The sequence below is a fragment of the Pseudomonadota bacterium genome (genome assembly GCA_018823135.1).
Lineage (GTDB): Bacteria > Desulfobacterota > Desulfobulbia > Desulfobulbales > CALZHT01 > JAHJJF01.
Window position 1 is genome coordinate 1 of sequence record JAHJJF010000070.1, and the last position, 57,671, is coordinate 57,671.

General features: G+C 44.6%; 48 protein-coding genes, 2 tRNA genes and 1 riboswitch (1 of these 51 running past the window's edge). Of the genes, 24 read left to right on the forward strand and 26 right to left on the reverse strand.

Annotated features, from left to right (window positions below):
* Positions 1-49: 49 nt before the first annotated feature.
* The 3 genes from KKE17_07245 (at position 50) to KKE17_07255 (ending at position 4,123) form a co-directional block, all read left to right on the forward strand.
* The gene (locus tag KKE17_07245) at positions 50-574 is read left to right on the forward strand and encodes a PEP-CTERM sorting domain-containing protein (GenBank protein MBU1709783.1); all 525 of its coding nucleotides are present in this window, start codon (positions 50-52) and stop codon (positions 572-574) included.
* A 583-nt stretch (positions 575-1,157) separates the two neighbouring features.
* Positions 1,158-2,147 (forward strand): PEP-CTERM sorting domain-containing protein, encoded by a 990-nt coding sequence (locus KKE17_07250; GenBank protein MBU1709784.1) that lies wholly within the window; start codon positions 1,158-1,160, stop codon positions 2,145-2,147.
* 248 nt (positions 2,148-2,395) lie between these two features.
* Positions 2,396-4,123: a tetratricopeptide repeat protein gene (locus KKE17_07255; GenBank protein MBU1709785.1), complete on the forward strand. Its 1,728-nt coding sequence runs from the start codon at positions 2,396-2,398 to the stop codon at positions 4,121-4,123.
* A gap of 212 nt (positions 4,124-4,335) precedes the next feature.
* Here KKE17_07255 and KKE17_07260 read toward each other — a convergent pair whose 3' ends face one another.
* Complete coding sequence (locus tag KKE17_07260) at positions 4,336-5,313, reverse strand: transposase (protein ID MBU1709786.1); 978 nt, start codon at positions 5,311-5,313, stop codon at positions 4,336-4,338.
* A 422-nt stretch (positions 5,314-5,735) separates the two neighbouring features.
* Positions 5,736-7,214 carry a ketol-acid reductoisomerase gene (locus KKE17_07265; GenBank protein ID MBU1709787.1) on the reverse strand — a complete coding sequence of 493 codons (1,479 nt, stop codon included), beginning with the start codon at positions 7,212-7,214 and terminating at the stop codon, positions 5,736-5,738.
* 429 nt (positions 7,215-7,643) lie between these two features.
* On the opposite strand from KKE17_07265, the gene rlmD reads away from it, so the two are divergent.
* The 4 genes from rlmD (at position 7,644) to KKE17_07285 (ending at position 11,915) form a co-directional block, all read left to right on the forward strand.
* Complete coding sequence (gene rlmD, locus KKE17_07270; GenBank protein ID MBU1709788.1) at positions 7,644-9,002, forward strand: 23S rRNA (uracil(1939)-C(5))-methyltransferase RlmD; 1,359 nt, start codon at positions 7,644-7,646, stop codon at positions 9,000-9,002.
* Between the two features lie 47 nt (positions 9,003-9,049).
* Positions 9,050-9,844, forward strand: coding sequence for a TIGR00266 family protein (locus tag KKE17_07275; GenBank protein ID MBU1709789.1), 795 nt, complete (start codon positions 9,050-9,052; stop codon positions 9,842-9,844).
* A gap of 261 nt (positions 9,845-10,105) precedes the next feature.
* Positions 10,106-10,190, forward strand: a riboswitch (cyclic di-GMP riboswitch).
* A gap of 104 nt (positions 10,191-10,294) precedes the next feature.
* Complete coding sequence (locus KKE17_07280) at positions 10,295-11,128, forward strand: flagellin (GenBank protein ID MBU1709790.1); 834 nt, start codon at positions 10,295-10,297, stop codon at positions 11,126-11,128.
* 484 nt (positions 11,129-11,612) lie between these two features.
* The gene (locus KKE17_07285) at positions 11,613-11,915 is read left to right on the forward strand and encodes a metalloregulator ArsR/SmtB family transcription factor (protein MBU1709791.1); all 303 of its coding nucleotides are present in this window, start codon (positions 11,613-11,615) and stop codon (positions 11,913-11,915) included.
* Between the two features lie 225 nt (positions 11,916-12,140).
* On the opposite strand, the gene KKE17_07290 is transcribed toward KKE17_07285, so the two are convergent.
* Together KKE17_07290 and KKE17_07295 are read right to left on the reverse strand one after the other, a co-directional pair.
* Complete coding sequence (locus KKE17_07290; GenBank protein MBU1709792.1) at positions 12,141-13,511, reverse strand: tetrathionate reductase family octaheme c-type cytochrome; 1,371 nt, start codon at positions 13,509-13,511, stop codon at positions 12,141-12,143.
* A 46-nt stretch (positions 13,512-13,557) separates the two neighbouring features.
* Positions 13,558-13,881 carry a c-type cytochrome gene (locus KKE17_07295; protein MBU1709793.1) on the reverse strand — a complete coding sequence of 108 codons (324 nt, stop codon included), beginning with the start codon at positions 13,879-13,881 and terminating at the stop codon, positions 13,558-13,560.
* Between the two features lie 433 nt (positions 13,882-14,314).
* Here KKE17_07295 and KKE17_07300 point away from each other — a divergent pair, with 433 nt between their 5' ends.
* Positions 14,315-14,767, forward strand: coding sequence for a hypothetical protein (locus KKE17_07300; protein ID MBU1709794.1), 453 nt, complete (start codon positions 14,315-14,317; stop codon positions 14,765-14,767).
* A gap of 42 nt (positions 14,768-14,809) precedes the next feature.
* Here the strand turns inward: KKE17_07300 and KKE17_07305 are convergent, their stop codons facing one another.
* A complete protein-coding gene (locus tag KKE17_07305; GenBank protein MBU1709795.1) occupies positions 14,810-15,205 on the reverse strand; it encodes a PilZ domain-containing protein in 396 nt (131 codons plus the stop codon).
* Between the two features lie 631 nt (positions 15,206-15,836).
* On the opposite strand from KKE17_07305, the gene KKE17_07310 reads away from it, so the two are divergent.
* Together KKE17_07310 and KKE17_07315 are read left to right on the forward strand one after the other, a co-directional pair.
* Positions 15,837-16,925: a class I SAM-dependent methyltransferase gene (locus KKE17_07310; GenBank protein ID MBU1709796.1), complete on the forward strand. Its 1,089-nt coding sequence runs from the start codon at positions 15,837-15,839 to the stop codon at positions 16,923-16,925.
* A gap of 233 nt (positions 16,926-17,158) precedes the next feature.
* Positions 17,159-19,000 carry a PAS domain S-box protein gene (locus KKE17_07315; protein ID MBU1709797.1) on the forward strand — a complete coding sequence of 614 codons (1,842 nt, stop codon included), beginning with the start codon at positions 17,159-17,161 and terminating at the stop codon, positions 18,998-19,000.
* Between the two features lie 674 nt (positions 19,001-19,674).
* Here the strand turns inward: KKE17_07315 and KKE17_07320 are convergent.
* The 3 genes from KKE17_07320 to glk all read right to left on the reverse strand — a co-directional run bounded on the left by KKE17_07320 (position 19,675) and on the right by glk (position 21,752).
* A tRNA-His gene (locus KKE17_07320) sits at positions 19,675-19,751 on the reverse strand.
* A 146-nt stretch (positions 19,752-19,897) separates the two neighbouring features.
* A complete protein-coding gene (locus KKE17_07325; GenBank protein MBU1709798.1) occupies positions 19,898-20,554 on the reverse strand; it encodes a zinc ribbon domain-containing protein in 657 nt (218 codons plus the stop codon).
* Positions 20,555-20,726: 172 nt separating this feature from the next.
* Complete coding sequence (gene glk / locus KKE17_07330; GenBank protein MBU1709799.1) at positions 20,727-21,752, reverse strand: glucokinase; 1,026 nt, start codon at positions 21,750-21,752, stop codon at positions 20,727-20,729.
* A 501-nt stretch (positions 21,753-22,253) separates the two neighbouring features.
* Here glk and purM point away from each other — a divergent pair.
* Positions 22,254-23,315, forward strand: coding sequence for a phosphoribosylformylglycinamidine cyclo-ligase (gene purM / locus KKE17_07335; protein ID MBU1709800.1), 1,062 nt, complete (start codon positions 22,254-22,256; stop codon positions 23,313-23,315).
* A gap of 38 nt (positions 23,316-23,353) precedes the next feature.
* Here purM and KKE17_07340 read toward each other — a convergent pair whose 3' ends face one another.
* Entirely contained in the window at positions 23,354-23,851 is a 498-nt protein-coding gene (locus tag KKE17_07340) for a MogA/MoaB family molybdenum cofactor biosynthesis protein (GenBank protein ID MBU1709801.1), read from the reverse strand.
* Between the two features lie 129 nt (positions 23,852-23,980).
* The gene (gene fusA / locus KKE17_07345; GenBank protein MBU1709802.1) at positions 23,981-26,050 is read right to left on the reverse strand and encodes an elongation factor G; all 2,070 of its coding nucleotides are present in this window, start codon (positions 26,048-26,050) and stop codon (positions 23,981-23,983) included.
* A gap of 327 nt (positions 26,051-26,377) precedes the next feature.
* Here fusA and murJ point away from each other — a divergent pair, with 327 nt between their 5' ends.
* Positions 26,378-27,976 carry a murein biosynthesis integral membrane protein MurJ gene (gene murJ, locus KKE17_07350; protein MBU1709803.1) on the forward strand — a complete coding sequence of 533 codons (1,599 nt, stop codon included), beginning with the start codon at positions 26,378-26,380 and terminating at the stop codon, positions 27,974-27,976.
* A 242-nt stretch (positions 27,977-28,218) separates the two neighbouring features.
* Here murJ and KKE17_07355 read toward each other — a convergent pair whose 3' ends face one another.
* Positions 28,219-28,977 carry a 16S rRNA (uracil(1498)-N(3))-methyltransferase gene (locus KKE17_07355; GenBank protein ID MBU1709804.1) on the reverse strand — a complete coding sequence of 253 codons (759 nt, stop codon included), beginning with the start codon at positions 28,975-28,977 and terminating at the stop codon, positions 28,219-28,221.
* A gap of 305 nt (positions 28,978-29,282) precedes the next feature.
* Between KKE17_07355 and KKE17_07360 the strand changes: the two genes are divergently transcribed.
* The 5 genes from KKE17_07360 to KKE17_07380 all read left to right on the forward strand — a co-directional run bounded on the left by KKE17_07360 (position 29,283) and on the right by KKE17_07380 (position 34,776).
* A complete protein-coding gene (locus KKE17_07360; protein MBU1709805.1) occupies positions 29,283-30,566 on the forward strand; it encodes a 3-deoxy-D-manno-octulosonic acid transferase in 1,284 nt (427 codons plus the stop codon).
* A gap of 2 nt (positions 30,567-30,568) precedes the next feature.
* On the forward strand, positions 30,569-31,654 hold the full coding sequence (gene lpxK, locus KKE17_07365; GenBank protein MBU1709806.1) for a tetraacyldisaccharide 4'-kinase: 1,086 nt from the start codon (positions 30,569-30,571) through the stop codon (positions 31,652-31,654).
* A 243-nt stretch (positions 31,655-31,897) separates the two neighbouring features.
* Complete coding sequence (gene lpxC, locus KKE17_07370; GenBank protein MBU1709807.1) at positions 31,898-32,872, forward strand: UDP-3-O-acyl-N-acetylglucosamine deacetylase; 975 nt, start codon at positions 31,898-31,900, stop codon at positions 32,870-32,872.
* Positions 32,873-33,042: 170 nt separating this feature from the next.
* Complete coding sequence (gene proC / locus KKE17_07375; GenBank protein MBU1709808.1) at positions 33,043-33,882, forward strand: pyrroline-5-carboxylate reductase; 840 nt, start codon at positions 33,043-33,045, stop codon at positions 33,880-33,882.
* A 45-nt stretch (positions 33,883-33,927) separates the two neighbouring features.
* Positions 33,928-34,776, forward strand: coding sequence for an NAD(+)/NADH kinase (locus tag KKE17_07380; protein MBU1709809.1), 849 nt, complete (start codon positions 33,928-33,930; stop codon positions 34,774-34,776).
* Between the two features lie 123 nt (positions 34,777-34,899).
* On the opposite strand, the gene KKE17_07385 is transcribed toward KKE17_07380, so the two are convergent.
* The 3 genes from KKE17_07385 to KKE17_07395 all read right to left on the reverse strand — a co-directional run bounded on the left by KKE17_07385 (position 34,900) and on the right by KKE17_07395 (position 37,155).
* A complete protein-coding gene (locus tag KKE17_07385) occupies positions 34,900-35,289 on the reverse strand; it encodes a YtxH domain-containing protein (protein ID MBU1709810.1) in 390 nt (129 codons plus the stop codon).
* Positions 35,290-35,582: 293 nt separating this feature from the next.
* The gene (locus KKE17_07390) at positions 35,583-35,960 is read right to left on the reverse strand and encodes a DUF948 domain-containing protein (GenBank protein ID MBU1709811.1); all 378 of its coding nucleotides are present in this window, start codon (positions 35,958-35,960) and stop codon (positions 35,583-35,585) included.
* Between the two features lie 325 nt (positions 35,961-36,285).
* Positions 36,286-37,155 (reverse strand): PHP domain-containing protein, encoded by an 870-nt coding sequence (locus KKE17_07395; protein MBU1709812.1) that lies wholly within the window; start codon positions 37,153-37,155, stop codon positions 36,286-36,288.
* A gap of 413 nt (positions 37,156-37,568) precedes the next feature.
* Here KKE17_07395 and KKE17_07400 point away from each other — a divergent pair, with 413 nt between their 5' ends.
* Positions 37,569-38,651, forward strand: coding sequence for a type IV pilus twitching motility protein PilT (locus KKE17_07400; GenBank protein MBU1709813.1), 1,083 nt, complete (start codon positions 37,569-37,571; stop codon positions 38,649-38,651).
* A 284-nt stretch (positions 38,652-38,935) separates the two neighbouring features.
* On the opposite strand, the gene KKE17_07405 is transcribed toward KKE17_07400, so the two are convergent.
* Positions 38,936-41,380 carry a DNA internalization-related competence protein ComEC/Rec2 gene (locus KKE17_07405; GenBank protein ID MBU1709814.1) on the reverse strand — a complete coding sequence of 815 codons (2,445 nt, stop codon included), beginning with the start codon at positions 41,378-41,380 and terminating at the stop codon, positions 38,936-38,938.
* Positions 41,381-41,617: 237 nt separating this feature from the next.
* Entirely contained in the window at positions 41,618-42,961 is a 1,344-nt protein-coding gene (locus KKE17_07410) for a sigma-70 family RNA polymerase sigma factor (protein ID MBU1709815.1), read from the reverse strand.
* Between the two features lie 524 nt (positions 42,962-43,485).
* Here KKE17_07410 and malQ point away from each other — a divergent pair.
* The 3 genes from malQ (at position 43,486) to KKE17_07425 (ending at position 45,743) form a co-directional block, all read left to right on the forward strand.
* Positions 43,486-44,997, forward strand: a complete 1,512-nt coding sequence (malQ, locus tag KKE17_07415; protein MBU1709816.1) for a 4-alpha-glucanotransferase — start codon at positions 43,486-43,488, stop codon at positions 44,995-44,997.
* 26 nt (positions 44,998-45,023) lie between these two features.
* A complete protein-coding gene (locus KKE17_07420; protein ID MBU1709817.1) occupies positions 45,024-45,596 on the forward strand; it encodes a flavodoxin family protein in 573 nt (190 codons plus the stop codon).
* Between the two features lie 72 nt (positions 45,597-45,668).
* Positions 45,669-45,743, forward strand: a tRNA-Glu gene (locus tag KKE17_07425).
* A 96-nt stretch (positions 45,744-45,839) separates the two neighbouring features.
* Here the strand turns inward: KKE17_07425 and KKE17_07430 are convergent.
* The 10 genes from KKE17_07430 to KKE17_07475 all read right to left on the reverse strand — a co-directional run bounded on the left by KKE17_07430 (position 45,840) and on the right by KKE17_07475 (position 55,322).
* The gene (locus tag KKE17_07430) at positions 45,840-46,520 is read right to left on the reverse strand and encodes a site-specific integrase (GenBank protein MBU1709818.1); all 681 of its coding nucleotides are present in this window, start codon (positions 46,518-46,520) and stop codon (positions 45,840-45,842) included.
* Between the two features lie 241 nt (positions 46,521-46,761).
* Positions 46,762-47,358 carry a hypothetical protein gene (locus tag KKE17_07435; protein MBU1709819.1) on the reverse strand — a complete coding sequence of 199 codons (597 nt, stop codon included), beginning with the start codon at positions 47,356-47,358 and terminating at the stop codon, positions 46,762-46,764.
* A gap of 329 nt (positions 47,359-47,687) precedes the next feature.
* Positions 47,688-48,962: a class I SAM-dependent RNA methyltransferase gene (locus KKE17_07440; protein ID MBU1709820.1), complete on the reverse strand. Its 1,275-nt coding sequence runs from the start codon at positions 48,960-48,962 to the stop codon at positions 47,688-47,690.
* A 26-nt stretch (positions 48,963-48,988) separates the two neighbouring features.
* Entirely contained in the window at positions 48,989-50,623 is a 1,635-nt protein-coding gene (locus tag KKE17_07445) for an ATP-binding cassette domain-containing protein (GenBank protein MBU1709821.1), read from the reverse strand.
* Positions 50,624-50,748: 125 nt separating this feature from the next.
* A complete protein-coding gene (locus KKE17_07450) occupies positions 50,749-50,949 on the reverse strand; it encodes a cold-shock protein (protein ID MBU1709822.1) in 201 nt (66 codons plus the stop codon).
* A 447-nt stretch (positions 50,950-51,396) separates the two neighbouring features.
* On the reverse strand, positions 51,397-51,540 hold the full coding sequence (locus KKE17_07455) for a hypothetical protein (protein MBU1709823.1): 144 nt from the start codon (positions 51,538-51,540) through the stop codon (positions 51,397-51,399).
* A gap of 97 nt (positions 51,541-51,637) precedes the next feature.
* Positions 51,638-51,838 (reverse strand): cold-shock protein, encoded by a 201-nt coding sequence (locus KKE17_07460; GenBank protein ID MBU1709824.1) that lies wholly within the window; start codon positions 51,836-51,838, stop codon positions 51,638-51,640.
* A gap of 226 nt (positions 51,839-52,064) precedes the next feature.
* Complete coding sequence (locus KKE17_07465; GenBank protein MBU1709825.1) at positions 52,065-52,586, reverse strand: hypothetical protein; 522 nt, start codon at positions 52,584-52,586, stop codon at positions 52,065-52,067.
* Positions 52,587-52,730: 144 nt separating this feature from the next.
* Entirely contained in the window at positions 52,731-54,080 is a 1,350-nt protein-coding gene (locus KKE17_07470; GenBank protein MBU1709826.1) for a DEAD/DEAH box helicase, read from the reverse strand.
* A 534-nt stretch (positions 54,081-54,614) separates the two neighbouring features.
* Positions 54,615-55,322, reverse strand: coding sequence for a glycosyltransferase family 2 protein (locus KKE17_07475; protein ID MBU1709827.1), 708 nt, complete (start codon positions 55,320-55,322; stop codon positions 54,615-54,617).
* A 164-nt stretch (positions 55,323-55,486) separates the two neighbouring features.
* Here KKE17_07475 and KKE17_07480 point away from each other — a divergent pair, with 164 nt between their 5' ends.
* The 3 genes from KKE17_07480 to KKE17_07490 all read left to right on the forward strand — a co-directional run.
* Positions 55,487-55,855, forward strand: a complete 369-nt coding sequence (locus tag KKE17_07480; protein ID MBU1709828.1) for a hypothetical protein — start codon at positions 55,487-55,489, stop codon at positions 55,853-55,855.
* A 42-nt stretch (positions 55,856-55,897) separates the two neighbouring features.
* Positions 55,898-57,040, forward strand: coding sequence for a hypothetical protein (locus KKE17_07485; GenBank protein ID MBU1709829.1), 1,143 nt, complete (start codon positions 55,898-55,900; stop codon positions 57,038-57,040).
* A gap of 107 nt (positions 57,041-57,147) precedes the next feature.
* Positions 57,148-57,671, forward strand: partial view of a glycosyltransferase gene (locus tag KKE17_07490; GenBank protein ID MBU1709830.1) — the 5' portion only. 352 nt of this gene lie beyond the right edge of the window; only the first 524 of its 876 coding nucleotides appear in the window; the start codon lies at positions 57,148-57,150; its stop codon lies beyond the right edge, outside the window.

A 57,671-nucleotide genomic window follows, 5' to 3' on the forward strand; every position in this document is an offset into this window, starting at 1 on the left:
AATATTTTTATTATATGAAAAAGTATAAACCTAAATTACGGAGGAGAAGATGAAAAAAATTACAGCAGTTTTATGTTCCCTGATACTGGCGGTATGTATTGCTCAGAATGCCAGCGCATTGACAGCAGATTCTGGATGGGAGGAGTTCTATTTTGGTAATATCGGGGATCATTGGACACTGAATAATACGGGATTTGGAGACCAGGTATGGTTTGATTTCACACTTGATAGTGCGGCGATTTTGACAGTTACTGATGCATTTGATTCTGGTGACCAATTTGATGTTTTTGATGGTCTTACTGGTTTGGGTTTGACTTCAGTACCAGTTATAGGCGGCTTTATTGGCGATGATTATGATGCAGCATCAGCTAACGCCAGCTGGAGTACAGGATCGTGGATGCTTGCGGCTGGGACATACAGCATTACCGGATATTCCGCAGTTAGTCCATTTGGTGGCGGACGCGGAGCGCTCAGGCTTGATTCCGCTTCAGTTCCTGAACCAGCCACCATGCTTCTTTTCGGAACCTGTCTGGCAGGACTTGCTGGTATGAGAATCCGTGGTAAGAGAAAATAATTTAGTAATAGTTTGATAAGTGAATCAAGGCAGACCTGAAAAGGTCTGCCTTTTTTTTTGGGGAAGTTGAAGAGATTCCGGTATTGGAATCAGAAGATGACCCCTGGGTTGTCGGCATGCTCAAGCGCCGCGATGTGATTGCCGCCTATAACCGCGAAGCAGTCAAAAAAGGCATCAGCGAACGAACTGCCTCCATCAAGCTGAATGGATTATCCTGATGGTTGGCTATTGGCTCGATAATATTACGTTTTCCTCTGGGACCCACTCCTTTCCTCATTTCATCCCAATTCAATAAAGTCATTTTTGGGAATTCCTTGTAATTCAAACGAGTTTTTATTGTTTTCCGGTAATTCGGTCCGGAATTCCGGAAAAAGAATAATAATTAAGAATATAATAAAACATTAATTTTGCTTAACTTGTCGTATTCATGTGTGAATTAGTGAAAACTATCACCGGTGTTATGGGTGGCATGTATTTTGCAAAAAAAATTATTACAATTTCATTTGAGGTTCATTCATTTTTTTTCAAGAATTTTGTGGATCTAGATATTACAAGATAAATTCAAAGTCATAAGGAGAAGATTATGAAAAAGACATTAATTTTTACCGTGTTGGCATTTCTTGCTGCCGGCACAGCAAACGCAGCCATGCAGACGTTACAAGCGTACACCGCAGAAGGCGCAGGCTTGAGCATCGATGCTGTTGGGCTTAACGACAATGTTCAGGGACAAGTACAGGCGGAAATACCTGCAGGCGCAACAATTTATGCGGCATATCTTTATTCTGCAAGTGTGTGGAGTAGTCCATTGCAAAATGTCTGGTTTGAAGGCAATGCTTTGGTTTCAAATGCCAGCAGCAGGCTTGATGTCGGCGTAAAAGACGCAAATGACGCTTCAGAGAATCGCTGGGACGTAACTTCAATAGTTAGTACCAAATATGACGGTGTTGGTGGAATCTATAATTTCAATGTTACGGAAACCGGGGGTCTTGACGGTGAAATTCTTGCCGTCATGTATTCCGTTGCCGGGGATCCCGTCAGGACCGCGATAATTCTTGATGGTGAACTTGCAACTACCGGAGAGTCATTTGATGTGAATTTAGGGAGTGCGTATGACGGGTCGGATGCCATTTTGTCTCTTGGCATCTCTTTTGGTTATCAACCTTCATCTCAGTATACACAGGTTGATATTGATGGAAATCGTTTAACCACCAGCGCAGGCGGACAGGATGACGGTTTAGTTAGCAATGGTGGTTTGATTACCGCTGGCGGTGTTGGCGACTCTACAGCTCTTCCCAGTCCTTATGCTTCTGCAACAAGTGCGACTTCTGATGATGAACTTTATAATATAGCGTCTCTGCTCACTGTTGGTGCTACTTCATTCAACATTACTACTTTAAATCCTTCAAATGATGATAATGTGTTTTTCATGGGTCTGGTCGTTAATGGTATCGCTTCAGTTGATGATCCAGATGATCCAGATGTTCCTTCAGTTCCTGAGCCTGCCACCATGCTGCTGTTTGGTACCGGTCTTGTCGGGCTTGCCGGGACACGACGCATCAGGAGAAAAAAATAGATAAATAATTGTTGATTTAATTGTATGAAAAAAAAGCAGGGCATGCGCCCTGCTTTTTTTTTTGGCACCTTTGTTTTAGTATGGCTGTTATGGTACATTTGTCGCATATCTGAAATAATTCATTCCAGGCTTTATCATTTAATCATTTAACTTCGGGTCGGAATATGGACAGAAACTTTTTTTGCCTATTGATCAGTTTTATCCTTGTTGCTCTTTTGAATGTTTCACCAGCATTGGCAATTCCTATAATGCCCTCGGCAATTGAGATAAAGTCTCCGGAATTTGAAGAGGGACTCAAGCTGCTTAAAGATAATAAATTTGATCAGAGCATAGAGTTTGGGCAGAATTGGCTTAAAAATGATCCTGAAAATCTCAATGCCTACCTTTTATTGTCATTGGCCTATTTAGGGAAAGGGCAGGAGGGCGGTATGCTCGATCAGGTTAAAAAAGTCCATGCAATCAAACCTCAATACAATGCGATAATTTTTGCCACGGCTGCAAGTTTCTATGCCACTAAAAATCACTTTTATAAAGCTTTGGATTATTATGAGCAGTCTCGCAAAATAGAGGAAATTCCCTGGGTTGTCACTGAGATTGCCAAGATCTATCAGGGCAGAGGGCAGTTGCGCAAGGCTCGTGAGTATTATGAAAAAAATCAGGATGATGCGAATCTTGGAAGAATTTATTTAGCGGAAAATAATTGTGCGAAAGCTATTGGGCATGCCCTGAAAGCAATAGAAAAGGACAAGCAAAATGCAGGGATGTATATAATTCTTGCCAGCTGTAATCTCCAGACGGGAAATTTTGAGCTGGCCCAGGAAAATTATTTAAAACTCAAAGCGTTTGATCCGGAAAAGAGTTTTGTCGCCGATTATTATTTAGGTCTGGTCGACCTTGTTAATAAAAAATATGACATTGCCCAAAAACGATTTGACGATGCACTGAGAAATACGCCAAAAGCCAAAGAGTTGAATATTGCAGCGGCCTTTATCAGCCATAATAACGGCGATTTTTCAAAAGCTAAACAATATGCATCAAGAGCCAACACCTCCGATCCCAATGATTTTCTTGGCTATCTGGCTTTAGCCGATATTTTTGTTTCCGAAAACAATTATTTAAAGGCGGATCAGACATTCAAGAAGGCGAAAATATTGTTTCCGGAATTTTCTTTGCCGGGTTTTAAATCAGCAGATTTTTTCGACTCAGGCGTTCCATCTGAACCGGCATCTCTAACCTTGGCCAATATTTTGTATCGGGAAGGTCTTTTTGCACAGGTCCTTACATTGGATAAAAAATCAAAGAATCCTTTTATTCTCATGACCAAAGCCCGGGCTGAAATGAAGCTGGGAAACACTGAAAAGGCTAAGGCCTATTATCAGGAAGTCATTGGCAGGCATCCTGCTTTGTTTACCGCGTTTATGGAGTTAGGCTCTATTCATGCCAGTAAATCAGAAAATACGCAGGCAATTTCTATGTATGAAAAGGCTGGTCAAATAGACCGGAATAATATCAAGCCCCTTATGGCTCTTGCAGATTTATATTATAATTCCGGAAAGATAGATGAGTCGCTCAGGAAATATGAGCAGATTATCGCAAAATCTCCTAACTCTGCGATTGGATATAACCAGGCGGCCTGGGTTTTATCGGAAGACAAAAAAAAATATGATGAGGCGTTAACCTATGCCCGTAAAGGAATCAAAGCCGCACCGGATGATATGAATATGCAGGATACGCTGGGCTGGATTTATTATCGGCTGGGGAAATACAGTGATGCCTTGAAAAGTTATAAATATTTTTCCGAGACAGGCAGGGGCACTCCTTCAAATCTTTATCATCTGGGCATGATTCATGAAAAATTGAATAAACAGGAAATGGCCGGCAAATTATTTGAAAAAGCGTTGGATATGTCAGATGATTTTCCTGAGGTAAGTGATACGGAAAAGAGATTTAAGGTTTTGACTCAAAACAATAACTAGTATTTTTAAAAACCGCGGCTTCTGTCTGCAGAAGGGATTTTTTCAAGGATCACTCTATGCCAGAAGAAAATATCCGCGGTTCCTGATTATTGCTTCTTGTCACGGGGTCTTAAGGGGCAAATCGGGGTCTTAAGGGGTCAAATCTTTATCCTTGACATTTCGCCTCGATCCTTTGCACTAATGCTTTGATGGGGTCTTAAGGGGTCAAATCTTTATCCTTGACATTTCGCCTCGATCCTTTGCACTAATGCTTTGATCGATTTGTCTTTTCCGGCCTTGGCTCTCAATCGTTTTCTTCCCTGGCTCACGGTACTGTAATCCACGCCCATTATTTTACCAATTTCCGGATTGGTAAATCCGCCAAATCTGTATAAAATGTCCATGGCAAGATGTCGAAGTATTCCTTTTTGCGATATAATATTTTTCTGCGGCGTCCCTGTAATTTCCGAGATAATTTCAAGTAATTCTCCTCTTGCTTTATGTTTATGGACTTTGCTGACCGATGGCCTCTCACGGTCTTTTTTCTCGGGCAATTTTTCACGCATTTCTTCAATAAATTGCGCACTGCCTAAAATGCTCTGACCAACGACATCTTCCCTGATCCTCAGCCCCTTCTGTAAGTCTGATTCGATTTGCTTTTTGAACCGGTTGCGGCCTGATTTTGTATCTCCACCGAATTCTTCAAGAACATACCCGTATTCTACACATTTCAACCGTTTGCCAAGAGCGGCAAAACCGGGAAGGCTACTCCATGGATATGTAAACAAATACTCCAATTGCTCGGTAATCTGTTTGCGCGCCATTTCCTGAATTCGTACCGGATTAAGGTGGATATAACGCGAAACTCTGGCAAGATAAACCTCCTTTTCAATGAGAAAGCTCTTGTATCTGCCCTGATACAGATTCCCGCTACGTTTATAGCGCCGGTTGAAATATGAGGTATAACTGATATTAAAATGCCGCATGAATTCGGCAAGATTTCCTTGTGGGGTTTCTACAAGAAGATGAAAATGATTGCTCATCAGCACGTAGCTGTGAATGATGATGGTATATGTTTCTGCCGATAGGCTGATGATTGAGAGGAATTTATTTCGATCAGCATCATCTTTGAAGATAGGCTTACGCTCGTTGCCTCGATGTGTGACATGATAAACAGCTCCGGGATATTGGATTCGAAGTGGTCGCGCCATTTACCTAATATAAACCGAACATGTTATTTGTCAAGGATAAAGATTTGACCCCTTTCTTCCCCCTTTTGCCTCTTCCCTTTGCCTCCTTGAAAAATTGAATAAACAGGAAATGGCCGGCAAATTATTTGAAAAAGCGTTGGATATGTCAGATGATTTTCCCGAGGTAAGTGATACGGAAAAGAGATTTAAGTTTTTGACTCAAAACAATAACTAGTATTTTTAAAAACCGCTGCTTTCTGTCTGCAGAAGAGATTTTTTCAAGAATCACTCTATGCCGGAAGAAGATATCTGTGGTTCCTGATTATTGCTTCTTGTCACGTGGAGAAATAATATCTGTCGGTGGGTTGCAAAGACAATGGCCGTTCGGGGTATCCCCGAACGGCCATTGTCTTTGCAGCTTAAAAAATGGAATTTGTGCTAAATCAGCCGATAACTGAAATATCAACTGCCGGGCGCATGGTGGCGCAAGTGGCAAGGGCCTGATGGATTTTGTGATTTTTAAGCCCGTTGATCAGTCGTACATCGGCATCCTTGCCCTGATCGTAATCCACAAAAGCCTGCTGGCAGATGATGTAATCAAAACGCGGGCCCCATTTACGGGTGCCGAGGCGTGCGGTGGTTGAGCAGTTGTCAACCATGAAGGCAACGCCTTTATAATGCATGTACGGATTCAATGAATCAACCGCTTCGATGACTGACTCGTTGCAGACCTCGCTTAAGCAATGTCCCTTTTCAATGAGCAGATCGATCTGGGCCATCATGGTTGCGCAATAAACTCCTGCAGTAAAGGGATCTAATTTTACCGGCGCATCGGTGCGGGCGGCGCGAACCTTTTCACCAACCTGCCACATGCGGGTGCCGTCGATTTTTCCCATGGGGAATCGTGAAAAGCGTTGTCCAGCCATGTAGACGCTTCTGATCTCATTGCCGCTTGCGACTTCGTCATAAATCTCCAGAAGCTGGTCAAAGGCCGGGCCGTAAGTATGTGAGTAAATTTTTTCAAATATTTTCTTGTCTTCGCCTTCGAGCTTATTATACACCGCAAGGATTCCCTCATGGGAAATGGTCTTGCTCAAAGGTCCGGTAACGACTTCAACGGAGGCGACAAAAGCCTCTGCCTCACTCATGCCTTTTTCCAGGATATATCGGCGGTAGAGCGCTTCAACGATACCGTGTACTGCGCCCAGAAGGATGCTGCGTTCTCCGAAGATGTCGCTTTTGTATTCATTCTCAAGGGTGGTTTTGAAGAGATAGGGTGCGCCGACGGCAATTGCCCATGCAATAGCCTGGTCGGTTGCGCGGCCATCGATATCCTGTTCCACGGCAAAGCTTGAGTTTATCCCTGCACCGTTTACCTCCTTGCCTTGAACATAGAGTCTGCGGACGGACGGTCCCATGCCTTTAGGGCAGACGCCGATGACATTCATGCTTTTCGGAAAATATTCCCCGACACTCTGGAGATGACCCAGAAGAAATCCGTGCGAAAGGCCCAGGGTCGCGCCATCTTTCATGTTGGCGAAAACTTCCTTGTAATGTTCGATCTGCGCGGCATCGGAGATCAGCAGCATGACCATGTCAGATTCGCGGACTACCTGCCACATTTCACCAAGGGTGCCGTTATCTTCGGTGAATCCGGCTTCCCTGGCTCCGGCCATGGATGAACTTCCTGCGCGAAGGCCGATTTTTACTTTGATTGAAGTTCCTTCCAGAGAATCGCGAAGGTTCTGTGCCTGGGCCGGTCCCTGAGAACCCCAGCCAATGACGCCGATCTGCTTGATTCCGGCAAAAGCTTCAGTAAGTAAATGAAATTTGTCCCGACCGCCGCGAACAATGGTCTCTTCGGTTTCGGCAAGCTGGATTGTTTCGGTTTCGAAAATTTTTGACTCAAATGTCAGGTCCATCTATTCCTCCTGACCCTGCAAAGCTGAATACAACATGATACTTCTCCTGCAGGGGATTGGGGTTATTGACCTTTGTTCGTTACAGATAAGCTGTCAGTGAATATTGCGGACAAAGGGCTTTCAATAAAGGTGTTGTTTGTTTATGTATTTTGTACGAAACCGGAGATTATAACCGAAACGGTTTTACTCGTAAACAGGAGAAAACAAGAAAACCGCCATTAATCCTTATTTAAGCCAAATTAATGCGTTTTATGTCATTCAAGAACTGCTTATTTCAGGACCGAGCTTGAATTGAAATGGAGAAGGGAGTTTGTCACATACCTGTCTTTCCGGAACCTTAAGCACACTATCTGCCGCGATGATCGCCTGCTCAAAGCTCCCATTAAAAATGTGTTCAAAAATATTGACTGAGTGTACATTTGTCGAGTTATGAAACCTGATCCGAAAAATATTGTCATCATCGAAAAGGTTATTGCCGGAGGCATGGGGCTGGGGCATCTTGACAGCGGCATGGTGGTTTTGGCGCCCAAGGTTTTACCTGAAGAAGAAATCAGGTTCCGGATCATCAAGAGGCACAAGGATTACCTCGAAGCCGAATGTCTGGAAATTTTCACTCCGTCGCCTTTCCGGGTGATTCCCCAGTGTCCTCTTTTCGGGAAATGCGGCGGCTGTGATCTGCAGCATGTCGTATATGATTATCAGCTCGTCTTGAAAGACGCTATTGTCAGGGATCTTCTGGTTCGCGGGGGGGTGGGGAATTACCAGGACATTCAAAGGATAATCAACGGACCGATACTTCCATCTCCGAAGACCTTTGGCTACAGACAAAGAATACGGCTGCAGGTTGATCCGAAAACATCACGGCCCGGGTATTATCAAATCCGTTCCCATAAAGTTGTACCGGTTGACCGGTGTCCACTGGCCGGGATCGAAATTAATCAGGCGTTATCCGAAGTAGGCGACTCAGAGCATTTCCAGGAACTTCTAAATCAGACGCAAAGTGTTGAGTTTATCCTGAGTCCGGTGGATGAAAAAGTAATCCTGCTTCTGCATTATCAGAGAAAACCGCGTCCTCAGGACAGGAATCACGCTGAGCAGTTGATGCGGAATACGCCGGTTCTCAAAAACATTCTTTTTTCTGTTGCGGACTTTGGATTGATGGATTCTCAAGGCAGGATGGGGGAAGCGGCTGTTTTTGATTCTCTGGTGCATTTTAAAGTTTCAGGCGCTGCTGCCGGATCTCAAACATTGGAGATGACCCTGGAACCCGGAGGGTTTTGCCAGGTGAATTTAGAGCAGAATGATAATCTCGTGAAAATCCTTCTTGAATGGACTGATCCCGGGCCTGATGCGAGGATCCTCGACCTTTTCTGCGGCATGGGTAATTTCTCTCTGCCTCTTGCCGGGAAAGCGGCTGAAGTCATTGGTATGGACCTGCAGCGATCATCAGTGCGAAGCGCCAAAAGAAATGCCCTGATTGCGGGCCTGGAAAATTGCAGATTTGATAAGATGACAGCTGTTGAAGCCGTAAAGAAATTATATGAAAACAATGAACGGTTCGAGACGATTCTGCTCGACCCGCCGCGGGAGGGATGTAATGAAGTCATTCCTTTTCTTGAAAAAATCGGCGCAGGCATGCTTATCTATATATCATGTGATCCGTCAACGCTGGCACGGGATCTTGGATTGCTTCGGGATTTCGGGTACATAGTTGATCGTTTGCAGGTGGTTGATATGTTCCCCCAGACCCATCATATGGAAACGATTGTGAGGCTGGTAAAAAATTAAATCAGAATTCTTGGTTTCAAAGAATATATCACGTAGGAGGATTTATCATGCGATGTCATGAAGTTGATTATGAAATAATCGGCGATGATATGCAGATCGTCGAAATTGAACTGGATCCGGGTGAAACGGTGATCGCCGAGGCCGGGGCAATGAATTACATGGATGATGGAATCGCTTTTGAAGCAAAAATGGGGGACGGCTCCATGCCTGATGCGGGGTTCATGAGTAAACTCATGGGCGTCGGCAAGCGGGTGCTCGCCGGCGAATCCATATTCCTGACCCATTTCACCAACAAGGGAGCTGGAAAAAAGCGGGTGGCCTTTGCCGCGCCTTATCCCGGCAAAATAATTGCCCTTGATCTGGGTGGAATCGGCGGCGAGCTTTATTGCCAGAAAGATGCTTTTCTCTGCGCGGCGCTGGGAACTGAGGTTGGCATTGCTTTTACGCAACGTCTGGGCGCCGGATTTTTCGGCGGTGAGGGTTTCATCCTCCAGCGGTTAAGGGGCGATGGCATGGCCTTTGTCCATGCCGGCGGCACAGTTATCAGGAAAAAGCTCAACAATGAAATCATTCGGGTTGATACGGGTTGCATCGTTGCCTTTTCACCGGGAATTGATTACAGCATTGAACAGGCAGGCGGGTTGAAGTCGATGTTCTTTGGCGGTGAGGGGATGTTTCTTGCAACCTTAAAAGGATCAGGTGAAGTGTATCTGCAGAGTCTGCCATTTTCAAGGATGGCGGATCGCATATTGCAGCATGCGCCCTCTGTGTCAGGACGCAGCAAGGGAGAAGGCTCAGTTCTTGGTGGGATTGGCCGGATGCTTGACGGCGATAATTACTGATTGGATGTGTTGGTTATCCAGGGGCAAAGGGACAGAGGGACAAAGTTTTAAAAGGAGTTCTTTGGGAGAAGAATTTTTTCACTTTGTGCCTCTGTAACTCTGTGCCCAAGCTATCGACTTTCAGTCGATAGTGGTTGACTTTATGTGGCGGACTTTTTGCTGACGCGACTTTTCGAAGTCTCGTTTCTCCTGTTTATCAACGAGTCCAGTATGAATTTGACTTCACAATGACTTACGTCGTATGATTGAGTGTCAACGTTAGATTGAAAGAGGCAAACCTGTTGAAAGGTAAGGGCGCAAAGCACCGGGTCTGAAACCAATACGTCATGACTGCTGTGCTGCCGTTTCTTCTGATCGTTTCAGCTTTCATTTTCCTGATCGCCTTTAACGGGTTCCTTGCGTTTGCTTCACGAACAAAAGGAAGTTTCATACCAGCAAAGGAGGGTGAACATGACCATGAAAATTAATTCCAACACTTCGGCGCTGTTCAGCTTTAACCGTCTCCAGGAAAATTATCAGGCCTTCACCAAATCACTGGAAAGGCTTTCTTCCGGCAGAAGAATTAACCAGGCAGCTGATGATTCATCCGGTATGTCCATTGCCAATGCGCTGGAAAGCCAGAAACGCGGATTCGGACAAGCTGTCAGAAATGCCACTGATGCGATTTCAATCGTGCAGACAGCCGATGGTGCCCTCGGTGAAATGAGCAACATTCTTCAGGAAATGCGGGTTAAAGCTCTCCAGGCCTCCTCGGACAGCCAGTCCGTTGATTCACGAAGGGCCTTGCAGGCCGGCATCAACAGATCGGTTTCAACGCTGAACGATATTTCCCGGAATACGTCTTACAACGGCCAGATACTTCTCTCCGGGCAATTTACCGACAAGAATTTTCAGGTGGGGGCAACTTCCGGGGAAACCATTTCTGTGAGTATCGGATCGGTCACACCAGATCAACTGGGAGGAGGGAATCTTTCAGAACTTAATGTTACTACCTTTGAGGGAGCCCAGGATGCCATTACTGCAATTGATGAAGCGCTAAGCCAGCTTAACTCGGAAAGGTCTGGCCTGGGTTCAACACAGAATCAACTGAGGTCGTCCATTTCAAATTTATCAAACTCATTTGTCAATGCAGCGGCAGCAGAGTCAACCATTGCTGATGTTGATTTCGCCGATGAATCTGCAACTTTTTCAAATTTCCGCCTTTTGCTTAAAGCCAATATTTTCGCGTTGTCGCAAGCAAACAAGGTGAAAGAATCCAGCGTGATGAACCTTCTGCAGGGCTAAGCAGGTTACCTTTTTCCTTAGAAAAGACTCGTATATCCATGTGGAATGCGGGTCTTTTTATGTTGTCTTCTTGAAAGTCATATTTTTTGCTTCGGTACGCTAAACAGAGAAAACTGCTTCTGGTAAATATTTTGTGATTCCAATTTATTTGCTGAAAAAATCCCATGGTATTTTTAAAGGCTTCCTAACATTTATTAATCCTTGTTAAAAAATAAATTCCAGAAAAGTGAAATTTTTGATGGGCGTTACATGAAAGGCTAAGTATGGAAAAAGCGTATTGATTCAAGAGGGTTACAGCCTGACGTGCATTATGTGTATTAAGTACTTTTTAACCTGACACCATAAAGTAGGATGATTTGCTTTTCTTTTTGCTTGATTTTTGTCGGGTGTTCGCATAATTATGTTTCCGTATCAAAAAGTTCTAAGGACAATTATTAACACGGACTAGTATCTTTAGATTCGTTCAAGGATAAAATATATAATTATGACTGACTCCGAAGCACTTCTTAAGGATTTGAAGATCAGGGAAGCGGCAACTTGCTTGAAAACCCTGGCCCATGAATCACGATTGCGTGTCATGTGTGCTCTTGTAGATGGCGAAAAAAACGTACAGGAACTGATGAAAGTTACCGGCGCTAGCCAATCAAACCTTTCACAGCACCTTGCAAAAATGAGGGATAAAGGGCTTCTGGAATTCAGACGGGAGGCCAACCAGATTTTCTACAGTATTGCTGATCGCAAACTTCTTGAGATCCTCACCGCCCTTCGTACTATTTTCTGTAACTAAACATAATATTTAGTTGTCGCTTTAAATCATTCTCCAATTCTTTCACTGTATTCTCCTAAGACATTGCCATTGTTATATATCCTTATCGGGTGCTTTTTGCGATATATAGAGGCGAAAATCCTATCCCTGTCAGGGTTATAACCGGGCTTTCCCAAAAAAAAGGCCGGCTAAAAGCCGGCCCTCGAGGAGAAGGGATGATGGTCCCTTTTGGAGAAGAGTAAAAAATCAATTTGCAGGTGTTTGTCCTGAAGTTTTGCTGTTCATTGGATCGCCGTCATAGCCGAGTTTTTTCCAAGGCATGCGGCCAGAATCTCCATGACAGTCTAGGCAATTTAAAGCCTGTTCCTTCGGAGAAACCATATGGTTGATCCGCCAGAACATTTCCGTGGAAGCAAAGGCGTATTCTCCACTGTAGCCGAGGCCGCTTGCCTGCATGCCCAGTCGAGCGGCCTTATCCCAATCGAAGTCCTTCCAATAACCGCCGTCTCCAAACACCTTTGCGGTAATGAAAATATTGTTTTTGGAATCATATATCTGTTTTCCGCGATGGACCTTGAAAGGATATATTTTTGCATTCGAATCATTCCGGTCGCCAAGGGGATAAGTGAGGCTGGTAATTTTTTCAGGATCCATTTTATCTCCAGGCATGTAAGCGCCAGCGTGACCATTATACCAGGCATATTCCGGTTCCACCATTTTACCCCAGGTGAAGGATCCCTTTTTCTTCATATAGGAATGTTTGCCGTATTGATCAAGAGACGATTCAAGATCCTGACCGGCTGTAGACCAGTCCCATGAGAGTTTTGTTGGGATGTTTTTAGCATAAAACGGAATGTGGCAAGTCTGGCAGGCCACTTTACCTGCATGGGCATTCAACCTGGACTCAGCATGCGGTGCCTGATCATGGCAATTTTCACAGCCGACATGATCTTTGCCGCCGGGGGTTACACTCATCGCATGTCCGGCAATTTTATGCGATTCGGTTGTGTGGCATTTCTGGCATGAAAAATCGTTTCCTTCGGCGTCCATATGCACATCAGTTGCTTTGTCGGGATACGACATTGAGGAATCAAGATCGCCATGTTTCACCGCATCGCCACCACCGCCGAAAAAATGACAAACGCCGCAGTTATCTCTGACCGGTTTGCCAACATTTTGTGCGACATGTAAAAGGTCTACTTTACTTCCGGGCATCCCTGCACCAGTGGACTCTTTTACATAGGTTCCTGTGGTGTCATGGCAGACCAGGCAATCCACTGCAGTTTTATCTTTAAAATCAAAGGACGCGTCTTTCCAGCCATAGCCAATGTGGCAGCTGGTACAGCGCGGCCAGTTGCCGGCCACCGAGGTGCAGAAATTATTGATGGCGTTTTTCTTGCCACGCTCTACGGTTTTGCCATTGATTTCCTGTTTCATTGACCAGGTCCAATGAGTTGACATCATGACGGAATCAGCTTGTTTCTCGTGACATTCCAGGCATTGTTTTGTTGCCTCAGGGCCTGAACTGATCGGACCGGTTATGAACGAAGTATGCTCTGAATCTGCCGCAACGACAAGGGTGGTTGATAATGTTATTGACGCGAAAAATGTCAGCATCAATATGCAAATAGTTTTTTTTGCAGCAATCATTGTGTCACCTCTATCAACCACAGAGTTGCGGAGAAGCTGAATCAGCAGCATGGTCAATTAGAAATTGTTGGATATCTCGGATGTCTTTTTCAGAAAGATTGTTGAAGGATTCGGGGTTTTTCTTGTGCTTGTCTTTTTCGAAAAAGCGTGTCCACTGATTTTGTGTCTTTGATACCGGGGTTAATTCTGCGCCGTCGCCGTCTTTGACATGACAGGTTTTGCAGTTTTTCTTGTAGAGAAACTTGCCTTTTTTGGGGTTTCCCTGTGCTGCAACAACAGTAGATGCAGTGAATGCTACCAGGAAGAGTGCAATGATAAGCTTTGTGATCCTTTTCATTTTTTATCTCCTTATACTGTGGGCTGAGCCCTTTCAGGTTATTTAGAATAGTAGGATATTCTAAATATGTTTGTGAAAAAGAAGGCGCTGTGGCGCCGTTAAGTAATTAATTAAATCCTTAACTACTATATTAGCAAAGAGTGATATAGCAGTCAATAAAAAAATATATTTAAATTAGAAAATTTCGGGGTGTATTATTATTTAGTTTCAAATATTAGAAAAAACCTCACAGCAAAGTAAGTACTCCGGACGCAGCTGGTTACCACCCGAGGGATATTTCTGCTGAAATGTCTTTTATGAGATTCGCTTGTTGGCTCGCAGTAATCAATAATATTATGATTTGGTTAATGCACCCAAGAAGCATAGTTTTCCTGATCATGTTCAGTTGAACGCAAAAGCGATTGATCTCTTTCATCGATAAATGAATTGAACAATGAATAATATTATCAGCAGCCATATTTTTTATTACAAACCCCAGCCATTTCTGGCACTGAAGGAGCTTGGCGGCAATGATATAATGGGGCTGGTTGATCTTCAGGATGAGACACGGGGAAGAGATGAAATAGATTATCGAATTCTATGTAAAAGATGTAATTTCCAAATAACCTCGGCAAAGAAAAAAATTGAGATTAATGGCGCTCACCGACACACCTTTTATAATCCTGAGGGGGTCATTTATGATATCGGTTGCTTCTCATCGGCAAAGGGAAGTCACAATCATGGCGGGAAATCTTTTTATTTTACCTGGTTTGAAGGTTATTCGTGGTGCTTTTCGGTTTGCAGCAGTTGTTTAACGCATTTGGGGTGGTATTTTGAACACAGTCGGGATGCGGGAGGATTTTACGGATTGGTCACCAGCAAACTGATTGAGGGGCAGGTCTGTTGATTTTAGACTTCTAGTTATTTCTCCATTATATCCGTAAAATTTCTATTCAGTCGGTGTATTGACCATCAGCCCGGGATTTTCTTCCAGTTCCTCTTTTAATCTCTCCGGATCAGGTGAATTGAAAACCATAATCTTTTCAAAATGCCTGTAATCGGTATATTCGATTGATTGAAAGAGTATTCCGACTCCTGATTCAGTTGCGCGGACTATTTTGCTTTCGATATCGAGAATAAGATCTGAGTCGGATCCGGAGGCAAGAATGAGTTGTAGAAGGCAGTTTTTTCTGTATGTGGTTTCTGCAAGTTCAGGACAGGTGAAAAAAACGCCGCCGAAACTGATATCTTCGGTTGAGCCGGTAAAGTGTTGTCCGTCAGGAAAAATTAACTTTGCCTGGATTTCAATGTTGAGGCGTGAATGTTTTCGTTTTTCGGTAAACATGATTACCCGGTTTTGTCTGTGGTTTTTTCTTAGTTAATTTCAAGGAAGTATTTGTAAATTATATCATTTGGATTTGGTTAATAATACTATAAAGATTACTAAAATGAAGGTGACTTTGGTAATATTTGTCGATTCCGGAGTTAATGCGAATAAATAGGAGCGTCAAAGGTGACCTTCAGGGCAAAGGTTTTCCATAAACTTCTTAATTTTCAGTTTTTAGATATCGAGAACATCCCCTGTTATAGCCTTGTATACCTGCAACACTGCATAACGGTCAGGTCTGCAGCCATCAAAAGAGTCAATTTTTCCCACATGTAGTAATCCAAAGCGGCAATATCTGCATCGTTTTTATTTTCCCATGAGTCGCGAAGCAAAGCTAAGCCATCGAATACCACAAAGTAGTACTTAAGAATTATCTTATATTATCAACTTGTTATCTTCTGTTGTAGTGATTAATGCTTGTGTCGCGTGGCAGTGGCATTGTAATTGCAAATTAAGCAGCGCGTCATCAATGCAAACAACTGTTCCGCATTAATTCCGACAATTGGAGCATTTAAATTTTAAATTGAAATGACAACTGGGTTTTCATGCAACAATTTCGAATAATTGAAATTTCTCATGGAGGTTTCCGATGGGCCAAATGGATCGAGGGGGTGTTGCGGTAGAAAATAAACTGGCGTTTTATGGTGAGAAATCATTTCTGCCTTTAACACGGGATGATGTGTCCGGATGGTTTGAGGTATTGGATCGGGCCACGGATGATTTATGCAGCCGGCTTAATGCAATTGACATCAGGAGCCAAAAACCCTCTGAAAGCAAAGATGAATTACTCAAAGAAACGTATGCAGCAGTCCATGATATTTGCCAGGTATGTATGAAGATTGATGAACTCCTTGCGGATAATAAGGATTTATTACGCGAAAAGCGGCTGGAATTTCACAAAAAAACCCAATCTGTAATTACAAAAAGTAAGTTGGCGTTACATGCACGAACATGGCCCTTCGGCTATCCTGGTGATCATACAATAATAGAAGACGTTTACCGGAATTCTCCGAAATCTCTTGGGGTCGGTTATTTTCTTGATATGAAATTTCTTACAGCTGATCTGGCCGTTGGCATAAGGGATAGAATGCTGCTTATGCGTGAATTGTTAAAAGCAGAGCTTTATGAAAGAGACGCCCCGAAGATTCTTAACATCGGTTGCGGTTCGTCCAGGGAAATATTTGAGATTGCCCCTTTGATTAAAATGTCGGGAGCAAATGTCACTTGTGTTGACTTTGATTCCGAAGCATTAAATTATTCAGCGTCAAGACTTTCATATGCTGATATTCTTCCTCAGGTAACTCTCAGGCAATACAATGCGTTGAGGATGATCAGCCATAAACGAAATATGAAGGAATTTGGTCCGCAGGATGTCATTTACAGTATTGGCCTCCTTGACTATCTTGAAGATAACGTTTTGATCAGGCTTCTTAAGTCGCTCTATGCCCTTTTGACTCCGGGTGGGAAATTAATCGCGGTTTTTAAGGACTGTGATAAATATGTCAGCCAGGAGTATACCTGGATGCTTGATTGGGATGCATTTTATAAGCGGACCTTTGATGAGAGCCGGGACTTAGTCGCTAAAGCCGGAATCCCTGAAGAATCCATAGAAATCAAGCGCAATAGCACCGGAGTTATCATTTTCTATTCCATTAACAAATCAGCAGAGTCTGAATAAATGTTGAAATTTGACGGTATGCTAATGAATGAAAGAGTAAATGCCGGAGGGAGATGACATTTAATACACTTATATCCTGAAGGCTGAACAAGAAAAAAATGGGCGTTTTTAGATAGTTATGGTACTGTGTGTCCATAATTACTCTCTAAAAACGCCCATTTTTTTCATTCGGATTTTCCTGGATATAATTTATATGACAAAGAAAAGACGACGTTAAATTCGCGGAAAGTATTTTGAGCAAAGAAGAATACATCAGAGAGCAACTTTTCGGCCTGACCCACTATTGGTCAGGGGTATTGCTTCTTCTTGGAGCGATAATCTTCTTATTTCTTGGGGTGTTGGATTATTTAGTCACTCCGGAAAATTTTCAAAAATTTCTCCTCTTACGTATTGCTATAGCAATTTTCCTGGTTGCCTTATACCCTCTAAACAGCCAACTTCTTAAGAAGGATCGCGAAACCAGCAGAAAGATCAATGCCGCAATTATCGTTATCTGTGCTGCAATGTCTGCGGCGGTCATTGAAATAATGATTCTCCGCCTTGGCGGCCACAGGTCACCCTATTATGCAGGCCAATGTCTCATGGTGATCGGTCTTTTAGGGTTGCTACCACTGGGATTCGGGCTTTCTTTAATCATTGGTCTGACCGTTTATTCCATCTATCTGGTGCCGATACTTCTCTTTGATACCATTCAGGATATTCCGGTTTTCATAAATAATAATTTCTTTCTGCTCACCACAATTATCATAGCAATGTTCTGGCGGTCTTTAAGTCAGTATAATCTTATTAATTCCCTGGGGTTACAATATGACCTCGATGAAGATAAGAATAAGCTTGAGGATTATTCTGATAACCTTGAGCAATTGGTGGATGCCCGGACCCGGGAATTAAATAAATCGGAAATAATGCTTCGAGAGCTTTTCGAGCAGGCAAATGACGGAATTGTCATCATGGATAAGGACGGCACCATTGTTAATGCCAACAAAAAAGCCTGTGAAATGCATGGTTTTCCAAGAGATACCTTGATTGGTTCGAATATCAGATTGTTGCAGAGAGATAAGGATGACAGCCTTTTTGCGCAACGCTATCGGCGAATCCTTGAGGGTGAATCCTGTATTTTTGAAGCACGTCATATTACCAAGCAAGGGAACCTGATATCTGTTGAAGTCAGCACCAGGGCAATCGAGGTTGATGGAACTGTGCTCATCCAGTCATTTCACCGTGATATTACCGATAAAAAGAAGATGCAGAATCAATTGCTCCATTCTCAGAAGATGGATTCTATCGGCCAGCTTGCAGGTGGAATTTCTCATGATTTCAAGAATATTCTCACTTCAATCATTACAATGACTGAAGTCATGCTGCGCATGGATAATTTAGATGATTTTATTGGCGCTAATCTCAAAATTATCGAGCAAGCTGGCCGTCGTGGTACACAAATTGTGTCCAAACTTCTCAGTTTTGCCAGAAGAGGGGTTTCCGAATCAGCAGCATTGAACTGCAACAACGTTATTGACGATACCTGCGAAATGCTTTCCAGTCTGCTCCCCAAAAGTATCAAGCTCATCAAGCAGCGCCAGGAGCCGTTGCCGCCCATCCGCGGGGATGCGACCCAGCTTGAGCAGGTCCTGATGAATCTGATTCTGAATGGGCGTGACGCCATGCCAAAGGGCGGGGAATTAAGAATAAAAACGGATACTACAGAGCTTACTGCCCGTGACCTGGATATTGATGCGGCAGTCAAGCCGGGTCAATATGTTCATATTTCAGTTACCGACTCGGGAATGGGGATTCCTGCCGAAAATATCGAAAGGGTTTTTGAACCGTTTTTTTCAACGAAAGAGGAAGGTAAGGGAACAGGGCTCGGTCTTGCCATGGTGTATGGAATCATTAAAGAGCATGAAGGATATATTGCAATTACCAGTCATCCTGGAAAGGGTACGACATTCGATATATATATACCGGTAATTGCCGAGGAATTTTCCGGGACAGTTGCTGAAAGTCAAGCAGAGAGTCTGGATAGAATTATCAAACCGCTCAAAGAACGGCATGAGCACTCCGAATATTTTCAGTAAGCGCTGATAAGCGATCTGTTTCAGGGATATTTTCGGATATCGGTGTTTGAGCCGTTTGGGCTCTGAAAAACCGAGGTACGAAGGGTTTCAATAAATGTTTCTGGAAGCTTTAGGGATACAGATTATATCTGTTAATTAAGTCGATTCGGTGGGGCAGTCCGAGGAGTAATGTTCACAAACCAGATCCAACCAGCTTGAAATCTGTTCGCCGTAAGCATCAGCAGGAAAGTCCTGTCCGCACTCCGTGCAGACCACACGCGCATCACTTCAGCGGCCTTTGAGTCTGGCCTCATTTCCGCAGGAGATGCATTTAAGTTGAGGTTCCGATTCCACTTCAGTCTACCCCCGAATGTTTCATGACATCTGAAAAGGCTCTATAACTTACTAATTCGTCGACAGTATCGGCACTTTGCCAAGAATTTGCTTGAAATCAAACTTGTTTCTGGCCAGTGGTTTTTTTGTTGAAGCCAGCGCAGCAGATAAACTTTAACTCCGAGCTACGAGGAATGCACTCGCTGTTGCTGTTCTCATGAGTACTCACTCAACGAGGGGGCCGATCAATCCGCATTTGCTTTGAACCTCGAATTTTTAACCCGCCGGACTCGTGAAATGTCCGGGTTAGCTTGCAACGAAAAAAAGGGTTACAGAAATAATCTGCAACCCTTTGTATATTCTGGGGTGAGCGAGGGGACTTGAACCCCCGGCCTCCGAGGCCACAACCCGGTGCTCTAACCAACTGAGCCACGCCCACCATTGAGTCAAAAGTTAATTATACTGGAAGTTTATTCCCGCTTTGGCAGCAGCAAAAAAATAACAGCTATTTAATTAACGAAACCGAACATAATAGATTGGTTGATTTTTGGCAAGCGCAAAGTAATGGGAAAGCCGGCCCGGTAATTATACATCTTTGTTACAGTGCATGCAGGTTTTCGCCTGGGCCTTGATTATCTCGCTGCAGTATGGGCATTCTTTTTTGAAATTCGCTTTGAGTAATTCAATGATCGCCATATTGGTTTTTTGCTCAAGGTCGGTATTTCGAAATGTGTGATTTCTGATTGGGTCAATGCAAGCCAGGTCATTCAATTCTATAAGCAGATCTGCGGCCTGGTGGCGGGCTTCCGGAGCTGCGGCTTCGTTGGTGATCAGGTGCAAAACCGGCGCAAGGTTTTTTTCGGCGACACAGGTATCGAGGAGTGCTGTGGCCTTTTTTTCTTCGGCATAACGCGTGTCCTGTTTTTTCATCGCATCCAGGTCAATTTCACAGCCCTTGAAAGCATCCCTGCCGCCGACCATCATTGCTTCGCCGGTGGTATTCCCGGGAAGAAGCACATATCTAAATGATCCGGTGTGGCCGTATTGGACGTCCACCTGCTCCCATCCATTTGCAAAGAGCGAGCATTCGTCATTGAGGCAGACGAAAAAAATATCAGTTCCCCAGCCTAATCCGTCTCCAACATGAAACGGCGGTGTGTTGCAGCAGGAGAGGAGCGTGTTGCAATATTTGCAGTAATGTTTTTCATCAACATATTTCATGCATGCGTTGGCATTCAGCATTGTTTATATCCTCCAGTGTTTATTGGCCACAAAATTTTGGTATCTGTTGATACATAAAAAGATGGGAGTTTTCTCATCAAACATCGAGTAATTGGTATAAGATTTGATGAGGGTGTCTAACATTAGATTGATTAATAAGCATTAATTATAACTAATTCAAGGCGGTAAGAAATCAATCACATATTTTTAAGGCCAAAGCTGCCGCCCCCCAAAGTGGCGCCTGGGGATCGATTATCAGGCGAACCGGGATCTGCCGGAGAAGATTTTCCAGTCTTCCTTTGTTGTGAAACGCATTGATAAAAGTCTCGGTTTGCAGCGCCTCGATTATTTGTGGCGCAATGCCGCCGCCGATATACATTCCGGAGGTGGTCATTCCCTGGAGGGCAAGGTTGCCCGCTTCTGCGCCATACACACTTACAAAAAGTTCCAGAGTTTTTTGACACACCGGGTCTTTTTTTTCAAGGGCGATGGTTGAAATAACGGCGCTTGGATTTTCTTTTTTCATTAAAAATTTGATCCATTCGGGCGCTTCGGTCCCGGTTTCTGTGAGGAAAAAATCGTAAACATCCTTGAGCCCTCTGCCTGACAGGATTCTGTCAACGCTGACATGGCCGTATTTTTTGGAAAGATGACTGGCAAGCCTGAACTGCAGCTCTGAAGTTGCAGCGAAATCCTTGTGACCGCCTTCTGAGGGACACGGGACGAAACGGCCGTTATCCTGGATCAGCAGAGCTTCTCCGAGCCCGGTTCCGGCGGCGACAAGTCCGATATTGCCGTTGTTGTCCGCAGGGTGATCGCTTTTTAAATCAATAAACTGGTTTTGCTTGAGATAGGGAATGGAATAAACCATGGCGACCAGGTCATTTACAATTTTTAATCGGGGCAGGTTCAGCTGATAACGGAAATCGTCTTCAACGACATCCCATGGCAGATTAACCGCTCGTGCAACTCCCTGAATCACGGGGCCGGCGACTCCGATACAGGCTTTGACCGGTTTAATGTTTCCTTCGTCCCTGAGGAATTGGGCAATCAGGTCTGTGGGGTGTGCCGCGTTCTGTGAAGGGTAAGAGCGAACGGTAATGAGTGTCATGTCGGCGATCGGCCCGGCAAACAGACTTAAATTTGTTTTGGTCCCGCCAATATCCCCGGCAAGGACAATGTTTTTTTTTGATTCATTGGAAATAACTTCAATATCCATTGATAATCCTTTATTTGAAAATATGCATGCAAGAGTCCATGGACCTGGTATCAGCTTGTTTTATTCATTTTATAAACTATCACAGCTGCGGATATGGTACAATTTGCTTTTTCATAGACAGTGATAATTCTGCTCATTAATTTATGGGCATTTATGGGGATTTGCAGTAGACCGCCTCAGGCTGCCCGGTGATTTGTAATTATATGATCCGAGGCCGAGAAGAGTGAAATCCTGATTAAAGGTTGAGGAAATAAGTTGACTTTTTACTGCTTGGACATTAAAAATCCAGATTATGTTTTATCAATGTAAAGTCATTTTAGGGGCCGCTTTTAGGGGCCTTTTTCCTTTTTAAATTCGCGCGGCTTTATAGCGGATTCCATTTTTTTACGTATGAACAAGCAAAGCGAGTGCAGACCCCTTCCGCCGGAGGCGGTCCGGGTATGCATTAGTAATATCTCTTAATTGAAAAGCTTCTAATAATTCAGGAACAGGTCATACAATATGAGCGAAAGCAAACCATCATCACGTTATGCCGAGGCCGGCGTAGATATCGATAAAGGCAATGATTTCATCACAAATATCAAGCCGATTGTCGCTTCGACTTTTCATGGCGGAGTCCTTTCCGGAATCGGTGGATTCGGTGGGCTGTATGCGTTGGGCGGAAATCGTTATAAGGACCCGGTGCTGGTGTCTTCCACCGACGGGGTCGGCACAAAACTTAAAATTGCCGCAATGTGTGGCAAGCACGACACCATCGGCATTGATCTTGTGGCAATGTGTGTAAACGATATTGCTGTAAGTGGTGCGCAGCCCCTGTTTTTTCTCGATTATTTTGCAATCGGCAAACTTGATCTTGATGTGGCCACTGATGTTGTTCGGGGGATCGCCGAGGGCTGCAAGATTTCCAAATGTTCGCTTATCGGCGGAGAAACAGCAGAAATGCCGGGACTTTATGTGCCCGGAGATTATGATCTCGCCGGTTTTGTGGTTGGCATTGCAGAACGCGATAAAATAATTGACGGCTCGGATATCAAAGTTGGCGATGTGCTCATCGGCATGGCGTCAAGCGGTATACACAGCAACGGATATTCCCTGGTTCGCAAGATTTGTTTTGATGATATGGGCCTTGCCATTGATAAATACATGGATGAATTCGGTTGCACTCTTGGTGAAGAATTGCTTCGGCCGACCCGAATATACAGTGAACAGATGCTGAATCTGGTCAAGCATTACAAAATCGGTGGGTTCGTACATATTACCGGCGGGGGGCTTTATGATAATATCCCGAGAGTTCTGCCTCAGGGCTGTAAAGCGGTAATCAACAGCAAAAGCTGGAATGTTCCGCCGGTTTTCAGTTTTCTTCAAAAGAATGGTCGGATTTCGGATGAAGAGATGTGCCGGACGTTCAACTGTGGCATCGGTATGGTTGTCGTGGTTGATAAGGATATTGCCGATGATGTAATCGGGCAATTAGAGGCACTTGGAGAGTCGGCTACTATAATAGGAAAAATAGCGTCGCAGAAACCTGGAAAAGCCCCGGAGGTAGAGGTTATTAAGGGCTAGAAGACCAGCCAAAACCTTTATTTCCAGGCAAGCACAGGCTAAACAGGGCTGCAGTCTTCTTGGCCGCCCTTTATTTTGTATATCGCATGGGAGAAAACCGGAAGTATCGTCTGCAGGTTATGGGTTGCGCCGTCGACACTTCCGGGTAGATTTACAATCAGGCTTTGTTTCCGGATCCCGCAAATCCCCCTTGATAAAGCGGCATACATGGTTTTTTTGCCGCTTTCAAGCCGCATTAATTCGCTTAATCCTGGAATTACCGTGTCGATTACTTCTCTGGTAGCTTCGGGAGTGATATCTGTTGGACTCACCCCGGTTCCGCCGGTGGTGATAATCAGGTCGATCGCCTGAATGTCGGTCCAGGTAATCAGGAAGGATTGAATAAGGTCCAGATGATCCGGGACGATTTCAGTGGCGACTACGGTGAATCCATGCTCCCGGAGAAGCAGTTCAATCGCCGGGCCGCTTTTATCCTCGCGCAAACCCTGCGATCCCTTGGTGCTGATTGTAAGCACTGCACATGTAAGGGGTGTCAATCAAGCGACCTCATGATGTTTTACTCTGCCATCAATGTGTTGTTGATCCAATAATGCGGTTTATACAATAAATAACTTGTTTTCAGTAGATCAAGCTTTCCTGTGATACTGTTGATGAGCGATGTTGGGCTATTCGTTTTCAGCCTTGGCCGCGGCAATGACTTTTTCGGCAAGCTGTCCGGGCATTTCTTCATAATGGGAAAATTCCACATCAAAGGATCCACGGCCACCGGTAATCGAAGTTAATTCAGGTGAATATTGGAGTATTTCCGCCATGGGGGCCTGTGCGGAGACAATCTCGCTTTTCCCCTCCGAATCCATCCCCATGACCTTTCCCCTGCGACCGTTCAAGTCACCGATAACATCGCCGACACAGTCTTTCGGCATTCTGATCTGCATACTCATGATCGGTTCCAGGAGAACGGGCTGGGATTCGGTCACCGCCTTTTTAAAAGCCAGGGATCCGGAAATTTTGAAAGCCATCTCCGAAGAGTCGACGTTGTGGAAGGAGCCGTCAACAAGGGATACTTTCAGGTCAACGGTGGGATAACCGGCCAGAACGCCTTTAATCATGGCTTCCTGGATTCCTTTGTCTACTGCCGGAATATAATTTTTCGGAATAACGCCGCCGACGATTTTGTCTTGAAATTCGTAGCCGCCGCCCCTTGGCATTGGTTCCATTTCGATCCAGGAATCAGCAAACTGACCACGGCCGCCGGATTGTTTCTTATGTTTGCCCTGAACCCTGGCCTTGCCTTTGATCGTTTCCTTATAGGGCACCTTGGGCGGACGCAGGGCCATTTCCACCCCGAACTTGCGTTTGATTTTTTCACCGGTAACTTCAATGTGAATCTGGCCGATACCGGAAAGAAGTATTTCTTTGGTCTGGAGTTCTCTGGTTAATTTAAGGGTTGGATCTTCTTCAAGCATCTTGGTTATGGATGAAAAGAGTTTATCTTCGTCATCTTTTTTTGAAGTGCTTACCGCAAAGGACATATTGGGTTTTACCGGGACCAATTCTTCAAAGAGAATTGGCGCGTCTTTGGTGCAGAGGGTGTCGCCGGTAACCGTTTCTTTAAGCTTGGAAACCGCAGCGATCATTCCAGGATAAACGCTGTCAACCTGTTTGCTTTCTTTGCCTTCCATGATGAGAGTCTGGCCGAATTTTTCGTTGGTCTCTTTTGTGGCATTATAAAAGCTGTCGCTGTTTAATGTTCCAGAAAAAACCCTGAAAATTGTAAGCCTGCCGGCGTAGGGGTCAGCCATGGTTTTAAATACCTGTGCTGAAAACGGTTCCTCAAGCAGGGGTTTGCGTTCAATGCTATTTCCTGTTTTGGGGTCGATGCCGGAACGCGCCGGTCTTTCATTGGGAGCTGGCATCAGTTCGTTAATGATATTTAACAGCATTTCCGTGCCGTTGTTGCCGGGAGCCGCACCAACGCATACTGGGCAGATCAATCCTGATTTTGTGGCTTTGCTGAGTCCGGATTTAAGATCGGCTTCGGTCAATTCCCCTTCCTCGAGAAATTTTTCAATAAGCGCATCATCGGTTTCCGCGACATCTTCCATCAATGTTTCGCGGTGTGATGCAACAAGAACCTGCATTTCAGCAGGAATAGGGGTTTCTTTGAGTTTTCCTTTGTCACCATCAAAGAGATAGGCCTTGTTCTTGACAAGATCAACTACGCCTTTGAAATCAGCCTCGGCACCGATGGGAAGGCAGGTGATGGCCACTTTAAATGGGAGCTCGCTTTTTATATCAGCAATCGCCTGATCAAAATCGGCCCGGTCCTTGTCCATTTTATTAATAAAAATAACGGTCGGCAGGTTTCTTTCGGCAACAAAGGATGCGATTTTTTCAGTCTGATATTTGACTGCAAGGGGGCCTTCAATAACGAATAACGCACAATCTGCGACTTGGGTTGCAAATTTGGATTCGTTGATAAAGTTGTCGTCACCCGGGGTGTCCAGCAGGAAAACAGTATGTTTTTTCCAGGTGTATTGATGAAACGAGGTATTGATGGTGATTTTTCTTTTAAGCTCTTCTGGCTCAAAATCAAGAACGGAGGAGCCGTCATCCACTTTTCCAAGACGAGTGGTTTTGCCGGCTGTGAAAAGTAAGGCCTCTGCCAGGGATGTTTTGCCGCTTTTTCCGTGACCGAAGATTGCCACATTACGTACAGTACTGATGTCTTGCATGTACTCCTCCGTTTCCATTTTATGTAATTAGTAATAAATTGTGTTTTTTATCGTCAGTAGTCCCGTAATAAATTGTTGAAATATGAGATTGTGGCGTTCCTTGACCGTTGAACAATACATTGCTTGGTATCTGAACGATCAAAGGAACGTATAGTATTCGGAAGGTTATGTCAAAGTCAAGCAAGTATTTCAGCAAGAAATAAAGGATAGTTGTTATCTTGTCGCCAAACTGATATTGTTCCCGGGGGTATGGGCTTGAGGGCAACCTTTGATTAATAATTTTGTAGACTAGACAATCTTTAAAAATAAAATAAGTATACAAAAAATATGGATAAACCTGCTGAAGATACTGGAAGAATATCCCGCTCCGCCGGCACCGTTGGCGCCGCTGTTATGTGCAGCAGAGTCCTTGGTCTGGTGCGGGAGCAGGTTTTTGCTTTTTTGTTCGGGGCGGGTTTTGCCTACGACGCCTTTGTGGTTGCTTTCAGAATTCCCAATCTGTTGCGCGATTTGTTTGGCGAAGGGGCGTTGAGCGCTGCATTTGTTACGGTATTTTCCGATTATGATACCAATAAAGGCAAAGAGGAAACCCTGCGGCTTGTTGGTAATATTCTGGTCTTTATTACAATATTGCTCAGCCTGATTACTCTGCTTGGCATAGTGTTTGCCAAACCCCTTGTAGACCTTCTTGTCGAGTCGAGTTTTGAGCAGATACCCGGAAAAGTTGAACTCACCTCCAAACTCACGGTAATCATGTTTCCGTTTCTGATTTTTATCTCCTTATCCTCTGTTGTCATGGGGATTCTCAATACCCGGGGGCGCTTCTTCATCCCCTCAATATCATCCAGTTTTTTCAATCTGGGATCGATTATCGGCGGTGTGACCCTGGCGGTGGTTCTGCCCATGTATGGCCACCCGGCCATTGTCGGCATGGCAGTAGGCACGTTGATCGGCGGTGTGTTGCAATTTGCCGGTCAATTGCCGGCTCTCTACAAGACAGGTTTCAGGTTCAAACCGAATCTTGACCTCCGGGATCCGGGATTAATTCGGGTTTTGAGGCTGATGGTTCCTGCGGTTGTCGGGCTTGCGGCTTTCCAGATAAATATTTTTGTGAACAATTTTTTTGCATCGTCCCTTGAAGAGGGAAGTCTTTCATGGCTCAATTATGCATTCAGGCTTTTTCAATTTCCCCTTGGAGTGTTCGGGGTGGCAATCTCAATTGCCACGCTTCCGGTTATTGCAAAATATGCGGCAGTGAAAGATATCCCCAAAATGAAGGAGACGTATACTTCTTCTCTTACTTTGGCGTTCTGTCTGACCATTCCTTCCATGGTCGGATTGATTATTCTTGCCGAACCGATTATCAGGATTATTTTTCAATACGGTAAATTCGATGCCTTTACCACTGCGAAAACCGCGGAAGCCCTGCAATTTTACACAATCGGTCTTTTTGCCTATTCCAGCGTTAAAATAATCGTGCCGGTTTTTTACACCATTGACAGCACCCGTTATCCGGTGATCGGCAGTTTTCTTGCGGTTGCGGTTAACATTATTATGGTGGTTTTTACCATCGATCATCTCCAGCATAAAGCCCTGGCATTTTCGATTTCCTGCGCGATGATCGTTAATTTTATCTATCTGAGTGCGGTATTATACCGGAAGCTTGGAGGGTATTCCCTTTCCTATCTTTTTGCCGGGTTTGGAAAAGTGGTGACTGCAGCTTCAATTATGGGCGTGTGGATTTTTGGCGTTAAACAGTGGATAATGCCGGCACTGGGCAAGGGGGTTGTTTTTGATATCCTCGGGCTTTTACTGTGTATCTTTTCCGGGGCGCTGCTCTACGGAATTATCCTCTACTTCTTAAAGCTCCGCGAGCTCACCTATCTGACGGAAAAAATGGTCGGTAGAATCAAGGCCAGGGGCTGATTGTTAAGAAGGCTCTTAATGCGTTTATTAGTCTTGCGTCAAGGTTAAGACCGTCTTCAGACGGTCAGCTTTGAGCATGTTTATAATATGAGTAACAGGCACATAGGCAGAAGGCACCGAGTAAAAGGGAATAAAGAAATACAATATGAAGAAGTAACGGCACTCAATGACTGTCGATCTGTTTGTGGTGCTTGTATTTTTACACTTTATGCCTTCTGCCTTTGTGCCTCACGCTATCGACTTCAGTCGAGAGTCGTCTGTTTCATTCGTAAATCGCTGATAATATCGATTTGAGAAAGAAGAGCAATAATTGCTGTATCAACCTTGAGGATTCTGGGTCCCATGGTGAATATCTGGAACCCCGCCTGCTTGAATTTTTCTATCTCAAAATCATTCCATCCACCTTCAGGGCCGACAGCCAGAAGAATATTTCCTTCAGACCGCGAGGGGATAACTTCATGGAGTTTTAATCTGGCCTCCGGGTGGGCGGTTATTTTTATTGAATTGTTTTTGCTGACGATTGGCAGAATATCTTCGATAAACGGCCTGAAGCGCTTATGAATACTGACCTCAGGCATCCTGGTAATCATTGCCTGTTCAAGTCCCTGGATGAGCAGTGGCAGGTAGTTTTCTTTTGCAAGGAGAGCGGTCTGGAAAAAACTTTTTTCAACCCGGTTTGCATTAATCAGATAGATTCGGCCCACACCCAGAGTCACTGCCTGGGTGAGGATTCTTTTAAGCATAATGGGTCTGGGAAGGGCCAGGATAAGATCAATTTGTCGAGCGGGTGGAGTTTCCTTGAGTTGAGCGAGACGCAATTGTATATATTGATGATTAATGGATTCCACTGTTCCGACTCCGGTGGGGCCGTTCAGGATTCCGATTTTGAGGGTGTCGCCGGGTGAAGAGTGGAGGACATCTCTTACATGATCCGCTCTGCGATCCGAAAGGCGGATGACGTCATTGGTTATTTCATTTTGTTCAATAATGATAATGTTCATAAGTGACGAGTGTCCAGGTAAGAGTGAAATGTCGCAGGATTGCGAAGGTGATTGATGTGACGGAAAGTTTCGGCTGGCGGCGCATAGCAGCGTTATGTAACTGAGTCGCAACCACATCAGACGCGTCGAACAGCAAGCAGGATGCGTCAGCTGAGCCTCGACTGGATATTAAGCAGAGGATGTAATGTGTTGAATTATCCTGCAAAAGGTTGATTCTCTGATAAATACCATTTATTCTCATGTACCGGTTTTGTCAGCTTAATAACTTCAAGTTCAGGCGTACCAAAGTAGCAGACATGTATTTATTGTACAACGTAATCCAATGGGTCTTTCTTGCGATTTTTTTTCCGGTGCTTGCGCTTATGGTTCTGGTCAAGAGGAAGTACCGGGGAAGAATACTTTTCCGTCTGGGTTTTGGAATAGACCATTGCGCCAGAAGCCTTTCCACCGGAACCCCGGTGATATGGATCCATGCCCTTTCCGTTGGCGAGGTGTCATCCTGCCAGACCCTTGTCAAAGCGATAAGGAACGCCTATCCCCGGGGAACGGTAATTCTTTCCACCACTACCCGTTCCGGGGAGGCATATGCCCGGAACATCCTGGCCGGCAGTGTGGATTTGTTCCTGCCGTACCCCCTTGACATCCTATGGAGTGTCCGCCGGGTTGTTTCCAGGATCAGGCCTGATCTGTTCATCCTTGTTGAAACCGATTTCTGGCCGAATCTTCTGCATGAACTAAAAATCAGGGGCATTCCTTCAATCCTTGTCAACGGGCGAATCTCCGCTGATTCCTTCACCAGATACAAGCGTTTTAAATGGTTTTTTCTGCCGATGTTCAAGGCTTTTAAATTGATAACCATGCAGACGGAAAATGATTGCAATAATATGATCGAGCTCGGGGTTGACCGGCATAAGGTTCTGAAGCTTGGCAATCTGAAATTCGATGCCGTGATGCCGGGGGATTTATCAGGGCAGATCAAGGATCGAAGCAGTTTCGGAATACCGGATCACAAGACTGTGATAGTTGCAGGAAGTACCCATGCTGGAGAAGAGGAGATCATCCTGCGGGTTTTCAGAAAACTTATAACGGAATTTCCGGATCTGTTTCTGATCATCGCACCGAGAAATGTGGAGCGCGGCAAACCCGTGACGCTGCTTGCCAGGCAGGAAGGATTTATCGCCTCAAGGAGGCAGGAGCCGATGCTTGCTGGCGGTAATCTGCTGGTTCTTGACACCCTCGGAGAACTCGCCGGGGTATACAGTTTTTGTGACATTGCATTTGTCGGAGGAAGCCTTGTGCAACAGGGGGGGCATAATCCGTTGGAGCCCGCGGTATTCGGAAAGCCTGTACTTTTTGGTCCTGACATGAATGATTTCTTGGAGATCGCCCAAGGCCTTCTCAATTGTGCAGGGGCGCTTCTGACCAGAGATGAGGCCGAACTTTTTGAAGTGGCACACAGATTATTAAAAGATAAAAAGATGCGTGAGGAGATGGGCAGACATGCTGCGGCCCTTGTTGCGGAGCAGCGGGGAGTTACTGCACGTCATGTTGAAATGCTGCAAACTATCATGGGTGAGGCGGACAATTAATCATGCAGTTGAAAAACTTTCTATTTGCCCTTGGGCGGCCTTTTTCGCCGTTTTATAGTTCGTTGATGGCGATTCGGGCTCTTTTGTATAAACAAGGCATCCTGAAAAGCCAGAAACTCGTGGTTCCGGTAATCAGTATAGGTAATTTGACCATGGGCGGCACCGGTAAAACCCCAATGGTTGTTTATATTTCAAAGCTTGTTCATGCAATGGGACTCAAGCCCCTTGTGGTAAGCAGAGGCTACGGGGGGCTCGCCAGTGATCTGGTCAATATCGTCTCTGACGGCGTGAAAATCCGTCTGTCTGCCTCCCAGGCCGGCGACGAGCCAAGATTATTGGCCGAATCCTTGCCCGGTGTACCGGTATTGACCGGCAAGCAGCGAGCCGTGGTCGGGCAATACGCAGTAACTCATTTCAAACCGGAAGTTATCATTCTTGATGATGGCTTTCAGCATCTGGCCCTGCAGCGTGATATTGATTTGGTTCTTATGCGGGCGGATTCTCCTTTTGGGAACGGCCACGTTTTTCCCGGCGGGGATCTGCGCGAACCAATGAGCGCTTTATCTCGGGCTCATGCCTTTATCGTAACCGGTAATGAAGAAAAACTGGATGTACCGCCGGAATTGGATGAAAAGACCAGGAATAGACGGCTACCTGCTCGACCGTTGTTCCTTACCTCGTATAGAATCGTTGAAATCGTTGATTCAAAAGGCAACCAGCCGGTCTTGCTAGAAGCTGTCCTGAAAATGCCGCTCTACGGGTTTTGTGGGATCGCTAATCCGCAGTCCTTCTGGATTTCATTGCAGAATGAGGGTTTTCAGATAGTCGGATTCAAGGCTTTTATGGATCATCATAGTTATCGTTTGGAAGATTTTAAACAATTAGCCGCTCAGGCTATGAAAAATCAGGCCAAAGCCCTGATTACCACAGAAAAAGACCTGGTGAAATTACGAGGCATGAGCGTTGATTTTCCTGTTCTGGTATTGCGGGTTGAACTGACCCTGGATCACACGTTTCAATCTTTCCTTAAAGATAAACTGCAACCCCTGATTTGCGCAGATAACTCAGTCTTTGTCACAAAAAAATGAGCTGAAAGAATACATGTGTGTTTTTTACACAACAGTATTTACCTGAAAAAGAGGTGAGGTTGATTGTTTTTGTTAAAAAATAATTACCTGTAGTTCCGTTATTATTTATATTTGCTGTGTATTTGAATGATGTATTTTCATGTCTGGTTTATATCTTGCATAAGTATTGGTTGTGTTTTTAATGCCAGTGATGTGAAAAAAATATCAAACTGAATTCAATATAAGAAAAAAGGTTTTCAATAAATGGAACTCTATCAGCATACAGTAAAGAAAAAAGTCAGCTTTCGCGGTATCGGCCTTCATTCCGGTGAACCGGTCACATTGACTGTTAATCCAGCGCCGGCAAACAGCGGCATCCGCTTTTCCCGTACGGATATTTCCCTTAGAGCTACTCTGCCGGCCTTTATGACCCGAGTCGTCGACACGCAACTTGCTACAACTCTGGCATCGGATGAATTTGTCGTTTCAACCACCGAGCATATGCTGGCTGCACTTTCCGGGTTAGGTATTGATAACGCCTTAATCGAACTCGACGGCAATGAAGTGCCGATAATGGACGGCAGCGCCGGACCTTTCGTGCATATATTGAAAAGATGCGGCCGTCGACGTCAGAAAGCCTGCAAGCAGATGCTCAAAATCACTGATGAGTTATTGTATCAGGATGGCGATAAATCAATCCGGGTCCTTCCCTATGACGGTTTAAGAATCACCTGCAATATTGATTTTAATCATGAGTTCCTCAAGCGTCAGTCATATTCAATTGAACTTTCTCCAGAAAAATTCATGAAAGAAATTGCTTCCGCCAGGACTTTTGGATTTATGGGCCAGGTTGAAAAACTCAGAGAAAACGGCTTGGCACTTGGTGGATCATTAGAAAATGCCATAGTCATCGATCAATATGGGGTTTTGAATAAAGAAGGCTTGAGGTTTGCTGATGAATTTGTCAGGCATAAAATATTGGATCTCATCGGAGATCTGGCTCTGCTCGGATGTCCCCTTGTCGGGCATGTGATAGCCTCCAAGACAGGTCATTCGCAGCACCTTGGTTTTATGAAGAAATTAGCCAGGCATCCCGATTGCTGGGAGTTTGTCAAGCTTGAAAAGAATGGTGATCATACTGTTCTTGATAAGATGATTACCACTACAAAGGCGGCAAGTAATATAATCATGCCTTTTCTGTTGCCGCCGGCGATTGCCGGAGAAGCCTGCCCGGCTTGATTTTATAGTTATATAGATTTTGAAATGCCCGCACCATCCTCGGATGCCGCGGGCATTTTTTTTCTCATCATGCTTTTCGGCATTGTTTTTCATTAATTCGGGCGTTATGTATAAGTACAAATAATAAAGTCTAGAAGGTATTTGAAACTGATTCAGCAAGAGGTTGATTAATGGACAGGATAGACGCAATAGGATTTATAGGTGGTGGTCAGATGGCCGAGGCCATGATAAAGGGCTTGTTAAAGGCAGGTCTGGTCAAAGCTGATAGAATTTATGTTGGTGATCCTTCTGAACAGCGACGTTCGGTTTTGTCGGATGGGTATAATGTTTGTGTTTTTGAAACATCCGAGGCTGTTTATCAGGAGTCTGATATTGTAATTCTTGCAGTTAAGCCACAGATAATTGTTCCTGTTCTTGAGGATTCTCAAAAGAAAGCAGAGAGTCGGCATCTGATTATTTCCATTGTCGCAGGGATTCCCCTTGCGGTTCTTGAGGCAAACCTTGCCGGTAGCGGCTGCAGGGTTATACGGGTGATGCCTAATACCCCGGCGATCATCCAGGAAGGAGCTTCAGCCTTAAGCCCAGGGAAACGAGCTACGGAAGAAGATATGGATATCGCTCGGGTGATATTCGATGCCATGGGTAAAAGCGTTGTACTTGATGAATCCTATATGGATGCGGTTACGGGTTTGAGCGGCAGTGGCCCCGCCTATGTCTTCACATTTATCGAAGCGATGATTGATGCCGGTGTTCGTACGGGTTTACCCCGGGATGTTTCCGAAGCATTGGTCGAGCAGACAGTACTCGGTTCGGTTAAACTTGTTCTTGAAAGTGGAAAACATCCGGCTGAATTAAGGGCCATGGTGACATCTCCGGGAGGTACCACCATCGCCGGCATGCATGTCCTGGAAAAAGCCGGGTTCAGGGGGATGATCATGGATGCTGTAGCTGCCGGAACGCATCGATCCAGGGAGCTTGGTCAGGCAATGGTTGGTAAGAATAAAGAATAGCTGGAAGTTATTTGTTGTCAGGATATTCAGGGCGGGTGTGAGGCTATGATCATAAAAAAAGTAGGGATAATTATTAAAAAGGACTCTGCTGAAGCCTTGAAAATGGGGCAGGATCTTACTGAATGGTTTGCAAAACGATCGGTTCATTCAGTGATTGATGCTGTGCGTGACGGCATGGACATGCTGGTTATTCTTGGTGGTGATGGAACTTTGCTGCATATCGCCGATCAGGCCAGCCGCTTTCAAATCCCGGTGGTGGGCATTAATCTTGGGGATCTTGGGTTTCTAACCGAGGTCGCGGTGAATGAGAGGTATGAAGCACTTGAGGCCATATTGAGCGGATCGATTATTATTGAAGAACGCTTGATGCTCAAGGCTCGAATAAATTCCGGGGGGAATCCATCTCAATGGCATTATGCTTTAAATGATGTGGTCATCAGTAAAGGAAATGTTGATCAACTGGTCCAGATCAGCGCCTGGGCTGATCAGGAATACATAACATCGTATCGGGCGGACGGGTTGATTTTTTCAACGCCCACAGGATCAACAGCATATAATTTATCTGCCGGAGGGCCGATTGTCTATCCGGTGCAGAACTCGATTCTGGTCACACCGATTTGTCCTTTCATGCTTGAGAGTCGACCGGTTTTGCTGCCGGCATCAATGAATCTCAGCACCAGGCTTGAAGGGTCGGTAAATGACGTAAAGGTTATTGTTGACGGCAGGCTTGCCTGGAGTATGGAAGCCAATGATCTCCTTGAGATACGGGTATCTGAAAACAGACTTCTGCTCATAACCTCGCCGCAGAAGGGATATTTTGAAATTCTACGAAACAAGCTGAACTGGGGCGGGAGATCCGTAACTCCTAAGTTGGAAGGATCAGGACCCGTCTGAAATAGTCGCATCGCAGTCATGTATGATGCCTGGGAATGAGCGGATCACACATGACTGGGCAATGAAGCATACCTCAAGAGCCTTTTGTCCTGATAGGAGCAGGGTTTGCTCTGGAGAAAAAGATTATTCTTTTTCCTCTAAAGTGGCGGCAAGGGCTTCTTTTTCTTGTTTCATCGCTTCTTTGCCAGCCGCGATCGCCGCATTGAGCGCTTTTTTCTTTTCATCCAGGAAATCTTTCCCTTGACTGATCATATCATTCCCTTTGCTAATCATTGCCCGGCCGCGTTCAATCATGTCCTTGCCCTTTGCAATTGCCGGGGTAGCCTGATCTTTGAGCTCATCAGGGAGATCGGCTATCTTATCTTTAACATCATAGCCGAAATCCGTAATAATTTCTCTGGTCTCTTTGCCTGACCGAGGAGCAAAAAGAAGTGCGACAGTCGCACCCACAAAGGTTCCTGCAAGAAATGAAAGTATCGTTACTCCTGATCCATGACAATCGTGATCACTCATTTATAGCTCTCCGTTTTGGATTTGATTTTTAAGAATCCTCATAAAAATGATTCCGTCTGATGTACAATGTAACGTGTTGATTGAAAGGCCCTGTTGAGGGCATGGAGATTTTTCTGAAGGTCTATTTTTTCCCTTTGTGTGAAATTTTTCATTAAAAACATTATTTATCGGCATCCATGGGAAAATATTAGTAATGAGACTCCGAATGCAAGTTGTCGCAGGGTATGTCGCCTCGAACTTGCTGAATTTATTGGAGGTGATAATTCAGCAGCCGATTTTTTATCAGCGCATCCTTATTTCGCTTTTGCAAAAAAATGTAAAAAAGCCCTTACGCCGGCGGTGAATCCACCAACCTGGGTGATAAGCGGCGTTATGGTATTTTTTAAGATATTGGTTGTAAGCAACAAGGTATCTGATGATTGTTTTACCGTGTCAATAATCACATCTGTCCGGTCAATTTTTTCGTTGAGAGATCTTGTGAGCCGCTTCAGTTCTAAAGAGGTTTCAGACAAAGAGACGATGAGCGGTTCAATTCCATGATTAACTTTTTCGAGAAGAATTTCAACCTGGCGGGCGCTTCGATTGATTTGGAGTAGAGCCGGCACCAGGGTGGCAACCACAACAGCAAGGCTGATTGAAGTGATAACGATTAAAAAATCGACAAGAGTCACGACTTATCTCCTTTATACGGCTTGCAGATCTGATTGCAGTATAATCTCAAGGGTTTTCATCTTCAAAATACATTTCAAAACACGGACAATCAATGACAATTATTGTCAGTATCGCAGGAAAACGAGGAAGTAGCAAGAGGATATAAATTACACGCGACTCATAGTATGAAAGATAACAATAAGAATTAATGAGGCAAGCTGATCCACTATCCAGGTCAACTTCTGTAAACCCGCAATCGCTGCATGTGAATACAGGCGGTATGCCTTGGATGATGAGGGAAAATTTTAAAAAGGTCCGGATGTTGCCAGCGTCTCTTCAATGTAATCATTGACTAATGGTCCTAACAGTATTTATGGCGTTTTTCAGCTCAGCCAGAAAAGAATGTGGGATTGTCACGGCTTTGATCTCACGCAAGAGTTTTTTAGGGTTGAAACTGGAACCGTGAAAATCGCTTCCACCGGTAATGAATAAATTGAGTTCGGCGGCGATTTTTTTGAGTTCGTCAGATTTTTTATTAGAAATAGTTGGATGGAAGGCTTCAACCCCTGAAAGCCCTTCTTTTTGTAGCGATTTTAATATATCCGCTATTTTTTGCAGATTCTGGTCGATACTTGTCGGATGCGCCAAGACCGCGACACCTCCGGATTTTCTGATGACTGCAATGATGTGATCGGCATTAAAGCGTAACCGATCTACATATGCATTGCCCCCGGTTCCAAGGTAGTGCCGGAAAGCTTCTTCAATAGAACGAACAACACCTCTGTTGAGAAGAAATCGGGCCATATGGGGTCTGCCGATTTGGCCTGAGCATGTTTTTTTTAGATCAGCGGCATTAATTGTAATCCCGATTTCAGCGAATTTGTGGAGGATTTTGTGGTTCCTTTCCTCTCTGCTTTTTTGGAGCGCGACAATAAGATCATTCAACTCTTTATTATCAATGGATATCCCGTAGCCGAGGATATGCATCGGCTGGCCGTTAAAGGATGCACTGAATTCGATTCCGGGAATGACTTCGATCTGCTGCATGGAGCCGAAGGTAATCGCTTCATGGGTTGCGGACAGGGTGTCATGGTCGGTTATTGAAATTGTCGAGATTCCGGCTGTTTTTACCAGAGTAATGAGTTGTTCCGGGGTCAATAACCCGTCTGAATGGGTGGAGTGGATATGGAGATTTGCCTTGCGAAGTAGCTTCATGGTCAGTTTGATAATCGTGTTATTTCAAGCAGGAAGTAATGCATCCCGGAGTCGGTGTTTGTGCTCCTTGAGTTGCTTGCCTGCTTGTTGTTTGTTGTGAAGTCAAAAGCGACATGGGGGATGCTCCCGTACTGATTTTTTTTGTGAAAAGGTGTTTGTTTCTAAGTGGCTAATTAACAAGTATAAAAGATATTCGATATCGGTTCTCAGTCTAGCGTAAATTTTTTATAAAAGGGTAAGAATTTTCCGGAGGATATAAGGTTTTCTCTTTTCAATTGTTCTTGGATAGCATAAATTTAAAAAAGTAAATTTTATTAGTTCCAAATACTAGAGAATTCTCGGAGGAGATGAAAATTTCAACATGACCTCCTCTGGGACCCCTCGTCGAAATACACTAATCAGGGAGGTTTTTCATGGCGCAGATTGATGCCTTTTTTAAATTGATGAACGAGCAGGGTGCATCGGATCTTCATATGATCTCCGGTCAGCAGCCGGTTTTGCGTATCAGGGGGGATATGGAGAGGGTCAAGTATAATACCTTGAACAGTGAAGAGCTCAAGGCAATGCTGTATGAAATCATTCCTGATGATAAGATCAAAAAATTCGAAGAAACCGGAGATCTCGATTTTGGTTATGAAATTGCCGGACTGGCCCGTTACCGCGGCAATCTTTTTATGCAGAAATACGGGATCGGCGCTGTTTTTCGTGAGATTCCCAACAATATTCTCACCGTCCAGCAATTGGGCCTTCCCAAGGTTATTTCCACTCTTGCAGCTCTTCCCAAAGGCATGGTTCTGGTGACCGGACCAACCGGAAGTGGTAAATCAACAACACTTGCGGCAATCATCGACGAAGTAAACCGTTCAAGAAAGCATCATATCCTCACCATTGAGGATCCCATTGAATTTGTTCACCGGAGCCAGAACTGTATTGTCAATCACCGGGAGATCGGAGCTCATACCATGAGCTTTGCCGCTGCCCTGCGCGGCGCTCTTCGTGAAGACCCCGATGTAATTCTTGTGGGCGAATTGCGTGACCTTGAAACTATTGCTCTTGCCATGGAAGCCTCAATGACCGGTCATTTGGTCTTCGGCACTCTGCATACCTTAAATGCTGCAAAAACCGTTGACCGTATCATTGAAATTTTTCCAGCCGAGCAGCAGTCGCAGGTCCGTTCAACTTTGGCGGATGCATTAAAGGCGGTGATTTCTCAGACGCTTTTCAAGCGAGTTGACGTAAAAGGCCGGTGTGCAGCGTTGGAGATACTCCTTTGTACCCCGGCGGTCCGAAACCTGATTCGTGAGGGCAAGACCTATCAGATTCCTTCTTCCATGCAGACAGGGAAGAAGTTCGGCATGCAGACCATGGATGATGGGATCCTGGACCTATTGAACAAAAAAATGATTTCACCTGAATCCGCATATATCCATTGTACGGAAAAATCAAACTTTGTGAAATATCTCAAAAAACCACCAAGCGATTTTACGGATTTCTAACCCGCTTTCTTCACAGACCGCAAGGGTTGCAGATCTTCGAAACAGGTTATTCGGCTCGTTGTATATGCCAAACAACCTGAGACAGATAAATGATCCTGCGAGACTGCGAAGGTGATGCGACGATATCTGTCTGCCAGTGGCGGATATTTAACCAGAGTTGTTGGTTGCGCTATCTTTGCATGTTTATTTTACAGAACTCAGACAAATTTATCTGCGAACTGTGTAATTCAAAGACATTGATCATTGATGGTAAAGGATCCGTGGAGAATTCAAGCTCAAAGGTATCAGTCTGCATCATGGATTTTTTCAACAATTAGCCCATCATCCCCGGCATTGAACGAGACTGCGCCATTTTGAGCGGTTGTGAAAGTTGTGATTCCAAGACTTTCCAGCCGCTCTCTTACTTCAGGTGCAGGATATTTGCTCGGTTGGTTTTTCCCCGAAGATGTAATCACGTATTTCGGCGAAATTTTTTCAAAAAAAGCCAGACTGTTTGATGTCGCACTTCCATGATGCGCCGCAAGCAGGATATCTGTTTTTAAATTCGTATGATTGGCCACCAGATCATTTTCTTCATTTATTTCAATGTCACCGGGGAAAAGAAAAGAAAAATTTCCATGGGACAGCCTTAATACCAGGCTCCGGTTGTTTGGCCACTTTTTTACAGATTCTGTATTCCGGAGATGAAAGTCCGAAATGCATTGCAGGGTGGTATCTCTCGAAGAATAGAGGATTTCGCGTGGTTCAGGAATTTTTGTTGCACTTTGGTTGTGTTCGATAATTGCCAGCAGGTCATTGTAGTAGCGGTCTGTTGTTCTTTCTCCGTTGATCCATACATTTTGCGGGTTGAATCTGTTGATTATGAAGGGCAGGCCGTTAAAATGATCAGCATGCGGGTGGGTTATGATCAGTCCATCGATGCTGGTAATTCTTTTTTTCCATAAAAAAGGGGCAATAACACTTTCTCCAACATTGAAATTTTCCGTTTGCTGCCCGCCGCCGTCGATGAGGAATATGTCGCCGCCTGGGAGTTCGAGAACCGCCGAACTTCCTTGTCCTACATCAAGAAATGATACAATGGTGTCTGATGAAAAACGCCGTTCAATTTGATTTTTTAAAGGAACCAGGATGAGGATGGATAGAGAAATGAAAAATGTGATTTTGGCGATTTTTCGTCTACTCCAGAGCAGGATGGATGCACATAACAAGTAATAGGATACTATTTCCATCCAGGAAGGAGTCGAAAACCAGAGGGTGTTGAGTGGTAGAGACGCCAATACTGCAATCAGCCTTTCTGCCAGATGCAAGCCAATGGCGCCGAACTTGAGGAGCAGTACTGTCATTTCCGGGAAAAACGAAGAAATGCTCAGGGCAAAAAGGCCAGGGATCAAGCCCCAGAAGCAGAGGAGTGGGGTGACGACCAGTGTTGATATCGGGCTAATCAGTGAGAAACGGTTAAAGTAAAAAATAAGCAAGGGGGCGGTTCCCAATGTGGCGGCAATTGAGACAATCAGGCTGGTTGTCGTCCATTGTTGGAGTTTCTGGACAAAGTTTGCCTTGTGTGCCGTATTTTTATTTGTATGGATGATTTTTTGAATCCGCGGGAATATGCATGAAATTGCGGTAACGGCTGCAAATGAAAGTTGGAAGGATACGGTGTGGAGTTCAAGGGGGTTAAGAATAAGGATGATGAATGCCGCAATTGCAATATTGTTCAGCAAATCCCATTGCCGATCAAACAACATGGCTACCAGGAAAACCGCAGACATGATCAAGGCTCGTAATACGGGGGTATTAAATCCCGCAATTAATGCATAGGCGATAAGTACCGGTATTGTCAGGATCGCCGCAATCTTCATGGTTGGCAGATGAAGAAGAATCCAGGTGGACCGCTTCATGATCCACAATAATGTTGTGGTGAAAAAAAAAGCTAAAATGCCTATATGCATTCCTGAAATGGCCAGCATGTGGATGCATCCAGCCGCTTTGAAATTTTCCAATACTTCCTGCTGGAGCGTGCCGCGGTCGCCGATGAGAAGGGCTTTGAAAAGGCTGCTGGTTTCAGGATCAAGTGACCTGTCAAGAATATTACGGTATTTCAGCCGGAGCCTTTCGCTTGCGTAATAAAGAGAGGTGAACCGTGACTCGGATGATAATTGATGGACTTTCATGATCTGGGTGGAAGTTGAAAGCCAGCCCCTTGTAAAAATCGATTTATTTTCTAAAAACTTTTTATAATCAAAACTTCCCGGGGTTTGATAATTTGTAATCGGCGAAAGCGTGGCCCGTGCGAGAAACTTTTCTCCCGGAATGATGTCGATGAGTTCGGTTCCCTTGACGGTGAGCTTGACTTTTCCTGTTGTGGGTAATGTTTGCCTTGCGTCAATATATTGTTCAACCGCCATTATCAATTGGGTGTTGCCGCCTGAATGCGACGGCATTTTTAATAAGGTGCCGTAGATGGATGCATCTGCTTTTGTGGTAACCAGGTTTGCAATATGGCAGGGTTGTTGCGGAAAGGAGTAGTTAGTGCGGATTATGCCGATGAGAAAAAACAATGCGATGGTCAGTAAATAGCAGAATTTACTGTTTTTCCTGTAATTCAGGACAGTTAGGGTGCTGATGGTTGCGATTAAGAGCAGGGCTGATGGGTTTGATGGGGGAAGGTCAAGGGCTGAAAAGGCGATTCCTGAGGCAAAGGAGATTACAATCGGAATGAGGTAGCCCATGTCGACTGGTGGATTTCACCTGGTTCAGGTTTGTAAAGTAAGGGAACTCTCTTGAATATTTAATGTGAAACGTGACCCAATGGTTTCTTCAAGGGAAATCATTTGCAGGAGGTCATGAGATGTGTCCTGCAAAGAGGTATAAATGTCCGAAGAATACCTAGCTGCTGCGGGTCTTTTTTAAAAAAAACCCGGATAAAAGTGTTGGAAGGGACTCTTGATCCGGGTTCTTAAAATGTATTAATCAAGAAAATGTTTAAGCTTGTCTCGTCTGCTCGAATGCCGCAGTCTATTTAATGCCTTTTTCTCTATCTGGCGAATACGTTCGCGTGATACGTTAAAACGTTTACCGATTTCTTCAAGGGTGAATTCAGCATCTTCACCGATACCGAATCGAAGCCGAATAATTTTTTCTTCTCGTGGGCTCAGTGTTGCAAGGATGCCGGTGACACGGTCGGCAAGTTCCTGGTTTTTTACGGCCTCATAAGGGGATACGGACTCCTGATTTTCAAGGAAATCACCGAGAGTGCTGTCATCATCGCCAACAGGGGTTTCAAGGGAAATCGGCTCCCTTGATGCCTCAAGAATAGCCAGGATTTTATCCATGGGAAGCCCGGTTTTTTCAGAAATCTCAATAGGAGTGGGTTCCCTTCCAAGTTCTTTAACCAGCGAGTAAAAAGCCTTGAAGAATTGGCTTCGAAGTTCCAGGAAATGCACTGGCAGGCGGATGGTTCGGGTTTTATCAAGAATCGCACGGGTTATTGCCTGTCTGATCCACCAGCTGGCATAGGTGCTGAATTTGTTGCCTTTTGTGTAGTCGAAACGAAAGACCGCCCGCATCAGGCCGAGATTTCCTTCCTGGATAAGATCGGCCAGGCTAAGGCCCTGGTGCATGTACCGCTTTGCAATGCTGACAACGAGCCTCAGATTTGCTTTGATCATCGCATCTTTGGCCACTTCAATAGAGCGGGTGTAGAGTTCGAGTTTGTATTGCAGTTCTTTGAGTGCCTGAATATCGGGGTACTTGTCGCGAACTTTAATAACCGACTTAATCATAAAATTAAGGTGTTGTTTTTTTGGTTTCAGGGTGGGGTCGCGTCTTTCCCAAAGGGCAATCTGGTTGACAATGATTTCAAGTTCGGGGATGCCTTGCTGGTTGATCCTGATCGAATTGATGATCGCATCGAATCCTTCGCGAATAGCTTTGCTGTATTTTTCTTCTTCTGCAGGGGTCAGCAGGTTAAATCTTCCCATCTCCCTGAGGTAGGTTGTTGTTGTTTCTTCGACTTCCTGGACTTCAAGTTTGGAGGACTTTGAAGATTTAACCTCAGTTAACAGTTCATCGTCATCCAGCGAAGGGTGTTGTCCTTTCTTTTCTTCCCAATCTTTCCCGTCTAATGTTTTTTTTGTGCCGGATTTATCATGACGGATAATTTCAATATTGTTTTCTGTAAGAAAATCGAAAATTTCGTCAATTGTATCCGGGTGTTCGTCGTCGGGGGTCAGATCGTTGAGAAGAGAAAGGGATATGCAACCGTGGTCTTTCCCCGCTTCAAGCAGTTTTTCTTTGATTTCAGCTGGCACAGAAAGGCTCCTTGGGGTAGATTAATCAGGTACCTTGTAAGGGAGAAGGTACAAAACATTTTATTTTACAAAAAAAAAAGCCAAAAAGCAATGCCAAAAAAAATGAATAATTATTTTTTACTGAATGTTATTTTTAGAAATTGTACCACTGTGGGTGATGAAAAAACGAGCGAAAATATTAAGTAATTGTTAAGTTTTTTCTAAAAATCCCTCACATCGTGCCAGACAATCCACGTACAAATTCCTTTATAGTGAATATCCTTAGTAAAATTGAAGGGTAGTAGTTTATCATTCAGAAAACCGTCCTTTATTTTTTTAACGCCGGTTTGTTGGCGACTAAAAAAATGTCTCATTGGTTACAGAGAAAATGTATAATGGAAATGGTTTGAAAATGAAATTATTCCGATAAGCATAAATTTTTTTGTCATAAGTGATGAAATCGTCGATAGCGAATGAAATATGACTTCGAAGAGACTGATTCCATTGAGTTGATTTCAGGTCTTCATTGTCAGTAGGAGAAATGCATGAGTTTTAAACGTGGTAGTGGCATTCTGATGCACTTTTCGTCCTTGCCGGGTCCTTACGGTATAGGCGATCTGGGTAAATCCGCCTTGGACTTTATTGATTTTTTGAGAGATTGCAAGCAGCAGTACTGGCAATTTCTCCCCATCGGACCAAGCAGTCAGGTCTTTGATAGCTCACCGTATATGAGTCTTTCGGCCTTTGCGGGCAACAGCAATCTAATAAGCCCGGAGCTTCTGGTTGAAGAAGGTTATCTTGCTGAATCCGACCTGGCAAATCTTGCCAACTTTTCAGAATATTATGTTGAATTTGAACAGGTGATTTCTTTTAAGGAGTCATTGTTGAGAAAAGCTTTTAATGCATTTATCATCAGTGGAAAAAATTCCAAGTTTGAAACGTTTTGTACCCGGACCTTATGGCTGGAAGATTATGCGTTATTCATGAGTTTACGAGAGAAATATGAAAACAAGGCCTGGTATGAATGGCCCGAAACTCTTGTCAACCGAGAAAAAGTTGCATTGGAGCTTCATAAATACCAGCTTGAAAAACAAATACTTTTTCATAAGTTCGTGCAGTTTTGTTTTTTCGATCAGTGGGCAAAAATTCGTGAGTATGCCACAGCTTCCGGGATCACTCTTATAGGAGACCTGCCGATTTACGTCGGGCTGGACAGCGCCGATGTCTGGGCTCATCAGGATTGTTTCAGGCTTGATTCCCTGAGCCATAAACCAACCCATGTTTCCGGGGTGCCGCCGGATTACTTCAGTGAGACCGGTCAGCGCTGGGGGAATCCCATATATAAATGGAAACTGGCCAAGGGCAAAAATAATGCTTCTTTATATGCCTGGTGGGTGGAAAGGTTGCGAAGTCTTTTCGAAATGGTTGATATCGCCCGGATTGATCATTTTCGGGGATTTGAGTCCTATTGGGAAATTCCCGAAGCCGAAGAAACCGCGATTAACGGACGCTGGGTCAAGGGTCCTGGGACGGAATTTTTTGATGAAATGCTGAAACAGCTCGGTAAGGTGCCGATTATCGCCGAAGATCTGGGGATTATCACTCCGGAAGTGGAGGAGTTGCGCGATCATTACGGCTTTCCAGGCATGAAAATATTGCAGTTTGCCTTTGATTCAGATGAAAAAAACCCGTATCTGCCGCATAATTTTCAGTCTTCGAACTGCCTTGTTTACACCGGCACCCATGATAATGATACCTGTGTGGGGTGGTATTTCAGCAATACCGTTGCACGGCAAAACAAGGAGAAAGTTCTACGCTATGCGAATTGCCATGGCACTGGTGAAATTCATTGGGATTTTATCCGGCTGGCGCTTTCTTCCACAGCCTGTATCTCGATTATTCCTCTTCAGGATGTATTGGGTTTCGGTGGAGATTGTCGAATGAATAAGCCGAGTACTGAACATGGAAACTGGCGATGGCGATGTGGCTCGAGGTTTATTACTGATTCCGTGAAAATGCGTTTGGAAAATGAGACGGTTTTTTATGGTCGTGGTTAGAATACAAAGAATAGAGGGTAGTGATCATGAAGGTATTGGCTATTCTGGGAAGCCCGCGCAAGGGCGGCAATTCAGAGATATTATTAAACGCCGTACTTGATGGAGTTAAAGCGCAGGGCGGCAATGCCGAAATAATCCGTTTGTCCGACCTCAGAATCAGTCCCTGCATAGGTTGCGGCGGTTGTGACAAGACCGGAAAATGCGTGGTGGATGACGATATGCAGCCTCTGTACGATAAGATTATTGCGGCAAAGCGGATTATCCTTGCGTCTCCCATATATTTTTACGGTATCACCGCCCAGGCAAAAGCGTTTGTCGATAGGACTCAGGCATTATGGAGCCGCAAACGATTGCTCAAGAAAAAAGGTGATTGGCTGGATGATCCGGAGCGTAAAGGGTTTCTGGTCTCGGTTGCCGCGACCAAAGGGGAGAGGGTGTTTGAGGGTGCGATACTCACCATGCGTTACGCCTATGATGCCATGGGAATGGAATATGGCGGTGAAATGCTGGTCAAGGGTGTGGACAGTCGCGGTGAGATGAAGAAGAATGAAAAGGTGCTTGATGAGGCTGTCCTGAAAGGCAAGGCCTTTGCTTCCTGAGTGGTCGGGGTTAATTGTCTTGACAAATATCCCCGTATCATTTAGATATTGCGCTTCGTTATAATCAATGACGGTCCCTTCGTCTAGTGGTTAGGACGCTGGCCTCTCACGCCGGTAACACGGGTTCGAGTCCCGTAGGGATCACCAAATAATATTTAGCAATTCCAAATTGTTAAGCTGTTCTGCTGGGCAGGATAATCGCAATTGTGACTAAGATTGTGACTATTTTGCCCATTGTTTTTTCTACTCCCCAGTAAAACGGCCCTCAAATGCCAATCCGTCCTGCTTGGTAAGATTCGGAATGTAACGGCTGTAAGTTCGATAAACCATTGATGTATCCACATGGCCTAAAGTTCTTGCCACCCATCCGGGATTCTCACCCAAAGACATCGCCCAGGAAGCAAAAGTGTGTCTGGTTTCATACATGCGCCGGAAAGTTAAACCGCTTTTCTTCATTGCCAGCCGCCATACACTACTGAGATTCGTTTGATTAACCACCTTACCGTCCATGTTCAGGAATACATATTCGCTGTTAAAATCCTTGGTCTGCGCTTTTTGTTGTTCAAGGATCTTTATGAGGGTAGGGCGCAAGTGAATCATTCTTCGGCTTGCTTCGGTCTTAAGCTCTGTCTTTTCCATGTTTCTGACCCGGCTTAGCTCGATATGGATAAATTCAGTATCAACGGCTATCCATTTTAAAGCGACCTGCTCAGAAGGTCTTAAGCCCGTATGAACGGCAAACTGGAAATATGGCCTGTACCATTCGGTCATATTCTCAATAAGTTGATCCCATTCATTGAAGCTAAACGGCCTTACACGGAATTTAACAGGGCGGGGCAGGTTGAGTCGGGCAAGAGGGTCTCTCAGTTCATACCAGCCGTGTTCATCAACTGCATCAAGCCAGATCACCCTTAAAGGGATCATGATGTTACGGATGGTCTTGGGGGATAAATGTTTCCCTAAACGGCTTGTTCTGGAACTTAAATAGAAGAACTAGGGTCAGGCTTGCATTATTGCGTTATTGGGTAACAGATGAGAAAAAAATCATCCATGCCGCATAGGAAAAATCATGAAAGTAGGGCTTGCTTTATCAGTGTTTCTTGGACAACGAACAATGCAATAATGCAGGCGGGGTGTGGGTATTCTGGCGAATAGGGGAGCGGTTCTAATTGACTTTATGAGATGAATTCCGCAATTCCTCTACATTCTGCAGAGAGTCGATCTGCTGATGACTTCGACTACTCTGTAAGGCATATTGGAATTCATTCTGTTGTACAAGGAGACGTTGCTCGATTTCCTCAAGATGCATGTAACGGTTTTTGAGAATTTTTTTATTATTGACAATCAGCATATCAGTTTTGCTGAGATATGAAATCAGTTTATCCAGCTGCTGTCGCTTTCCTTTGAGTTGTTCCTGAAAAAGAGCTATTTTCTGCTGAAAAGAATCAAGATCATTTTTGAGAAGATCGCAGCGACTCAGGTTTTTTTCAAGCCTGGAGTTACTCTTGATGTAGCGAATCAAAACATCTTTTTCTCTTTCAACTTCACGAAGTTTTTGATTGCCACCGGCGACCTCTTTGAGCAATTGTTCGATTCGCATGGCTTCTTTTCCTGACTGCCTGGCGAGCAGGAAATTATTCTCATCAACTTCATTGAGCATCAGATTGTATTTCTTGAGAAGATTTCGTGTCCGGAGGTATTGTATTGAGACAATTCCAAGCAAAGGGGATACGATAATAAGGGTAATAACTGTTATATTCATCTGGATTTTATTTAAATTGGCTTCTTGGACTCATATTAATGGATAAATAAAGGTGAGCGTATTGTTTGCTCTTATTTAATCGGTGTTTTGCGTAAATTCTTTAAAAGTATAAATAGTTTTCATGTTCAGTGCCAGATTTTTTTTTGAGTGGTCATGACTTTCATTTCTGGATAATGAGGCGTGATCAGAATTTTTTTTTCTGAAAAGATTTGTGAAAGGCCCGAAATGCCTGCTGAGCAGTTCTGAATCAATAGCAGCTCAAAGGGAATCAATATACCTCAGTAAGACTTGCGCAGCATGAACTCAGGGAAATTTGATACGGAGGTGTTTCAGGATGAGGGTGTAAGCAGAATGAGGACTTCAAGGTTGGCGGAACCTGGGAACATATCAAGGGGCACAACACGGGTGACTGCATAGCCTCCCGTCTGCCATTGTCTGATTGCGTCCTTTATCTGGTCAACACCGCAGAGGATATGGAGGACTTTTTGCGGTGCTCGCTGGCATAGTGCAGCAATAACCCCTTCCGCCGGTCCTTTTCGGGGGGGATCGAGGATGATGGTTTCCTTCCCCTTGGGTAGTCGAATCTCTTCAATGGTTTTTTCAGTAATGCGGCGAGCCATGAAACGGCTGTTGCGGGAAGCGGGGTTCAGTTTTTTGTTAACCATTGCCGAATTGATCGATGGGCCTTCCGCGTCCAAGCCTAAGACATTTCTGTACCTGGGGGCCAGGTTATGGCTGAAAAGCCCATAACCGCAATAAAGATCCAGCAGGTCTTCGTCGTCTGTCGGTTCCAGAAGTTGGCTGACCGTGTCCAGCATTAACGGCACCATGGATTCGTTGACCTGTGAAAAGGAGGTAGGGTGGAAGGAATACCTGCAGTCCTGGTGGGTGACGGAAAGATGTCCTTTGCCGAACAGGGTTTTGAGATGGAGGAGATCGGCAGGTTGCCGTTCCTCAAAATAATAATCCGAGCCACTTGGGTCCGGGTAAATATGGGCGGCGGTAATTGTTGTCGAGAGCTTCTGGAGATGACTGGCCAGGATTTTCAGCTTACGGACCAGGGGGCCGTTCATCGTGTCAACGTTGAAGATTACTGCCTGCTCGGCATAACTGCCCCGAATGATTATGTAGTTGAGGTGGGTGGCTACCAGTTTGAAAACCGGGTCACTTATTTTCTTTTGAAGAAACGCGTATATTCTGCTGTGCTCCCAAGGTTCAAGAGGAGATTCGATAAAGGGGTTCTTCTGGGTAGTTCCGTCACCGGACAGCAAATAAAGGATTGATCCTTTGTAGGTGGTTCTTCTTTTTGTGGTGGTCCGGTATTTGCGGGGTTTTGGAGAACCGATAACCAGTTCCGGAACTCCCGGCAGTCGGAAATGTTTCCAGAGAAGGTCAAGGGCCTTGTTTTTTGCCTCCAGCTCTTCTTCGTAAATAAGATGGGCAAGGGGTGAGTTCTGCAGAATAGATCTGGCCACGGGTCTGCCCGGATCAGGGATCAGCGGTTTGAGGATGTTGAAAAAAGAAAACACCGACTTGTTCGTTGGAGCCGGTGGTTGGATTCTTGGTTTGTCTTGCCCGGGAGGAGGGAATGGTTTCTTTTTCACAGCGGTCTCAATACTTACCTGGATGTTTAGGCTGCCTGGTTAACAGACTCGATGATCACATCGGTAAAACCCGCTTCGCGGGACGCCAGGTAATCATCAAAGTCCATCATCACGTCAACAAAGCCGTCAGGTTTAAGTTCAACTATTCTGTTGGCAACGGTGGAGACGAACTGATGATCATGACTGGCAAAGAGAACAACCTCCGGGTAGGCAATGAGGCCATTGTTCAGCGCGGTGATTGATTCCAGATCAAGGTGGTTGGTTGGTTCGTCGAGGATGATGGTATTGGCGCCGGCAAGCATTATCTTGGAGAGCATGCAGCGAACCTTCTCGCCACCGGAAAGCACCGATATTTTTTTCAAGGCTTCTTCCCCGGAAAAAAGCATTTTTCCCAAGAATCCTCTGAGAAAACTCTTATCGGATTTCTCTGGAGCGAATTGACTGAGCCAGCCGATGAGATCCTGGTCGGCATTTTCGAAATAAGAGCTGTTCTCTTTGGGAAAATACGCGGTCTTGATGGTGATTCCCCAGCGGAAACTGCCGCTGTCCGGTTCTAGTTCACCTGCGAGTATTTGAAACAATATGGTTTTAGCCAGAGTGTTCATTCCGACAAAGGCGATTTTGTCGCCTCTATTTATGTTGAGAGTGAGATCCTGAAACATCGAGACGCCGTCAACTGTCTTGGAAAGGCCTTCGATTTCAAGAATGACATCGCCGCATGGCCGTTCCGGCTGAAAAACAACGTAGGGGTATTTTCGGGAAGAGACCGGCATGTCCTCGATGGTGAGTTTCTCCAGGAGTTTTTTCCTTGAGGTCGCCTGTTTTGCCTTTGAGGCGTTGGAGCTGAAGCGCAGGATGAAATCCTTGAGCTCTTTGGCCTTGGCAGTAACTTTTTTGGATTCACTTTCCTTCTGTCGGAAATGGAGCTGGCTTGCCTCATACCAGAAATCATAATTGCCGACGTATACCGTAATTTTCCCGAAATCAATGTCTGCCATATGGGTGCAGACCTGGTTGAGGAAGTGGCGGTCATGGGAAACGATAATTACTGTATTTTGAAAGCGGGCGAGGAAATCCTCCAGCCAGTTAATTGATTGCAAATCCAGATGGTTGGTGGGTTCATCAAGCAGGAGGATGTCGGGGTTGCCGAAAAGCGCCTGGGCAAGAAGGACTCGAACCTTATCACCGCTTTCAAGTTCTTTCATCTTTTTTGATCGCATCTCTTCGGTAATTCCAAGGCCGCTGAGAAGTACTGCCGCCTCTGACTCCGCTTCATAACCATTCATTTCGCCGAATTCCGCTTCCAGTTCTCCGGAGCGGATACCGTCTTCGTCGGTGAATTCGGTCTTGGCGTAAAGGGCTTCCCGTTCAGCCATTAGCTTGAAAAGTTTTTTATGGCCCATGATCACGGTGTTAAAAACGGTGTGCTCGTCAAAGGCAAACTGGTCCTGATTAAGGAAGGCGAGTCGCTGTCTCGGGCCTTTGCTGATCTGGCCGCGATCCGGCTCAAGCTGACCTGCCAGTATTTTCAAAAAAGTGGATTTGCCGGCGCCGTTGGCACCGATAAGGCCGTAACAGTTGCCGGGGGTGAATTTTATATCGACGTCCTGGAAAATTACCCTTTTGCCATAGGAGAGCGCGACATTGGATGCGGTTATCATGGTCTGTCCTTATATAATAAAAAAGCCACAAGAAAAAACTTGTGGTGGGGATGCAATGCGTTGGAGGCAGAACGAAAAAAAAACCCCGCATGATGCGGGGCTTTTGTAATGGTCGTGATAAAGTTCTACAGCTGTACTACTTTATCGGCTGCCGGACCTTTGGGGCCATCAACAATCTCAAAGGAAACACGAGCGCCTTCTTGAAGGGATTTGAATCCTTGTGCCTGAATGGCTGAGTGGTGAACAAATACGTCCGCACCACCATCCTGCTCAATAAAACCAAAACCCTTTGAATCATTAAACCATTTAACTGTACCTTCTGCCATCTTGTACTACTCCTTTTGTAGACAGTTCCGTGGGAACCGTTTATATAATAATCGGCCGGTTTATCGTGTTGATAATCGACCAGCAGTCTGCTTCGCTAAAACAAAAAAACCGCACGACCTTTTCGTAAGGATTGTGCGGTAAACTTTTTGTAATATATTACTACAACTAGCGACTGCCCAACTAAGAATACATTTTAGCCGTTTTTTAAATAAAAGCAAGATTTTTTTTATGTAGGGATGTTTTTTTTGTCATGCAACAAACTGGTGGGCAAAGTAAGCTTGGCCGGCAAAGAATGTGGCTTGAATTTCCCTAACTCGAAGGCATGATCTTTCTGGTGAGGGAAGCGTGAATTATTATTGCGGTTCAGTGTGAAAAATTAAGGAAAGAGAGGGGATATCTCTCCTGGGATTAGAGTTGCGTGGCTGATGAAAAAGCAGAAATGGAGGTTAATCTTTCTGCAGAGAAGGTGTTTCTTGTTCCTCGGCCGGGGTATCCTGTTTCTCATGCTTGCGTTGTTTCTTTTCATCTTTCTTTTTTTTCTTTGCCAATTCTTTCTGGCGTTTTTCGAATGTATAGTTTGTTTTGGCCAAGATTTTGTCCTTGTTATTGGTGGGTGCTGGGCGTTATGGATGCTGCCCTAAAAAAAGACCCCGCTGTGCGGGGTCTTTGCAATGTCGATATCAGTTGTTACTGGGGGACAACATTTTCTGCAGCCGGACCTTTGGGGCCATCGACGATGTCGAAAGTAACCCGTTGTCCCTCTTCAAGTGTTTTATAGCCTTCCATTTTGATAGCGTTGTGGTGAACAAATACGTCTTTGCCGTTATCTTGTTCGATAAAACCAAAGCCTTTTGACGCATTGAACCATTTTACTGTTCCCTCTGCCATTTCGAGTACTCCTTTGTTGAGTGGTTCAAATGGATAACCATTTGACATGAATTTTCAGATTACTGGATAAGAATCTGACGTTTGCTTTGTGCTCGCGCATGCCAGCATGTTTTTTGCAGCAGCGTTTTGCCTGACTTGTTGAGTCTGAAACGCTGATTTTACCCTTTACATTACTGATGATATAAATAAAGTCAAAGCATTTTTGACTGAATATAAAACGAGGTGACTACATTTCAGGCTCAATGCTTTTCCGTACCCTTTTTTTCTTTTTTGCCTTCAAGCCGCTTCCCGTTGACAGTTGAGCAAGGGTTTTCAGTTGGCAAATAAAGATTTTTGGTCCTTCGTTGAAAGTCAATTCAATTTTGTTTGGTGAAATTGTCGCTGTGACAATACCTAATCCAAAGGTGGGGTGATTGACCAGGTCATTGGTGTCAAAGAGGGAAGTCATGGTATAAGGAATTGCTTGATCTATGCTCCGACCTTTCAGAATTTTTGAATAATTATCGTTTGCTGTTTTTATCGATCGGCTCGTTGGAGTCTTGGAAGCAGGACCTTTGGCTGAATCTGATTTCTTCTTTGTTGTGGCCGGCTCGGCAGGGCGGTAATTATGTCTGCCGCCGCAAACATTGCACTGCACTTTAATAATTTTTTCTTCCACCTTTGCGATAATGGTGTGGTTGGTTAGTGTTTTACACTTAAGACACCCTGAATCAATTTCTTCTCCGGCATTTATAGTTGTAGTTGCCATTTTGTTGCTCTCCTTGAGTATGAAGAATCGCTATTGTTCCAATTTCTGAATTCAGAACTTATTGGAGTGCCCCTCGGGAATGCTTCCCAAAAGGGCACCTATTTTAATCCCCTTGTGAGGGATAAATGCTTTTATTATTACTGTTCACATTCCCCGAGCCGGGTTTCCTCTTGGACGGCCAGGTGAGAGAAAGATGTTTTCACTGCCTGAAGCCGACTGCGCGGCCCGGTCACGACGTTGTGGTCGATTCCCGGTCTTTTTGTATTTTGTGTTATTCCTGCCTTGATCTTCGTGACGATTGAATCGGTCGTTTCTCTTTGGTGTTGAACTCGCCTCTTTTCTTATGGGCGTGCTTTGGGTGCGCTTGTCGGGAACCAGCTCGCCAATGTTGAACAGTTTGTCGCGAGCGATTTCCTTGCCAAAAGAGCGTTCAATCATTTTTATCATCTTCCAGTCTTCACGACCCGCAAAGGTAAAAGCTTCGCCTTTAAGCGATGCGCGTCCGGTGCGTCCGATGCGGTGAGTATAAGCCTCAACAGTATCAGGCACATCAAAGTTGATAACATGTGAGATGCCTGTCACATCAATACCACGGGCAGCGATATCAGTGGCAACCATGAGTTTGAATGTGCCCTCTTTGAAACCATTAAGGGACTCTTGTCTTTTCTGTTGCGAGAGGTTGCCGTGAAGGGATGTCGCACTATGGCCTGCCTTTTGCAGCTGTTCCGCGAGGCTTTTTGCTCGATGTTTGGTTTTGGTGAAAATGAGGGTGGCCCCCATATCAGTTTTGGAGATTATATCCTTAAGAAGCGCTGTTTTTTTGTTTGATTCCACAGAGAAAAGTTTGTGCGAAACTGTATCCTTAGGCTTTTCGTGGTCAATCTGGACTGTTTTAGGATCCTTAAGGATATCCGATGCAAGCTTCATGATTTCACTTGGCATGGTGGCCGAAAAAAGCAGGTTTTGTCTGTTTTTGGGCAAATATTTTATTATACGTCGGATCGCAGGGAGAAAGCCCATGTCAAACAGGTGGTCACCTTCATCCAGAACCAGGGTTTCAATTTTAGCGAGGTTTATTCCGCCATCACTGAGATGATCAAGGAGGCGACCCGGGCAGGCTACGATAATATCCACGCCTTCCCGAAGTTTCTTGGTCTGAGCAAATTTACTGACGCCGCCGTAGATAGAGATACTGCGAATTCCAGTTTTGTTGGCAAGCTTACAGATATCAGTATGAATCTGCTCTGCCAGTTCTCGGGTAGGAGCAATGACCAGGGCGCGGGGTGTTCTGCGTGACCCGTCGATAATTTTCTGGATGATGGGCAGAACAAAGGCTGCGGTTTTACCTGTGCCGGTCTGGGCCAGGCCAAATACATCATGTCCGTTGAGAACAATAGGGATCGCCTGCACCTGGATAGGTGTAGGTGTGGTGTAGTTGCATGCTTCAATGTTAGCGACAATCTGGGGGTTGAACTTAAATTGTGTGAAACTCATAAAATTATGTCTCTTTGTGTTTGTCCGACAGCAGAGGGACCGATCCATCTATCCTGATGAAGAGGACGGGTCGTTAGTTTATATACTCATCTGTCAAGTTTGTTTGGGTGTAATGAATGAACAGGAACTAATATGATAGTCGACTTGTATGTCTGCACTAATGTCGGATAGAGGCCTGTTCAGACACTCCTTCAAGTGATCAGCAAAAACTCAAGCGACATCTCTTCTAAAGGAGTAATGATACTTTTAGGAAGGGGAAACGACGTTAATTGGAATATGCCAGGCACATTGATAATTTTTAATTTTCATAATATACCCGACTTTTTTGTTTTTGCAAGTAAATAGTAGTAATAGCGGATTATTAGAGATCCGATTACGAAAAAGTCTCAATCAATTTAACCGGCATCACGCGCTTGGTGAATTCAATTCGTTTGGAGTCTATTGGCGGCTCAATTGAATGCTTTTATGATTTTCTTCAACTACAACTGAGGCATTTTTGTTTTTAACTTTACTGAGTTAGGTGTTTGAAACTGATTATCGGAAGATATTATACTTGAGGATGCAGATCACGGCCCGGATGCCGTCTTTCCAGTTGATTTTCTTGCCCTGTTCATAAGTGCGGCCGTAATATGAGACCGGAACTTCATAAATCCTCAAATTCTTTTTAGCTATTTTCGCGGTAATTTCCGGTTCGAATCCGAATCTGTTTTCTTCAATGGTAATTCCCTTAATCGCTTCTTTTGTGAAAACTTTGTAGCAGGTCTCCATGTCGCTCAGATTGATGTCGGTAAACAGGTTCGAAAGAAGCGTCAGAAAGCGGTTCCCGATGGAATGCCAGAAATAGAGGACCCGGTGGGCGCCGTATCCGGCAAATCGCGAGCCGTAGACAACATCGGCTCTGCCGGTGAGGATCGGCTGCAAAAGTATATGATACTCACCTGGGTCGTATTCCAGGTCCGCGTCCTGAATAAGGATGATATCGCCTGTAGCATTGGCAAAACCGGTGCGAAGAGCACTGCCCTTACCGGAGTTTTGTTCATGCATTATGACCCGCACTTCCGGGTGGGTGAAGGAAGAAAGAAGCTCTCTTGTCCCATCCGAAGACCCGTCGTCAACAACCAGAACCTCTTTTTTATACGGAGTTGCAAGAACAGTGACGAGGATTTCTTCAATAGTGTCCCGTTCGTTAAATACCGGGATTATGATACTTAAGGTGAAATCTTTGGTAATTGTATCGGCCATGTGATGAGACTTTATTTGAAGATTATTTGCAGTTTTGGGAGGAGTTTAACTGTTTATAAAAAGTACTTAAAGAGTATAATGTATCGGATGATTAACTTCATAATAATATTTCGATTTTTCAACCAATTTATCATAAGCATTCGTATATTTTCAAGATCATCAATGTGAATAAACACGCACCGACATCCCATATAATGCTTTATGCCCAAAGCGATCTGAATCGCTATCCCGGAAGATCTCTTTCCTTTGGGATGGTCCTGCTTATCCTCTCATTTTTTGTTGTGCCCAGGCTTTTTCAGCTTGGTCATATCCTTTCCTGGGATGAGGCCTGGAACCTCTGCGCCTTAAAATCTCTTGCCGGTCACGGCACTCTGTTTCTGGAACAATATTTCCGGCACCCGCCGATATACATGGAAATCGGCAGACAACTTTCTCCCCTGATCGAGGGATTTGAAATCAGGATGGAATTGCTGAGCCTTTTCTTGAACAGTGTAACTTTCATCCTTCTGCTGTTGCTGGTTGCGGATCTTTAGTGGCAACGGATCGCAATTTTCACCGGTATTATTCATGCATTCATGCCCGGAGCGATCTTTTATGATACCTGGATAAAACGTGATCCGGTGGCTGCCTTTTTCTGCATTGCAGCTCTTTACATCCTTTTGAGGACAAGAAAAAAAGAATGGTTGTGTGGCGTTTTTCTGGGGCTGGCATTATTGGGCAAGGAGAATGCGCTTTTTTATGCTGCTGCAGTTTTTCTGATTATCGTTGCCGATTTCAAGAAGGGCCGCTGTCTGCAGCGCCTGGGCATGGTGTTTGGCAGCGCATTCATTGTCTCCGCCTGGTGGTTTTTGTTTTTCTCCAGGAGCGTCAAAGGATTTAAGGCATTTTTTATCGGTGAATCAATAGAGGCGGGCGGTTTTGATGCCGGACAATGGTACTATCTGTTGAAATTACCCGATGATTCAGGCTTGCCGGTTTTTATTCTCCTGGTTCTGGGTTTATTGGTTCTTGTTTATAAGAATAGATATCTATTCACTGCAAAAGGCAGGCTTTCGTGGAAACCGGTACGTCTTCTGCCAATTATCCTGCTTGTACCGGGATACCTGATCCTGAGCATCTCTAAAGGAAAACCGGCCTGGGGCAATATAATTCTTTTTCCCGCTTTGGCAATCATTGCAGCCTACGGATGGTCGGCTCTTTCATCATGGATTGATAGATTTCCGTTAATTTTCAGGGAAGTGAAATATCGCCACAAGACCCTGCTTTCAGGTGCGATCCTGATTCTGATATTGATTGTGCCGGTCCTGAAATTTTCCTACATCAAGTATTTTGAGGAAGTGGATGCAGGGCAAATATTGCTCGCCCGGACCTCCCTGGAAAAGGTGGGGCTTATTAATGAATATGTAAAGGATGATGAGCAACTCCTGATATTTCCCAGCCTTTATCTTAATGGACCTCATCTTAGAGACCCGATATTTTTCTGGAAACTTTCGACATTCCCGAAAATTATTTATGTCGAAAAAGTTGGTGATTATAAACTCCTCAAGGAATATATAGTAGAAAATAAAATACACTGGTTGCTGATGTCCCCTGTGAAAGAAGGCCTGCAAAAGGATTATCTGGACCAAATGATAGTCGATTTTTTTCCGCCAATGCATTTGTATTCTCAAGGCGTGCTGGTGCATACTGAAATGCTCTGGAAAAATGATCTCCTTTAATTCCTGGCCTGAGACGGTTGATACAGATATTTTTCCCAAAACTGGTATTATGCGTCATCACACTGAAAATCCCTCACCTTATTATGGGTAATTTTTTAACCAACACAATGCAATTTTCTATAATTATCCCTGTTTATAATGCAGGAAAGACCCTTGCTGATCTGCTCACTTCACTCAAGAATCAGACTTTCAGCGGTTTATTTGAGATAATACTTATTGATGATTGTTCAACCGATGACAGTGTTTCTATCGTAAAACAATTCGATGTGACGATTATCGAATCGCCAAAAAACCAGGGACCTGCGGTGTGCAGAAATGTCGGCGCACAAAGGGCTACCGGTGAAATTCTTGTATTTACCGACAGTGATTGCCGGGTGGACGCCAGCTGGCTTGATACAATAAGAAAAAGATTTGAGAAAGGGGAGACCGAAGCCGTAATGGGCAGACTTGTCCTGCCCTCTTCAACGTATCTGGGCGATTCGATCTCCGCACTGGGGTTCCCGGCCGGTGGATTGGTGGGCTATGAGAAAATCTGGCCGGTGGATCAAAATGGCTACACTGAAAGCTTAAGCACGTGTAATTGTGCAATGTCGAGGGAGGTGTTTCATGAAGCCGGCGGCTTTGACGAGAC

Excerpts from the sequence above, each read along its gene's own strand:
- KKE17_07310 (MBU1709796.1), top strand. The coding sequence starts at position 15,837 with ATGGGCCAAATGGATCGAGGGGGTGTTGCGGTAGAAAATAAACTGGCG.
- KKE17_07485 (MBU1709829.1), top strand. The coding sequence starts at position 55,898 with ATGCCCGGAGCGATCTTTTATGATACCTGGATAAAACGTGATCCGGTG.
- KKE17_07465 (MBU1709825.1), bottom strand. The coding sequence starts at position 52,586 with ATGGCAACTACAACTATAAATGCCGGAGAAGAAATTGATTCAGGGTGT.
- KKE17_07325 (MBU1709798.1), bottom strand. The coding sequence starts at position 20,554 with ATGCTGAATGCCAACGCATGCATGAAATATGTTGATGAAAAACATTAC.
- lpxC (MBU1709807.1), top strand. The coding sequence starts at position 31,898 with ATGGAACTCTATCAGCATACAGTAAAGAAAAAAGTCAGCTTTCGCGGT.
- KKE17_07280 (MBU1709790.1), top strand. The coding sequence starts at position 10,295 with ATGACCATGAAAATTAATTCCAACACTTCGGCGCTGTTCAGCTTTAAC.
- KKE17_07430 (MBU1709818.1), bottom strand. The coding sequence starts at position 46,520 with ATGATCCCTTTAAGGGTGATCTGGCTTGATGCAGTTGATGAACACGGC.
- KKE17_07475 (MBU1709827.1), bottom strand. The coding sequence starts at position 55,322 with ATGGCCGATACAATTACCAAAGATTTCACCTTAAGTATCATAATCCCG.
- KKE17_07265 (MBU1709787.1), bottom strand. The coding sequence starts at position 7,214 with ATGGACCTGACATTTGAGTCAAAAATTTTCGAAACCGAAACAATCCAG.
- rlmD (MBU1709788.1), top strand. The coding sequence starts at position 7,644 with ATGAAACCTGATCCGAAAAATATTGTCATCATCGAAAAGGTTATTGCC.
- KKE17_07275 (MBU1709789.1), top strand. The coding sequence starts at position 9,050 with ATGCGATGTCATGAAGTTGATTATGAAATAATCGGCGATGATATGCAG.
- fusA (MBU1709802.1), bottom strand. The coding sequence starts at position 26,050 with ATGCAAGACATCAGTACTGTACGTAATGTGGCAATCTTCGGTCACGGA.
- lpxK (MBU1709806.1), top strand. The coding sequence starts at position 30,569 with ATGCAGTTGAAAAACTTTCTATTTGCCCTTGGGCGGCCTTTTTCGCCG.
- KKE17_07290 (MBU1709792.1), bottom strand. The coding sequence starts at position 13,511 with ATGCTGACATTTTTCGCGTCAATAACATTATCAACCACCCTTGTCGTT.
- KKE17_07435 (MBU1709819.1), bottom strand. The coding sequence starts at position 47,358 with ATGAATATAACAGTTATTACCCTTATTATCGTATCCCCTTTGCTTGGA.
- KKE17_07285 (MBU1709791.1), top strand. The coding sequence starts at position 11,613 with ATGACTGACTCCGAAGCACTTCTTAAGGATTTGAAGATCAGGGAAGCG.
- malQ (MBU1709816.1), top strand. The coding sequence starts at position 43,486 with ATGAGTTTTAAACGTGGTAGTGGCATTCTGATGCACTTTTCGTCCTTG.
- KKE17_07470 (MBU1709826.1), bottom strand. The coding sequence starts at position 54,080 with ATGAGTTTCACACAATTTAAGTTCAACCCCCAGATTGTCGCTAACATT.
- KKE17_07385 (MBU1709810.1), bottom strand. The coding sequence starts at position 35,289 with ATGAGTGATCACGATTGTCATGGATCAGGAGTAACGATACTTTCATTT.
- KKE17_07420 (MBU1709817.1), top strand. The coding sequence starts at position 45,024 with ATGAAGGTATTGGCTATTCTGGGAAGCCCGCGCAAGGGCGGCAATTCA.
- KKE17_07450 (MBU1709822.1), bottom strand. The coding sequence starts at position 50,949 with ATGGCAGAAGGTACAGTTAAATGGTTTAATGATTCAAAGGGTTTTGGT.
- proC (MBU1709808.1), top strand. The coding sequence starts at position 33,043 with ATGGACAGGATAGACGCAATAGGATTTATAGGTGGTGGTCAGATGGCC.
- KKE17_07355 (MBU1709804.1), bottom strand. The coding sequence starts at position 28,977 with ATGAACATTATCATTATTGAACAAAATGAAATAACCAATGACGTCATC.
- murJ (MBU1709803.1), top strand. The coding sequence starts at position 26,378 with ATGGATAAACCTGCTGAAGATACTGGAAGAATATCCCGCTCCGCCGGC.
- KKE17_07255 (MBU1709785.1), top strand. The coding sequence starts at position 2,396 with ATGCCCTCGGCAATTGAGATAAAGTCTCCGGAATTTGAAGAGGGACTC.
- KKE17_07250 (MBU1709784.1), top strand. The coding sequence starts at position 1,158 with ATGAAAAAGACATTAATTTTTACCGTGTTGGCATTTCTTGCTGCCGGC.
- KKE17_07445 (MBU1709821.1), bottom strand. The coding sequence starts at position 50,623 with ATGATAACCGCATCCAATGTCGCGCTCTCCTATGGCAAAAGGGTAATT.
- glk (MBU1709799.1), bottom strand. The coding sequence starts at position 21,752 with ATGGATATTGAAGTTATTTCCAATGAATCAAAAAAAAACATTGTCCTT.
- KKE17_07245 (MBU1709783.1), top strand. The coding sequence starts at position 50 with ATGAAAAAAATTACAGCAGTTTTATGTTCCCTGATACTGGCGGTATGT.
- KKE17_07305 (MBU1709795.1), bottom strand. The coding sequence starts at position 15,205 with ATGTTTACCGAAAAACGAAAACATTCACGCCTCAACATTGAAATCCAG.
- purM (MBU1709800.1), top strand. The coding sequence starts at position 22,254 with ATGAGCGAAAGCAAACCATCATCACGTTATGCCGAGGCCGGCGTAGAT.
- KKE17_07300 (MBU1709794.1), top strand. The coding sequence starts at position 14,315 with ATGAATAATATTATCAGCAGCCATATTTTTTATTACAAACCCCAGCCA.
- KKE17_07260 (MBU1709786.1), bottom strand. The coding sequence starts at position 5,313 with ATGGCGCGACCACTTCGAATCCAATATCCCGGAGCTGTTTATCATGTC.
- KKE17_07460 (MBU1709824.1), bottom strand. The coding sequence starts at position 51,838 with ATGGCAGAGGGAACAGTAAAATGGTTCAATGCGTCAAAAGGCTTTGGT.
- KKE17_07400 (MBU1709813.1), top strand. The coding sequence starts at position 37,569 with ATGGCGCAGATTGATGCCTTTTTTAAATTGATGAACGAGCAGGGTGCA.
- KKE17_07380 (MBU1709809.1), top strand. The coding sequence starts at position 33,928 with ATGATCATAAAAAAAGTAGGGATAATTATTAAAAAGGACTCTGCTGAA.
- KKE17_07295 (MBU1709793.1), bottom strand. The coding sequence starts at position 13,881 with ATGAAAAGGATCACAAAGCTTATCATTGCACTCTTCCTGGTAGCATTC.
- KKE17_07405 (MBU1709814.1), bottom strand. The coding sequence starts at position 41,380 with ATGGGCTACCTCATTCCGATTGTAATCTCCTTTGCCTCAGGAATCGCC.
- KKE17_07395 (MBU1709812.1), bottom strand. The coding sequence starts at position 37,155 with ATGAAGCTACTTCGCAAGGCAAATCTCCATATCCACTCCACCCATTCA.